This window comes from Desulforegulaceae bacterium, from assembly GCA_034006035.1.
GTDB lineage: Bacteria > Desulfobacterota > Desulfobacteria > Desulfobacterales > JACKCP01 > JACKCP01.
Map to the genome: position 1 here is coordinate 1 of JAVETN010000018.1, position 44,444 is coordinate 44,444.

Below are 44,444 nucleotides of genomic sequence, written 5' to 3' on the forward strand. Positions count from 1 at the left end.
CTTCTTTCTGGACTTCTTCTTTCTGGACTTCTTCTTTCTGGACTTCTTCTTTCTGGACTTCTTCTTTCTGGACTTCTTCTTTCTGGACTTCTTCTTTCTGGACTTCTTCTTTCTGGACTTCTTCTTTATTAAAAGAACCAAAAACAGATTTTACCTGAACTTTTTTAAACACAGCCTTTTCTTCAGAATTTCTCGACTTTCTAAGCTGACTAAGCCTTTCCTTTAAAGCTTTACTGCTTACTGCCTTTTTTTCAGACAAAGGAGTTTGAAAAAATTGAAATGCTTTTGCAGATTCACTGCTTTTTTTCTTTCCTCTTAATTTAAGAGTTTGGTAAAAAACTTCTTTTCCTTCAGCAAGACTTTTTCTATCAGAATAAACCTCTTCAATTGTCTGAACTATATAAGCTATAAAGTTTATACCCTGCATCTCCGGAAAAATGCTGTTAATAAAATCAACTATTTTATAAGCTGTGTCAGAAGGTTTTATTTCTGAATCAACTTCAACAATAAATCCAAGGGTAAAAAGTTCTTCAATAGTATCAAAAACAACTCGATCAACACCTATCCCCACACTTTCTATATCATCAACAAAACTGTCTTTAGTATATCTGTCAGGAGGAGACTTTGGAAAATCCTTTATTTCATTTTCTCTTTCCACTAAAAGGATCAGGCAGGACAACACAGGGATATTAAGACTGAAGTTTGGAGGAAGAACTGATAGATCAATTCTTTCCTTAAAATATGTTTTAAGAGTCTTGTCAAACTCTGTTCTAAAATAAAAAAATTCAGGATGCTTTGAAGAATTAGTCATGAGATTACCTTAAAGTTTTATTCAATTATAGCACTGAAAACCTATTCATTTTCATCAATGTTTATTTCATCAATCATACCAGCAAGTTCTTCAGCCATGGGATTTTTTTCAGTTGGCTGAAGACTTGATTCATCTTTAACAAGGTTTTCTTCTAATTCTTCATTTTCATCAAAAATATCTGATGATTCTTCCTCTTCTTCCCCTGCCGCAGAAATGTCTATACATTCCCCCAGCCTGTCAAAAATAACTGACAAAGTGATTTTCACATCAAAATTAAGCTTATATGCAATCTTATTTCCATGGACAACAAGATCTCCATTATTAAACTCAACATCTTCCTGAAGTTTTATATTGTGTTTTTCCTTAAGTTTTTTTTCTATTACTTCCCAGTCAAGCTCTGCAATTATTGCATCTAAAAGTTCTTTTTCACCTGTTTCAATAGACTCTTTTCTAGCAATTTTCATGAATTTTCTCCTTTTATTATCAATTTAGCTAAATCAATAAAACAAACAAATGACTTATCCATTACATCGTCTAAAATACACCCTGAAGGATTTATCTTTAAATTAATCAAATCACTAAATGGGATTACACAATCCAAAACATGGCGTTGGAAAAGAAAAAAGGCATGTTTTTTAAATAGATCTGATAACTTTGAATCTTTAAAAACCTTATTAAGTAAAAATCCTGAAAAAACCGGTTTCCCGTTATTTTCTTCCTTGATCCACTCTATTTTAGCAAACATTGGAGCCAAAGAATCAAAAGAGCTGGGATCTGTTTCTATGGGGATAATATATTCATCGGAAATTGCTGTGAAAAAATCAAAGCTACTCAAAAGAGTGCTTTGTGAGTCACAGATTATATAATTATAATTGAACTTTAAATACTTTTTAAGAAAAAAAACAGAGTCTTTATCTTCTTCAACATCATAAAATGAATTATCTAAAACTAAAACATCAAGGTCTGGAAGGATTGTTTCAAAACCTGAACAAGAAAACTTTTCTAGTTTTTCAAACTTAAGTTTTTTTACAATTCTATTTTTAGTTAGTTTTTCAAACTCAAAATTACTCTTATAAGTAAGATAAAGAGTTTTTTTACCAACAAGAGACAAAGCACAGGAAAGGTTGAATGAAATAATAGTTTTGCCGCTTTTGCTATTGTGGTTTATTATAGAAATAATTTTGCTCATTTTTTATTCACTTTCAATTCAACTCCAGGAGATTATAATTGGCTTCCAGTATAACTTTAGAAGGAATTGACAAAGCTTTAGAAAATTTAGGATATTACACAAAATCCTCACCCAAGTCAAAATTTCTAAAAATTATAAGAAGTTTCTATGAAAAAAGTGATAATCTAAATAAAATTAAGCAAATACCACTTGAATCAATTATTTCTCTTATCTGGGACATTCCTCTTGAAAACAAGTCAAAAATAAATTCACGTAAAAAAAATGCTTTAAGCCTTAGAAACACTATAAATAAAGATCTTCAAAAACTATTTGACTCAGAACTAAATCCTGAAGGAATAGTAATTAATGATAATAACATATTTTCCATGTCTGACAATGCAAGAGAAAAACTTTTATCTTCTTTTACCAAGCCATTTGGAGATGAAAACAAAGTATCTCTTTCCCATATTTCCCAGGTTCTAAATTCTATAAAAGAATTCCTTGAAAAACAAAGAGAAAAAGGCCTGGATGAAATAGGATTTGACAGTATTAATTCCCTTCTTTCAGATATTGAAACATCTTTTGAAAACCAGACAGATTCAGGCTCTAACGATGATAATGAAGAAGAAACCCCGGGAAAAAGAACCATAACAATAGAACTTGATGAAGGTGAAGAAATTGAAGAAGTTTTTGAAGATGATGAAGAATTTGAGGATTCTGAAATTATTGAACTGGATGAAGATCAAGAACTTATTGACTCTGAAAATGAAGTTTTAGATGAAGAAATTGACAGACTTTCAGATGAAAAAGACCTTGAAGATTCTGAAATTATTGAGCTTGATGAAGACGAAGAACTTATTGATTCTGAAATTATTGAGCTTGATGAAGACGAAGAACTTATTGATTCTGAAGCTATTGAACTAGATGAAGACGAAGAACTTATTGATTCTGAAGTTATTGAACTAGATGAAGACGAAGAGCTTATTGATTCTGAAGTTATTGAACTAGATGAAGACGAAGAACTTATTGACTCTAACGATGAAGTTTTAGATGAAGACCTTGAAGAAATTGACAGACTTTCAGATGATGAAATTATAGATGATGAACTTGAAGATTCTGAAGTTATTGAACTAGATGAAGACGAAGAGCTTATTGAAGCAGATGAAATTGAACTTGGGGAAGACGAAGAATTAGTTGATGCTGATAAAGAAGAACATAAACTCATTGAACTGGGCCTTCCCTCAGAAAGCCTTGGTGAATTTGAAACCTATCTTGAAAAACACAATATTGAAACCCAAAATCTTTTATCTGAAAAGTTTGACAGTTATCTTGGAGCAATGGACAGATATTATAACCAATTTCTCTTAATTGAAAAAAACAAATACAAAACAGGGAGCCCCTACCCTTCTTCAAATTTAAAACCTGAGTCAAAAATAAGTTTAAATGAATTTTTTATTGGAGCCTTTCCAATAACCAATGCTTTGTTTGAAGTTTTCATAGAAAAAACAGGATATAAAACCACGGCAGAAGAAAAAGGGTTTTCAACAGTTTTTGAATCAAGATACAAATCAGAATATGATTATAAAGCAGGAAAACAAAAATCTATTCTAAGCTCCACAGGAAAAAGCAGTACAATAAGGGGAGCAGCCTGGTATCAGCCTTTTGGCCCTGGAAGCGGACTCCATAAAAAAAGAAGTCATCCTGTTGTTCATATTTCTTTAAAAGATGCACTTTCATTTTCAGCCTGGATTGGGAAAAAACTTCCAACAGAGGATCAATGGGAAGCAGCAGCAAGAACAAAAAAAGGATTTCCTTTTCCCTGGGGAAATCAATGGAAAGAAAATTCCTCAAACACAGAAAACTGCGGTCTTGGAGATACATCTCCTGTTGATGAATATATTGAAGGAATAAATTCAAATAAAATTTCAGATACTTTAGGCAATGTATGGGAATGGACAATAACATCAATTGAAAAAACTGATAAAACTTTTTATATTGCAAAAGGAGGAAGTTTTGTGTCAGATCAAAGGGTGAGATTATGGTCAAGATATTTTGTAAAATCTGATTTTACATCAAATATTCTTGGGTTCAGATGTATTGCCGATTAATACTGGAGATCTAACTTTGGATAAAATAGAAAAAAGAATAAAAAAAATAAGAAAAACCTTTGATAAAAATCAAATAGACGGGATTTTAATTTTTATAGAAGAAAACAGATTCTACTTAAGCGGATTTCAAGGAGAAGACTCTCAGTTTGACGAAACAGCAGGAATTTTAGCAATAGGAAAAGAAAAACTTGTTCTTGCAACAGATTCACGATTTACAACTGAAGCTGAGGCAAATTCCCCCTTATATGAAATCTTTTGCTATAAAAAAGGCCTTTCAAAGGAAATAGTAGAAATCCTTGAAGCTGCCCAGATAAAAAAAGCCGGGTTTGAATCAGCCAGGGTAAGTGTTGACTGGTTTGATAAAATGAATGCTTCAATTAAAAAAAGTAAAAAAGATTTATCTTTAAAACCTGTTTCTGGAATTGTTGAAAAATTAAGGCAAGTAAAAGATGAAGATGAAATTAAAACAATAAAAACAGCCCTTGAAATTGCAGAAAAAGGACTTCTTGAAATAAAAAAAGACTTAAAACCAGGAATTACAGAATATGAAGCTGCCTGGCTTCTTGAAAAAACCTTAAGAGAAAAAGGTGCCAACGGTCTTTCATTTTCAACAATTACAGCTTCAGGAAAAAACTCTGCCAAACCCCATGCAATTCCATCGAACAACACTTTTAAAACAAAAGAACCTGTTCTTTTTGACTGGGGAGTAATTATTGACAGGTATTGTTCAGACATAACAAGAAGCTTTTATATTGAAGAAACAGATTCAAAGTTTGAAGAAATTTTTAAAATTGTAAGAAAGGCACAAATTGCAGGAACAAATGCAATTAAAGCCGGAGTTAAGGCAAAAGACGTTGATTTTGCAGCAAGAAAAATTATTGAAGATGCCGGATATGGAAAATTCTTTGGACACGGACTTGGCCATGGAGTTGGAATGGCAGTTCATGAGGCTCCAAGGCTAAGCCCTTTAACAGATGAAATCCTTAAAGAAGGAATGGTTGTAACTGTTGAGCCAGGAATTTACCTTCCAGACTGGGGAGGAATAAGACTTGAAAATATGGTTGTTGTAAGAAAAGACGGGGCTGAAACTCTTAATACTACAACACCTGAAGATTTTCTTTAATTCATAATGAAAAATTCAGACAACGACTCAATTGAACAATTTTATCAGTATTTGATGATAGAAAAAGGACTTTCTCCTGAGACCTTATCAGCATACAGCTCTGATATTATGCAATTTGTTGATTTTCTTAAAACAAATTCAAAAAGCAATATTATTTCAGCCACAAGAGAAGACATTTCAAATCACCTTGTTTTTCTGGCTGAAAAAGAAATAAGTCCAAGTTCAAGGGCAAGACATCTTGTAAGTTTAAGAGGTCTTTACAATTTCTTTGTTTCAGAAGAAATTATCAATTCTTCCCCTGCCGCAAAAATTGACTTACCAAAATGCGGACTTAAGCTTCCCAATTTTCTAAGTCTTGAAGAAATTAAAAGTCTCCTTGATTCACCAGATAAAACTAAACCTACTGGAATAAGGGATAATGCAATTATAGAACTTTTATATGCTTCAGGAATAAGAGTTTCGGAACTTACAGGGCTTCAAAAGGAAAACTTTTTTTTAAATCCTGGCTATATCAAGGTTTTTGGAAAAGGAAGCAGGGAAAGAGCTGTTCCTGTGGGAAGTTATGCAATAGAAGCTGTATCAGAATATCTTGAGCACTCAAGAAGCAGGCTGCTGAAAAACAAAACCTCATCCTATCTTTTTGTTGGACAAGGGGGAAAACCCCTTACAAGACAGGCAATCTGGAAGCAGCTTAAAATTTATGCTAAAAAAGCTGGGATTAAAAAAAATGTATCTCCCCATATTTTAAGACATTCTTTTGCCACCCATCTTCTGGAGGGAGGAGGAGATTTAAGATCTGTTCAGCTAATGCTTGGCCACGCAGATCTTGCAACCACTCAAATTTATACCCATGTTTCAAAATCTCAATTAAAAAAAATTCATGATAAATTTCATCCGAGAAAGTAAAATGATAAAATTAACCAATTCAAATTCCAAAAAAATTTTAGAGTTGTTAAAAAAATTTGATAAAAACCTATATATTTATAATCCCAAATATTTGGAAGTTATAAATACTGAATGTAAATCTGATACAAAATCAAACTTATTCATTTCAGAAGCGCCTGTAAAAAACCCAACTCTTATAATCCCAAAATTTAAATTTAATTCCCAAAGAAAATTCATGGAAAGATTTAATCTTAGTTACCCCTATATTGCAGGAGCCATGGCAAAAGGGATTTCATCTGTAAAAATGGTTAAAGAATTTTCAAAAAACGGATTTATGGCTGATTTTGGCTCTGCCGGGCTTTCAAATGAAGATATTTTAAAAACAGCTGATATTTTAAAATCAAAATGCAAAAGATTTTCCATCAATATTATTAATATTCCAGGCAATCAGGAAAATGAATTAAAACTTTTAAAAAACCTTGTATTAAAAAAAATAAATATAATAACTGCTGGAGCATATATTAGAATGACTCCCGGACTTGTTTATTTCAGGGTTAAGGGAGTAAAAAAAGAAAATGGTAAAATTATTGTTCCAAATAAAATTATTGCTAAAATTTCAAGAAAAGAAATTGCCAAAACTTTTATGTCTCCGCCCCCTGAAAAAATTTTAAAAAAACTTTTAAAAGAAAAACTTATCAGTGAAAATGAAGCTGAACTTGCCAAAGAAATTCCAATTTCATCTGATATTATCTGCGAAGCTGATTCCGGAGGCCATACTGACAACCAACCTGCAATCTGCCTTTTTCCTGAAATTTATTATTTAAAAGAAAAATTTCAAAAAAATTACCCTGACATTCCTATTTATTTAGGGCTGGGCGGAGGAATATCCACTCCCCAGTCGGTTTTATCAGCTTTTTCAATGGGAGCTGATTTTGTAGTTACAGGCTCAATTAATCAGTCCTGTATTGAAGCTCAAACTTCAGATATTGTAAAAGAAATGCTTTCTAATGCAAATCAAGGCGATTTTGGCCTTGCTCCTTCAGCAGATACTTTTGAATCTGGAGGAAAAGTTCAGGTTTTAAAAGCTAAATCTATGTTTGTGCTTAGGGCAAAACTTCTTGAAAAAATATATAATGAGTCTAGTTCAATTGGTGATATTCAAAAAAAAGATTTAGATTATCTGGAATCAAAAATTTTCAAACATTCTCTAAACAAAGAATGGGAATTAACAAAAAAACATTTTAACAAGATCAACCCCTCAATTATTGAAAAAGCAGAAAACAACCCAAAAAAGAAATTAGCTTTAATTTTCAAATCTTATCTTGGCCAGTCTTCATGGTGGGCAATCAAAGGTGTTGAAGATCGAAAAGATGATTTTCAAATCTGGAGCGGGCCTTCAATGGCAGCTTTTAATACTTTTGCAAAAAACACAAAATTTGAAAACTTTAAAAACAGATCCGCTCCTGAAATTGCAAAAGCTCTTTTAGAGGGAGCAGGAGTTCTTTCAAGGATTAATTTTATAAATAACCTTGATATTGATATAAATTTTGATTTAAAAGAGCTTTACACCTAAACTAAAGATTAAAATTTAAAAACCTAAGGGGTATAAATTGACTATAAAGATTCTGACTGTTTCTTCAGACTCAGTTGAAGATTTAAAATCAAAAATAAAAAATAATGATTTTTCTTTTTCAAAAACAAATAAAATCAAAGCCTCATTTTTAAAAACAGATTCAAACAACTTTTTAAATGAACTTGAATCTGTTTCAGATAAAACAGAAGACTTAATAAAAACCGAAAATATGTTTTTATATTCAGGTAAAAACCTTGATAAAAAAGCCTTTTTATTTCCTGGTCAGGGAAGTCAGTATGTATATATGGGAAAAGAAATTAAAAAGATTTTCAAATCAGACTTTTTTGAAAGGGCAGATAAGATTTTCAATAAAATAAACGATAAAAAAAGCCTTAACTCTCTTATTTATTACGTAGATAAAGATAAAAAAGATGTCAAGGAAGAGCTGACAAACACAGAAAACGCTCAGCCTGCCATAGGGCTTGTTTCTGCTTTTTATCAAAACGTTTTAAATCAGTTCAATATTTTCCCACAAGCTTCAGCAGGACACAGCTTTGGTGAACTTACAGCCCTTTACTCTGCAGGAGTTCTTGATTTTGATGAGTTTATATTTCTTTCATCAAAAAGAGGAAAAATAATGGCGGAAAGCTCAAAAGGAAAAGATGCCGGTAAAATGATGGCGGTTTTAGGCTCCATGGATAAAATTGAAAAGGTAATAAAAGAAGAAAATCTTGAGCTTACAATTGCAAATCATAATAGCCCAAAACAAAATGTTGTATCAGGAAGAAGTGATGAAATTGAAAAAGCATCAAAAGTTTTCAGAAAACACAAATTAAGAGGGATTATTCTTCCTGTTTCAGCGGCTTTTCACTCTCCCCTTGTAAAAGAAGCCTTAAGGCCTTTTACTGAAACTCTTGAAAAAACAAACTTTAATTCGCCAAAAATACCTGTTACTTCAAATGCGTCAGGAGTTTTTCACAGCAATAACACTGATAAAATCAAAGATTCTCTTTCAAAGCAGCTTACAAACCCTGTTCTATTTACAAAAAACTTAGATACTCTATATAATGACAGAATAAGATTTTTCATTGAATCAGGGCCCAAAAAAGTTCTTTCAGATCTTGGAAGACAATCCCTTGATAAAAATAAATGTTTTTTTATCTCTATAGATGAGTCAGGAGGAAAAGAACCTGTAAAAGATCTTGCAAAAGTCCTGGCTCTTTGTGCAGTCCTTGGATTTGATCCTGACCTAAAAAAATGGAATGAAATTTAATTAAAATGGAAAATGCAAAAATATTATATAAAAGATATATTGAGCTTGAAAAGGTCTTAAATCTTTTTTGCAAAAACTTTGATTATTGCTATCCTTTTTGCATAAAAAAAGAATTGGAAACAAGCGAAATTGCAGTTGGATGCTGTAAAAACAAATATTACAAAAAATACGATTTAGACATTTTATCCTATGAGATTTTAAAAACAGAAAGGGAAAAAATTTACGGCCCTCCTTCAAATTATGAACATATAAAAACTTTAAGTCCATGTGAATATCATAGTCCATCAGGATGTGTGTTAAAAACCCATAAAAGCCCTGTTTGCAATGCTTTCTTCTGCCCTGAATCAATTGAATTTTTAAGGAAAAAATACAATATTTTCAATTGTGACTATCTTGGGATTTATTATGGACTGGAATGGACTTTAGACGGAACTTTCAGTGAAAAGCAGTATTTGGAATTTAAAACAGAACTTATTGAAATGAATAAAAAAATATCTGGAAAGGCTTTATATCTTGAATAAAATACTTTTGGAAATCTTTGATTTTTTTAAGGCAAACTTAAGGATGATAGCTGTTATTGTAGCAATTACAGAACTTCCTCTTATTGTTATTGATAATCTTTTTGTTAAATATAAACAAACAAATTTAAATTTTTTAATTTTAATACTTGGAATACTTGTAATTGCAATTTCCAATGCTGCCATGACTATTTTATTTTCAACAATATTAAACAAAACACCTGTGGATATGAAAAAAATCTTTTCCATCTCTCTTTCATATCTTCCAAAAATGATAACAGCAGTGCTTTTATACGGACTCTTAATCATTGCCGGAATTTTCCTTTTTATTATTCCAGGGCTGATAATCGGGGCTAGGCTTTCACTTTATAATTATTATCTAATCTATGAACAAATGGAACCTATTGATGCCCTAAAAGCAAGTTTTTATGCAACAAAAGGAGCTACTCTTGAAGTTACAACTATTTTTCTGGTAATTTTCCTTGTTTCCACTCTGCCCTATCTCATTGTTGCAAATTATCTTAATATAATAAATATCTTCAATCCTTTTGTATTGATAATAACAGATTTTATTTTTTCTATAATAGGAACTCTTGTGCTTGTTTTAACCTTCAGACTTTATTGTATGGTTAAAGAAGAAAAAGGGATTAACTTTGGATGAACAAAAGAAAAAAGAAAAAACCAATCTTTTAAATGAAGTAAAACGTCTCAAGGAGAGCGAAGCTGTTTTTCGATACCTTTTTGAAAAATCCATGGCTCCATCTATTCTTATTGAAGATGATATGACCATTTCCATGGCAAATCAAAAAGCAAAAGAACTTTTTGGATTTGGAGAAAACAAAAAAGAAGGTTTTGTAAAATGGCCTGAATTCATTGACAAAAAAGATATTGAAAGGATGCAAAAATACCATAGAGTAAGAAGAATAAGTGAAGAACTTGCCCCCCAGGAATACGAGTGCAGACTTATAGACGGCCATGGCAAACTCCAACATATTTTTATAAAACTTGACATGATAAAAGGCACAAAAACAAGCCTTGCAACCTTTGTAAACATTACTTCAAAAAAGCTGGCTGAAAAAACCCTCCAGGAAAGAGAAGAAGAATTAAGTGCAATAATTGATCATGTAAAAGGATTTATTTATACAGTATTTCCAAATTATAAAATAGAATTTGCAAATTATGCCCTCATTAAAAGAATAGGAAAGGACATTATAGGAGAAACCTGTTACAAAGCAATTTTCAATAATGACTCCCCTTGTTCTTTCTGCCCCATAAAAAAAGTATTTAAAGGTGAAAGTTCAAAACATGAATTCAAGGGCTTAAGAGATCAAAGATGGTATTGTTCAATTTCAAGTCCTATTTGTGATATTTCAGGAAACACCTTAAAACAGCTTTCAATAATTACAGACATTCATGAAATAAAAATTGAAGAAGAAAGACAAAGACTTTTAAAAACAAATCTGGCAAAGGAAAACCTAAGGCTTAAAGCATCAATAAAAGAAAGATACAGATTTGGAAAAATAATAGGAAAGTCTGCTGCAATGCAAGACGTTTATCAAAGAATTTTAAAAGCGGCAACAAGTGAGGCAAACGTAATTATTTATGGAGAATCTGGAACCGGAAAGGAACTTGTTGCAAAAACAATTCATGAATTAAGCTCACGCAGAAACAAAAAATTCATTCCTGTAAACTGCGGAGCAATTCCGGAAAATCTAATGGAAAGCCAGTTTTTTGGATATGCAAAAGGAGCCTATACAGGAGCTGAAAAATCAACCAAAGGTTTTCTTGAAGAAGCCCACCAGGGTACTCTTTTTCTCGATGAAATAGGAGAAATCCCCCACTCACTTCAAATAAAGCTTTTAAGAGCCATTGATGAAGGTGGATTTTCACCCCTTGGAACAACAGAAATCATAAAACCAGATCTAAGAATAATTGGGGCTACAAACAAGAACCTAAAAAACTTAGTTGAAGAAAATCTTATCAGGGAGGACTTTTTTTACAGAGTTCATATAATTCCAGTTCGTCTTCCTCCCTTGAGAAATAGAAAAGAAGATATTCCTTTTTTATGTGAATCTTTTTTAAATGAAATCAGTAAAAACTCTCCCCGGCTTACCCCTGAAATCCTTGATATTTTACAAAACCATCACTGGCCGGGAAACATAAGAGAGCTTAAAAATACAATCCAAAGATTTGTTACTCTTGGAGAAGAAGCCATCAGCTTTTCAGGAAAAACAAAACTGAGAAAAAAAACTGAGTCAAGTAAAGAAAAAATTGAATCTTTTGGGAACCTTAAAACCAGCCTGAAACATTATGAGCAACTGTTAATAAAATCAGCCCTGGAACAAAACAACTTTCACAGGGGTAAAACAGCTGATTTTCTTGGAATAACCAGAAGAACATTGGAAAGAAAAATGCTTGAATTTGATTTAAGAGAAGATTGACCTACGACAACATTGTCGGTACAAGCGACATTATTGTCGCAAAACCCATTTTTTCTGAAAAAATACGAACATTTTGTCGCAAGACACCACCCCAACATCTTCAGCTAAACAAATAAAATCAACATCTTCAAACAGTTAAACAAGCAGACCAAAACCTGGCATACAATTTGCAAATCTTACTATAAACACAATTTCATAGGAGGAGACCATGAAGCCAGGCTTAAAAGAAGAGTATAACTCAAAACTCTGCTCACCCGAAAAAGCTCTATCTGCAATCAAAGATGGGCATTGGATCGATTATGGTAACTTTTTATGTGCGCCTCTCTTTTTAGACAAAGAGCTTGCAAAGAAAAAAGGAAAATTAAAAGATATCAAAATCAGAGGTGTTGGCTTTCCCGGAATATCAGCTGCAGCCTCTAACGATCCCCAGCAGGAAACATTTTGTTATAACAATTGGCACTTTACAGCGGGTGACAGAATTTTACATGACATGAATTTATGTAATTACATCCCCATCCTTTATCATGAAGGTCCTGATTATTACAAAAAAAACGACGTAAAAGGAGATATTTTTATTGTAAGAACTACTGAAATGGATTCTTCAGGATATTTTAATTTTGGAGTTGCAAGTTCAGTTCAAAAGGCCCAGGCAGATGCCGCATCAATTATTATTGTTGAAGTTAATAAAAACATTCCATACTGCCCGGGTGGAATTAACGAATCAATTCATATAAGTCAGGTTGATTATATTGTTGAATCTGATCATGAACCTATGATTTCACTTCCAGATCCAAAGATTTCTGAAGAAGAAGAAAAAATTGCCCAATATATTGTAAATGAAATCCCTGACCGTGCCTGTATCCAGCTCGGAATAGGCGGAATGCCCGATGCTGTTGGAAGAATGCTTGCAAAATCTGACCTAAAAGATCTTTCCGTTCACAGTGAAATGCTTGTTGATGCCTTCATGCACATGTACAATTCAGGAGTTGTTACAAATAAATACAAGGAATTTTGCCCTGATAAAATGACTTATACTTTTGCACTTGGAAGCAAAAAGCTCTATGATTTTTTAGACAATAACCATTCATGTGCAAGCTATTCTGTAGATTATATAAATTCTCCAAACATAGTAGCTTCAATTTCAAATTTCATGTCAATAAACAATGCTATTGAAACTGATCTTTTTGGACAGATTTCATCAGAGTCTTCAGGAACAAGACAAATTTCCGGAACAGGCGGACAATTTGATTTCCATTATGGAGCCTATCACTCCAACGGCGGAAAAGCATTTATCTGTTTTACATCTACAACTACTCTTAAAAACGGTGAAAAAGTTTCAAGGATAAGACCTACCCTTAGCCCAGGAACAATAGTAACCCTTCCAAGAACTGCTGTTCACTATGTTGTTACTGAATACGGAATAGTATCTTTAAAAGGAAAATCAACCTGGGAAAGAGCTGAAGCTCTTATTTCAATAGCCCATCCCGATTTCAGAGAAGAACTAATAAAAGAAGCTGAAAAAATGAATATCTGGAAAAGATCAAATAAAATTAATGGTGAAAAATATTCATCATCTGTAAAAATAGCAAGCTAAACCTATATCCTGATAAACAAATCCTCCAATGTTTTCAGGTTATTTTTTGTTAAACCAACGGGCATATTCCGCTCTTGACACTCAAGAGCGGAATAAACTAAAAATAATTGGTTTTTCAAGCTTAGAAAACAAGCTTCATTCCATTTTCTAAATATTCTTTTGCTAAATCAATATAAAGCTGTTTTGCAAAATCCCAGAAATCAATATCCCTTTTTTCAACATTTCTTGCAAAAACAGCAGGATTTCCTGCAAAAACCTGATATTCTGGCACAACCTGCCGCATTTTTACAACAGAACCTTCAGCAATTATTGCCCTTTGCCCAACTTCAGAAAAAATACTTAAAACAGCACCCATTCCAACTACAGCATTATCCCCGATTTCTTTTCCATGAAGAATTGCACCATGACCTAAAGTAACTTTTTTACCAATATAAGCTGTTTCTCCTGGAGGGGAATGCACTATCACCCCTTCTTCAACAGCTGTTCCTTCTCCTATTATAATTTTGCCATAATCCCCTCTTAAAATTGCTCCATGCCCTATATAACAATTACTTTCTATTTCAACGTTGCCTATAATTACAGCTGTTTCACTAATATATGTGTTTTCACCATATTTTGGTCTCACACCTCTAAACTCATAAAGCATAAATAGCTCCTTATAATTGAATTTTTATTTTCCCAACTAAAAAGTTTAATTTTCAACCTATATCTTTTATTTACAAATTTTCAATCCTCTAACTTAAAACACATGGCTGCAAAAACCGCTTTTTTCCAGCCTTTATAAAGTGAATCTGATTTTTCTAAATCCATCTCAACTTCAAAAACCCTTTCAACTGCCCATTGTTTTGCAATTTCATTTTCATCCTTCCAAAAACCAACGACAAGCCCTGCTAGATAAGCAACTCCAAGGGCCGTTGTTTCAATACATTTTGGACGTTCAACCTTAGTTTTTAAAATATCACTTTGAAACTGAAGTAGAAAATTGTTTACACAAGCACCTCCGTCAACTCTTAACTTTTTAACGCTTATTCCTGAATCTGATTCCATTGCGGACAAAACATCCTTTGTCTGATATGCAAGGGATTCTAAATTTGCACGTATAAAATGCTCTTTTTGAGTACCCCTTGTAATCCCAAAAACCGCTCCTCTTGCATCACTGTCCCAATAAGGGGTACCAAGCCCAACAAATGCGGGAACAACATAAACTCCTTCAGTACTTTCTATCCTGTTTGCATAACTTTCACAGTCTGAAGCATTTCTAAACATTCTAAGACCGTCTCTTAACCATTGAATTGCAGAACCTGCCACAAAAACAGAACCTTCAAGAGCATAATTGACTTTACCGTCAATCTTCCAGGCAATTGTTGTAAGAAGTCCGTTTTTAGACTTTACTGCTTTTTCACCTGTATTCATAAGCATAAAGCAGCCGGTTCCATAGGTGTTTTTAGCCATTCCTTCACTAAAACAGGCCTGCCCAAATAAAGCTGCCTGTTGATCACCTGCCATTCCTGCAATTGGAATTTCATGCCCATAAAATGTTTCAGGAGTTGTATAACCATAAATTTGGGAAGACGGTTTTACTTGAGGAAGCATATTTTCAGGAATATCAAGATAATCAAGAAGTTCTTTATCCCATTTTAAATCATGGATATTATAAATTAAAGTTCTTGAAGCATTTGAATAATCAGTAACATGTACTTTTGAATTTGTAAGTTTCCAGGTAAGCCAGGTGTCTATTGTTCCAAAAAGAAGATCTCCTTTAACAGCCTTTTTTCTTGCATCTCCAACATTATCAAGAATCCATTTAATTTTTGTTCCTGAAAAATAAGGATCAAGAAGAAGACCGGTCTTATCTCTAAAGGTATTTTCCAGCCCTTTTGCCTTGAGTTCTTCACAAATATCTGCTGTCTGCCTTGATTGCCAGACTATGGCATTGTAAATAGGTCTTCCTGTGTTTTTATCCCAGACAACTGTTGTTTCTCTTTGATTGGCAATCCCTATTGCGGCAATTTCCTGGCCAGATACTTTTTTATGAGCCAATGCTTCAGCAACTACAGACTGAACAGAAGTCCAAATTTCCATTGCATCGTGTTCAACCCAGCCAGGCTTTGGAAAAATTTGAGCAAACTCTTTCTGGCTTATATTTATTATTTGTCCCGACCTATCAAAAACAACAGCTCTTGAGCTTGTAGTTCCTTGGTCTATGGCAAGAATATATTTTTTTTCAACCATGACTTTCTCCATATTTTCTTCTAAGCTTAATTAAAGTAGCAAAGACTAACTTTGTATCTGTTTGTAAATTTTTAATCAAAAGTTAATTATCAACATTTAAAGGTTTAATTTCCCAAACTAAAAGATAAAAAAAATTTGTAAAAAAAAGCAACCTACTTTACCCTAAAAACTTATCTCTTTTTTATTGTTTGAGATTAAATTAGGTGATAAAAAATTTTCCAGAAAAAATCAGGAAGTACTTTTAAAACTTTAATTTATATTATGGCAGATTAAATTAAAAAAAGCAGGATAAACAAATTTAACTTGCAAGGAATAATAAAGTGAGTATTTGTAAAAATATGGTGGATTTTAATGTTTCCATCTCAGACCAGGAAAAAGCACTCCATTACAAAATTATGGCTCATTACAATGACAAAGACATTTCAGGCAAGGCGGATATTTTTTTAAAAAAGCTTATCCACTACAAATCACAAAAATGTCAGAAGTGCTGCAGTGTGTATAAAGACTGTATTCACCACTCAATGAAAAATGAAGATATAATTGGTCATCTCAAGTTTTTTTACCCCAATGGATATGATTTTAAACAAGAAAATATGAGACATGGAGTAGGCCAAATAACCCTTGATCATATAATTGAAGATTTACTGAAAATTAATGGAAAAATGATCTATGTATTTTCCACAACAAAATTTATGGAAAATTTCCTAAAAAAGCATGATTTTGAGCATTCATCCCAGTTTGAATTTCAATATTATTTATACCTTCAATAAGCTACCAATTAATCTTTAAAAAAGCACCACTTGAATATATCTATCCTCTGATATATTAAAAAAGAATAAGTTAAATCTTTGCTCAAAAATCAAAAAAATATTTTGCAGGACAAAAAGATATCCATTCATAATTTTATAAAGCAAATGAGCAGACAATTTAGATCAAAGAAATTAATAAAAGTTGCCATTATGATATCTATTACAAAACTGAAAATCTTGGAGATTAAAGGCTGATTCCAGGCTCAGGTACAAAGCAAACCATAGACTTAAGAAATAAAAAAAGCAGGTGAATCTTAATATGAAAATCATCCACACCTCAGACTGGCATTTAGGACGATCTCTTTACGGAAGAAAAAGATACGATGAATTTAAAAATTTTCTTGACTGGCTTCTTGGAATTATTGAAAAGGAAAAAACAGATGCTCTCTTAATTTCAGGAGATATTTTTGATACCTCAACTCCTTCAAACAAAGCCCAGGAGCTTTATTATAATTTTATCTGCAAAGCTTCTTTAATTTGCAAAGGAATTGTAATTACAGCTGGAAACCATGATTCCCCTACTTTTTTAAATGCTCCAAAAACTCTTTTAAAAATATTAAATATTCATGTTAAAGGTTCAATTACAGAAAACCTGGAAGATGAAATTGTTGTTTTAAAAGACAAAGAAACTCCTTTTGCAATAATTTGTGCAGTTCCCTATTTAAGAGACAGGGATATAAGAACAGTAGAAGCTGGAGAAACAGCTGATGATAAAAACTTAAAACTTATCCTTGGAATAAAAAAGCATTATGAAAAAGTATGTTCACTTGCAAAAACAAAACAGGACAAATTAAAATCTAAAGGATATGAAAATATCCCAATTATTGCCATGGGCCATCTTTTTGCTGCAGGAGGAACAACTATAGAAGGGGATGGTGTAAGAGAGCTTTATGTTGGAACTCTTTCAAGAACAGGGGCTGATATTTTTCCTGATTTTCTTGATTACACAGCTCTTGGCCACCTTCATCTCCCTCAAAAAGTTTCAGGAAATGACCATATCCGCTATTGTGGATCTCCAATTCCAATGGGATTTGGAGAAGCAAATCAGACAAAAACAATAATTATTGCTGAATTTAAAAATAAAACTCCTAAAATAAAAGAAATCCCTGTTCCTGTTTTTCAACGCCTTGAAAGAATAAAAGGTTCAATTGATGAAATCTTTAAAAAAATTGAAAACTTAAAAAATCAAAACTCCAATGCCTGGCTTGAAATTGAATACACAGGTTCAGAAGTCCTGGGAAACTTAAGACAAAATATTGAAGAAAAAATTGAAAATACTGAACTTGAAATAAGACGGATTAAAAACAACAAAATAATTGAAAGTCTTAAAAGCTCTGCAAAACATGAGCAAACCCTTGACGATTTGGATCTTAACCAGGTTTTTGAAAAATGCCTTGAAACTTATGAAATTGAAGAAGATGAAAAACAAGAATTAATTTCTGCATACAATTATATAGTTAATAAAATTTTTGAAGAAGATAAAAATGCCGAATAAAAGCAGGTTAAAAAATTGAAAATACTTAAACTTTCCTTTCAAAATTTAAATTCTCTTTATGGAAAATGGGAAATTGACTTTAGTTCCCCTGAATTTGAGTCAAATTCTATTTTTGCACTTACAGGCCCCACAGGTGCTGGTAAATCCACAATTCTTGATGCAATTTGCCTTTCTCTTTACGGAGCCACTCCAAGGCTTGGAAAAATTACCAAATCAACCAATGAAATTATGTCAAGAAACACTGGAGAATGTTTTGCAGAAACAACATTTGAATCATCAAAAGGAAGATTTACCTGTCATTTTTATCAGCATAGAGCAAGAAAAAATCCCAATGGAAACCTTTTAGATTCAAAACATGAAATTTCAGATGCATTAACAGGAAAAGTAATTGAATCAAAAAAGCGTAAGGTTGCAATTGTAATTGAAGAAAAAACAGGAATGGATTTTGACAGATTTACCCGCTCTATTCTTCTTGCCCAGGGAGGATTTGATACATTTTTAAAAGCAGACCCTGAGCAAAAATCAAAAATACTAGAACAAATTACAGGAACTGAAATATATACTCAAATTTCAAAAAAAGTTCATGAAAAACAAAGGGAAGAAGAAAATAAATTAAACGAAATTAAAACCATAATTTCTCAAATCCAAATTCTTTCAAAGGAAGAGGAAGAAGAAATTTCAAAACATATTAAAATAAATCTTGAAAATGAAAAGCAGACTAAAATTCTTTTTGATGGGACCATAAAAAAGCTTAACTGGCTTAAAACAATAGAAAATCTTAGAAAAGAAATTCAGTCTGTTGTTAAAGAATATGAAATTCTTGAAAAAGAACTTGAAACTTTCAAACCCCAAAGAAAAAAAATTGAAGAAGGAAAAAAAGCATTAAATCTTCAGGCAAAATATGAAAACTTAAAGTCTGAAAGAAAAAACCAATTAAAAGATAAAAACAAATCAGAAGATTTAAAAATCCAGCTGCCCTTAAAAAAAGAGCTTCTTGATAGAAAAGAAAAGGAAATTAAAAATCTTGAAAAATTAACCAATGAATTAAAAAACCAATTAAAAGAACAAAAACCTGTTTTCCAAAAAATAAGGCTTTGGGATGAAAACATCAAAGAACTTGAAAAATCAATTAATAATAGTCAAAAAGATTATGATAAAGCCTTTTTTAAATTAAATGAAAACAAAGAGCTTTTCAAAAATAAAGAGCTTGAAATTAATAAAAAAGAAAATTCATTAAAAAAAATAGTTGAAAACCTTGAAGAAACAGAAATTGACGAATCATTGTTTGGTCTTGCTGGAACAATCAATGAAAAACTTGAAAATTTATCCTATTTTGAAAAAAACCATGAAAACCGGCTAGAATTTTTAAATAAAACCAGAGATAAACTTTCAAATAAAAACAAAATTCTTTTAAAAGAATCTGAATATAAAAATCAATTAAATTTAAACTTAGAAAAAATAAGAATTGAAAAAAAAGAAAAAAACAAGATTTTAAAAAATCTTTTGAACGGCAGACTTTTAAGGGAATACAGAGAAAAAAAAGAGTTTTATTTAAAGGAATTATATTATCAGGAAAAAATAATAAAGCTTGAAGATGAAAGAAAAAAACTTGAAAAAGGAAAGCCCTGCCCTTTGTGCGGTTCTTTAAGCCATCCTTATTGTGAAGAAAATATTTTAGAAATTAATGAAACCGAAAAAAAAATAAAAGAAATTGATCATTTAATTAAAAATGCAGAATCTTTGGAAACTCAAATAAAAGAATTAGAACAAAAAGAAAGCAAACTGAGTGAAAATTTAAATCTTGTTAAAAAAAACCAAGCTGTTTTTTCAAATGAAATAACAAATCTTAAAACTTTAATTAAATCCCTTGAAAATGAACTTGAAGATTTAAATAAAAACATAACTTCCCTTAAAAACAATCTTTTTAATGAATTAAAGCCTTTTGAAATAAATGACCTTAAAAATCCGGAAAAAATAAAATCAGAACTTAATAAAAAACTTGAAAAAAGAACAATTGCAAAAAAATCAAAGGAAGCTCTTGAGTCAGAACTTAATAAATTAAAACCAGATATTAAACATATTGAAGGACTTATTGAAACAGGCAATACCAACCTAAAAGAAAAAAAAGAAACTCTTGAAAAAATAAAAAATGAATGTCAGAAAAAACTGGAAACAAGAAATAATATATTTGGAACAAAAAACCCTGACATTGAAGAAGAAAAGTTTGAAACTAAAACTTTAAAAGCATTAGAAAATGAACAAAAGGAAAAGGAAAACTATTTAAAAGAAAAACAGAATCTAAAATCAATTCAAAAAAACATTGAATCCTTAAAAACAGAAATTGAAAAAAGAGAAAAATCTCTTTTAAAAATGGAGCATAATTTTACATTTGAGCTAAAAAATTCAGGTTTTGAAAATGAAAAAAGTTTCATTGAAAAAAGCTTATACATAAAAGAACTTGATGATCTTGAAAAAAAAGCAGCTAAACTTGACAATACAAAGGTTTCAATAGAGTCAAAAATAGATGACAGAACAAAAAGGCTTGAAACAGAACTTGAAAAAAACCTTACAGATTCACCCTTTGAAGAGCTTGACCAAAAAAGAATAGATCTTGATGAAAACTTAAAAACTCTTCAAGCTGAAACAGCAGAAAAAAATCACAAATTAAAAGAAAACAAAACCTCAATGAAAAAATCAGAAGAATTAATTGAAAATCTTGAAACACAAAAGTTCGAATATTCAAAATGGGGAAAGCTCCATCACCTCATTGGTTCAGCTGACGGGAAAAAATACAGAAATTTCGCCCAGGGGCTTACCTTTGAACTAATGGTAAGTCATGCAAATATCCAGCTTGAAAAAATGTCTGACAGATACCTTCTTCTAAGAGATAAAGATCAGCCTTTAGACCTTAATGTAATTGATAATTATCAGGCCGGAGAAATCAGATCCACAAAAAATCTTTCAGGAGGAGAAAGCTTTGTTGTAAGCCTTTCACTTGCACTTGGACTTTCAAAAATGGCAAGTGAAAAAGTAAGGGTGGACTCACTTTTTCTTGATGAGGGTTTTGGTACCCTTGATGATGATGCTCTTGATACTGCCCTTGAAACACTTGCTTCTCTGGAGGAGGAAGGAAAGCTTATAGGAGTTATTTCCCATGTATCTGCTTTAAAGGACAGAATACCTGTGCAAATTCAGGTAAATCCAGTCTTAGGAGGAAAAAGTTCTATTTCAGGCCCAGGATGCGTAAAGCTTTAAATCTTAAATATCACTTAAAAAAATCAAGCCCCTGATACTTTGGAAAACAGGTTAATCACCATAACTCCAGAAACTATAAGACCAAGTCCGCAAATAGCCGGCAAATCAAGTTTTTGCCCAAAAACAATCCAGGATGTAATTGTTATTAAAACAATACCAATTCCTGCCCAGATAGCATAAGCAACCCCAACTGGAATCACTTTAATAGAAAGAGATAAAAAATAAAAAGCAAACCCATAGCCGGTTATAACAACTAAAGATGGAATAAGCTTTGTAAATTCTTCACTTGCTTTAAGGGCTGATGTTGCAAAAACTTCACAAACAATTGCAATTGCAAGAAAAACCCAGTATTTTAACATTTAGACTCCAGAATCTTCTAAGTTTTAATTGTGCTTTTTCCCACACCTGATTATAATTGACAAATACTTACCAAGTAAAAAAGCATTGCCATTAATTTTTGTCAATCAGATTAACTTTGCAATCTTTTTTATAGTCAAACCCATACTCATAAATAAAAAGAGGTAAAAATGAAAAATTTCTTCAAAACAACATTGTGCTTTTTTGCTGGATCAACCATTGCAATTTCAACTTCTTTTGCTTTTAATGAGGGAACAGACAAAGGAGTTGCTAATATTTTAAATACACGATGTACTGCCTGCCACGGGATTGAAAAAGTAATGAAGGCAGACCATGATAAAAAAGGATGGGAAAACACCATAACAAGAATGAACAATAAGAAAAAGTTTGGTAAAAGACTTGACCCAAAACAAATTAAAGACCTGGCTGAATATATTTCAAGCATAAAATAGTTTTTTTCAATTTAAATAAATGATAAAAACTTTAAAACATTTTTTCAATTAACTTTTCTTGAAATTCCAGAACATCTTCAGAAACTGACAAAAGAATTTCCTCAGATTTATCAAAGTCAAGCACTCTAAAATTTTCAAGCCTTGGCTTTATATAAATCTCAGGGGGATTTCTTCTGATTTTTTCTGCTGTAATTGAAGTTTGCATGATCTGAAAAGTGTTTAAGAGAGTTCCAATTACACCTGCAAAATTATTATCAGATTTTGGAGTTTTTTCTCCTGAAACATCAATTGCGGCAACAAAGTCGCACTCTTCTCTAATTATATCAAAAGGAAGAGGGTTAACCACGCTTCCGTCAATAAGTATTCTTTTTCCTATTTTAACCGGAGAAAAAACTCCAGGCATGGAAATAGAAGCTCTTAAGGCAGGAATAAGAGGACCTTTGGAAAAAACAATTTGTTTTCTTTCCCAAAAATCAGCTGCAACAATTTTTAAAGGAATTTGAAGGTCTTCAAAATATTTTACTTTTAAATTTTCCTCTAAATATTTCTCCACCCCATCTCCGCTAAAAATACCTGATTGTTTGAACTTAAACAAATCCATAAATTTAAAAAGTCCCAAAAACTTAAGACCTTTTATTTTTTCATGGATTTCCTCCCCAGACATTCCAGAAGCATAAAAAGCACCGGCTACGGCCCCTATACTTGTCCCAGAAATTATTGAGGGAGTTAATTCAAGCTCGTCAAGAACTTTTAAAAAAGCAAGATGAGAAACTCCTTTAGCACCACCGCCTCCAAGAGAAATTCCAAGTTTTTTCATCAGCACTCCTATAAAACAGGTGAAAAAAGACTTGAAAGTCTTACTATCAACCTAAAAAACCAACTATTATGTTTTCTATCAGGGTAAACAACAAGTTCAGACATTAAAATATCTTGTTCAAGCATCATTGCCACATCCTCGGCAAAAGACTTATCTTTGACAAGAAAGTTCATTTCAAAATTAAGATAAAAAGATCTATTGTCAAGATTAGCACTTCCCACCCCTGCCCATTCATCATCAAAAAGAATCACCTTTTGGTGCATAAATCCAGGAGTATATCTGTAAACTTTTATTCCGTTTATAAAAAGTCTTGGAAGGTATGAAAAAGAAGCAAGATAAGGAATTTTTTTATCAGGAAGGCCCGGAAGGATTATTTTAACATCAACCCCTCTTAATGCAGCAAGTTGTAAAGCTTCAACAATAGAATGATCCGGCACAAAATATGGACTTGTAATCCAGATTCTCTTTTCAGCGGAGCCTATGGCATTGAGAAAAAAAAGAAGACAGGTGTCCAGCCTATGACTTGGATCTGTAGGAACTGGAAGAGCAGATACATCTCCCTTTTCAGAAATATAAGCCTTGTTTGAAAGTTCAAGAACTTTCCTTGAAGCCCAAAACCAGTCTGAGATAAATGTAAGCTGAATTCCTAAAACTGAAGGTCCTTCAATATAAACATGGGTATCTCGCCATTCGCCGTACTTCCTTGTTTTTTGAACATACTCCTTACCTACGTTGTGTCCTCCTACAAAAGCTGATTTCCCGTCTATAACAACAATCTTTCTATGATTCCTGAAATTAAGCTGAAATCTGTTTCTTTTCCCCCTTGTAGTAAAAAAGGGTCTTATATCAACCCCTGCTGACTTAAGCTCATTAATATAATTCTTACCCAGCTTTCTTGAGCCAATTTCATCATAGATAAAATAAATTGAAACTCCCTGATTGGCTTTTTTTACAAGAATGTCTTTTAATTTTTTTCCAATTAAATCATTTCTTACAATAAAAAACTCAATCAAAACATAAGATTTTGAATTTTCAATAGAATGAAAAAGTGCTTCAAAAGTAGCTTTACCATTAATTAAAAGTTCTACGTAGTTACCTGAAGTAAAAGGCATCCCTGCAATATATGAAAAAACATTTGAAATACTTTTATCCTCTTCTGATTCATGGGTTAATGCAAAAGAATGTTTTTTCATTTCATAAAGAATTCTTCCAGCAAGATTACTTGAAAGCATATTCCCTGCTCTTAATGCCTCAACATAACCATTGAATCTATTCCTGCCGAAAAGCCAATACAAAGGAAGACCAAGCCAGGGAAAAGTTATGAGCACAATTGCCCAGGCAATCGCACCCTGTGAAGTTCTTGAATTAAGGACAGAATGAAGTGCAGTCAATATTCCTGTAATTTCAACAATAATAAAAATTGATGCATAAACAGCTGCAAAAAAAGACAATTACCAGCCTCATGAATTAAGTATTAAGAGAGTTTGAATTATTAAGAAATTGTACAATAAGTATTGTAATTTACAAATTTATTTTTTGGAAGGAATGTTATGGGGTGAGTGAAGGGGCTCGAACCCTCGACAACCAGGACCACAACCTGGGGCTCTGCCAGCTGAGCTACACCCACCATAATAACAAGAATTGTTTAACAGGTAGTTTTCTTTTAGGCAAGTCTTTTTTTAGTATTTATCAAATTTTCTTCTGGAACAAGGTATTTTTGCAAATGATCCTTGCTAACAAAAGTATCAACATTGACCCCTTAGACATAATATATTAATCTTACAAAACTTAAACAAAACAATCTTTAGATAAAAAACTATAATATTGTGATTGACCTGAAACTAAAATTTTTGTTTAAGTTCTAAATAACAATTGAAATCAAACAATTTAAACACCGAAAGCAGAGGTGTAAAAATAGTGAAAGAATTAATACTTGGTACCGCAGGGCATATAGATCATGGAAAGACAAGCCTTGTAAAGGCACTTACAGGAACCAATACTGACAGGCTGAAAGAAGAACAAAAACGAGGGATAACAATAGAGCTTGGATTTGCTTCTCTTGACCTCCCTGAAGGAACCCATCTTGGAATTATTGATGTTCCCGGGCATGAAAAGTTTGTCAAGAATATGGTTGCAGGAGCCTCAGGAATTGATCTTGTTGCAATGATAATTGCAGCTGATGAAGGAGTAATGCCTCAAACAAGGGAACACATGGATATCTGCTCTTTGCTCGGTATCAGACACGGGCTTACAATTGTAACAAAAGCAGATCTGGTTGATGAGGAATTAAAAGAGCTTGCTAAAGATGATATTAATGATTTTATTCAAGGTACTTTTCTTGAAGATTCACCTGTAATCTTTGTCTCCTCCCACACAGGAGAAGGTTTTGATGAATTAAAAAAAGAACTTGAAAAAATCTCCAATCAAATTCCATCCAAAGAAAAATCATGGTTTTATAGACTCCCCATAGACAGAGTTTTCACAATGAAAGGGTTTGGAACCATAATCACAGGTACTTCACTTTCAGGTGAAATTGAAATAGGAGAAACTATTACAATTTATCCTAAAGGGACAAAAACTAAAGTAAGGGGACTTCAAACCCACAACCAAAATGTTGAAAAAGCTTTTGCAGGAATGAGAACCGCTGTAAACCTTCAGGGAATTTCAAAGGGTATGATTGAAAAAGGGGAAATAATTGCAACAAAAGACTCGCTCACCCCTTCATATATGATTGACGCCTACTTCACCTATCTTAGTTCAAACAAAAAACCTTTGAAAAACAGAACAAGAATAAAATTTCACTCTGGCACCTCTGAAAACATGGGGAATATTATTTTGCTAGATAGGGAATTTGCCGAACCAGGAGAAACTATTCCTGTCCAATTCAGACTTGAATCTCCTGTTTGCTGCGTCAAAAACGATGGATTTGTTGCAAGATCCTATTCCCCTGTCTACACTCTTGGCGGCGGATTTGTACTAAATCCAGTTCCCGCAAAACACAAGCGATTCAATGAAGAGACAAAAGAACTTTTTGAAAATCTAAAAAACGGTTCCACACCTGAAAAAATTCTTGCTGTTATTAAAAATTCAGGATTTAGAGGAAGTGATTTAAGACAGCTTTCCATCTGTACCCAAATTCACGGAAAAAAACTTGATCAAGAAATTTCTCTTCTTCTTTCAAAAAATTTAATAGTCACTACCGATAAAGAAAATCCAAAATATTTCCATAAAGATATTTTTGAAACAATTTGCAATGAAATCAAATTAAAAATTGAAGATTTTCATAAAAAAAATCCAATGAAGGAAGGAATAAATAAGGATGAGCTTATCCATCTCCTTAAAAAAGGGATAAATGATAAAATATTTTTAAAAGGAATAAATTCTCTTGTCAAATCAGGAGAAACTATAATGGATAAAAATATAATAAGACTTTCAGCTCACAAGATATCGGTACAAAAGGACATAAAAGATATAAAAAACAAAATTGTCAATGAATATAAAACTTCAGGGCTGACTCCCCCTTATTTTAAAGAGATGGAAAAAAAATACAGCCTTGATAAGAATACTGCAATTGATGTTCTATCACTGATCTTAAAAGAAAATCTTCTTGTCAAAGTTAAAAACGACCTCTTTTTTTATTATCAAGGGATTGAAAACCTCAAAAAAAATGTTATTAAATACTTTGAAGATAATCAGGAAATGACAGCACCTGATTTTAAAGATATAACCGGCGGAGTTTCCAGAAAATATCTAATTCCGCTTCTTGAATACCTTGATATGGAAAAAATCACCATTCGAATTGGTGATATCAGAAAATTAAGAGGATAAATATAAATTTAAGGGGAACAACCACATGTTTAATAAAATGGACAATTTTAAGTATTATGCAGCTGTAAGAATAGGAGCGGGAGTTGTTGCCGTTATTGTTTTTCTCTGGATATTAAGCCTGATTTTCAATGCCTCGGACAAAACTGTTGAGGAGTTTATAAACACAGAAAAAACAAAGGTTTCTGATATAAAAACGGGCTCAAAAAAAACCACCACCCAATACAGAGAAGATATAATAGAACAAACAAAAGAAAATATCGATTTCCTTAGTGAAGAAAACCTTATCAGCACAACCCAGGCAAAAGACCAACCCGTAAGCCAAAAAGAAATACCGCCACAAGCATTTAATCAAAAAGAATCTCCATACCAAGTCAGAAGCGAACCTAGACCTGATGTTTCAGGGTGGACTTTTGTGGAATCAACAGTTGCTCCTTTATCATATGAATTATATGAAAGGTTTTTAGGCTGGAGACCTAATGATATTTTGATCGGAAGATTTACAGACAATGTCAATAACTTCCAAAAAGGAGTGCTGGAAGTTACCAGAAGAACAGTGGTAAAACTTACTGAAGAAATTTCAAGAACCGGGTCAAGTGAGTCTTTTAATAGAAACCTGGAAAATGCTATGAACTGGTTAATGATCAAGCCCGAAACTTTCTGGTTCCCTTCAGCCGAAGGAAAATACAAGGCAGCAATAAATTCAATAAGAATTTATCAGGATCAGCTTATTAAAAAAGAGGCCAGATTCTATAATAGAACAGACAATCTTATTCCGCTTTTAAAAGCATATAGAAACCTCTTGGGAAGCTGCGACGACAACCTTATAAAAAAATATGAAGATAATGGAGATCCTGTAAGTTTTTTTGACTCAGACGATTATTTCTATTATGCAAAAGGTGTGTCCAGATCAATGGCTCATATTTTAAAATCAATTGAACACGAATTTGAAGGTGTTTTAAAAAGCAGAAATGCAATAGAATCTCTTCAACACGCAATCCTCTCCCTTGGTGAAGCAGATGAACTAGAACCATGGATAATACTTAACAGCGACTTAAACGGAATTTTTGCAAACCACAGGGCAAATCTTGCCACAAAAATAAGTCATGCAAGATTTTATATTGGAGTTCTTATAGTTACACTTTCAACTTGATTTGAAAATATTTTCAGTTCTATGGCTATTTTCTTTCAAACAGTTTCTCAGCTAAAAAAAATTTAAAGCTGACAATAACAAAGGCCCGGCTTATCACCGGGCCTTCTTATTAAACATTTTCAATAAACTTAAGACTTATATAATCAGAAAAAAGAAATCCCCTTTCAGTTAAAACAAGAAAATCACTGGAAATTAAAATCAGTTCTTCTGATAAAAAGAATTTTATTGCAAAATCAAACTTAAATAAAAAATCTTCATTAAACAAAGTTTTATATCTTACCAAATCAATTCCTTTTGAAGTTCTAAGTCCAAGAAAAACAAACTCGGTTTTTTGTTGCTCCAGATCCATTTCTTCATAAAAGATCCCCTTTGTTTTTGAATTTATTATATTTGAATACCAAAGTTCAAAAGATGGGGGTTCACTCCATCGCCTTCCCTTAAAAAAAGAATGGGCTGAAGGTCCAAAACCAATATAAGGACTAAAATTCCAATGTTTTTGATTATGCCTTGAAAAAAACTTTTCACTTTTGGCAAAATTTGAAACTTCATAAAACTTATAGCCATTTGAACCAAGAAATTGAAGAACTGTCAAAAAAAAATCAGCTGAAATTTCTTCTGAAAGCATTTGAATTTCGTTTTTTTCATACATTGAATAAAATTTTGTATTTTTTTCTAAAGTCAGCATATAGGCAGAAATATGCTCAGGATTCAAAGAAACCAAAGAACTTAAATCGGTTAATAAATTTTCTTTAGTTTGAAAAGGAAGGGCATAAATTAAATCAAGGCCTATATTAAAAAACCCTGAATCTCTTGCCATAAAATATGTTTCTTCAGCCTTTTTAGATGAATGAATTCTTCCAAGAAGTTTTAAATTTTCATCATCAAAAGACTGAACTCCTATATTCAGCCTGTTTACTCCTGTTTTAAAAAGCCTTTGAAAATAATTTTTAGAAATTGTTCCAGGGTTTAACTCAAGTGTTATCTCCAAATCATCTGCAACTTTAAATGTAGATTTGATCTTTTGAATAATTTTTTCAATATAATCCGGAGGAAGAACAGAAGGAGTTCCTCCCCCGAAATAAATAGAATCTGCAATAGGTAAGTTTAAAGCAAAATTGTCAATAGATTTTATAACTGCCTCAAAGTATTCCTCAAATCTTTTTTCCTCAATTGAATAAAAATCACAATAACTGCATTTTTTTACACAAAAGGGAACGTGAATATAAATTCCGGCCCTTGAATTTTCGCAGTCTTCAAAACCCTGCATCAGATAAATCGTTTCATAAGTTCTGCAATTACAAAATCAGCATTTTCAGGTGTCATTTTAAATTTTGTAGCAGTTTCTGCGGCTCTTTCATATCTTGATTTGTCAGTCATATCCATCACACCCCTGAAAAGCCCGGTTCGTCTTCCTATCTGATAAACCATTTTATCATAATCGCTTAGACTTAAAAATTTATCTATTTTTGAAAGCATTTCATCTTTATCTTCAGACAGCTTCCCCTTTATATCCTCAAAAAGATTTAAAACATGGTCGCTTACAATATTTGAATCCATAGGATTTAAATTTTCTATAAAAAGTTTCAATTCTTCAGCACATTCAAGGTCAGTAAGTTTTTCAAACTTTTTTTCCTCCAAATCTTTGAAAAGAGGAGTTTGGTTTGGAATGGCAAGGGTTCTTACCCTTATAAAATCAGGAATTATCTGATTTAAAGCATCAGCTGTTTCAAGGGCATGCTCTTTTGAATATTTTTTCCCTCCAAGTCCGGGCATTACATATTCGGAAAGGGAAATTCCACTTTTTTTAACTTTTTGACCTGCAATTACATGGGTCTTTTTGTCAGCTCCTTTTTCTATCATTTTAAGAACATTATCAGAACCAGACTCCATTCCTATATGAATTCTGTTAAGTCCGGCATCCTTAAATCTTTTTAAATCTTCATCAGAAATTTTGGCTATTGTAGTAGACCTTGCATAGCTTGTTATTCTTTTAACATATGGGAATTTAGCCATTATTCTATCAAGGATAATAACAAGATCATCTGGTTTTACTATCAATGAATTAGCATCCTGAAGAAAAACAGATTCCCTGCCCCCTGACATCCAGTTAAGAGCCGCATAAAGGGCATCATAGTCCTTTTCCTCTAGATTTTGCCCCGCCTTTTGCACCATCTCTCTTGTTATTGCAGAACCTTGTGTTAAAGAATCTAGTTTTTGAATTATTTCAGCCACCGTATCAATATCTTTTAAAACATGCTCTATGGGTCTCCTTGAAAACTTTGCCCCTTTGTAAACAGGACAAAACCTGCATTTGTTCCAGGGACAATTTCTAGTTACCCGTATCAGAAGAGACATTGCTTCACTTGGGGGCCTTATTGGTCCTTGTTCAAAACCTGAATATTTTTCTATATTTTTCATAATTTCTCCTTATATTTTTATTTAATTTTATCTGTTTGCTTTGATAAATTTTCTTTTGTATATACAAATTGTTAAACATTAATATTTAAAGCCAAGTTTAAAGAGTTAAATTTATGATTCAAAAATTCAAATTTTTTTTAAAAATAGGTTCACTGCTTATATTAACCACTTTTTTGCTGGTTGCACTTATTTTCTTTTATCAGATTAAAACCTTTTCAAAAACTCCAGGTTCAATTTCTGAAGATCAAGAAATCATAATCACCATAAACAAAGGCGACAGCCTTAACAAAGTAATTAGTATTCTTGAACAAAATCAATTAATTTCAAGTTCACTAAAATTTAAAATTTATGCAAAATTTAATAAAAAAGATAAAAAAACCCAGGTGGGAGAGTATTCATTTAAAAAAACCATGACCCCGGAAGAAATTTTAAATTCTTTGTCATCAGGAGCTATAAAGCTAAGAAAAACAACCATTCCCGAAGGTTATACCATAGCCCAGATTGCAAAAGAGCTTGAAGATAACAAAATATGCAAAAAAGACGAGTTTGTAAAACTTTCTAATGACAATAAGCTCCTCAAACAATTTGGAATAAAAGGCCCAAGTTTTGAAGGATATCTTTTTCCAGAAACCTATTTTTTTGCAAAAAACACAAAGGCTGAAACTGTTATAAAAACAATGATTGGAAATTTTTTTAAAATTTATTCCACCAAGTTTTCAAAACGAGCCAAAGAACTTGGAATGAGCGATCATGAAATTATAATCCTTGCATCTATAATAGAAAAAGAAACAGGAAGCAAAGATGAGCGGACAATTGTTTCCTCAGTCTTCCATAACAGACTAAAAAAACAAATGAGGCTGGAAACAGATCCAAGCGTAATTTACGGAATAAAAGATTTTGACGGTAATATCACAAGGGCAGATCTAAGAGAACCAACTCCTTACAACACATATATAATTAAAGGTCTTCCTCCAGGACCAATAGCCAATCCAGGATTAAAATCCATAGAAGCAGCTCTTTATCCAGCAGACACAGAGTTTTTATTTTTTGTTTCAAAAAAAGATGGCACTCATTATTTTTCAAAAACATATAAAGAGCATAAAAAAGCTGTTGAAAAATTTCAGCTTGGGAGATAAGTTTTGGACAAATCTTTAAAATACATTGAAATGTGCGAAAAAGCTCTGGAAATCCAACAAGAATGGATTCCATCAAAAGGTGATTGGTACTCACTACCAAATAAAACTGTTGAAATATGTATAGAAGACGAAATGCCAAGAACACTTACCAAAAACTATCTTGAAATATCTTCCAATAATAAAAAGATAATCACTCTTACAAAAAGAACATGGCTTCCAAGACAGGATCAGCTGATAGTGTTATCCAAACTGCCTGGAATAAGATTTTCAAAAAACACCCTTATTTTTCTTAACTGGGCCAATAGAAAAGGGCCCGACGAAATAACTCCAAATAAGCACAGATTTGATACTCTTGAAAAAGTAAGGCTTTCCTATCTTATGGAATTTAAACATAAAAAAACCTGGTACAATAACTCCTGGTACCCAATGGGTAAAAACCCAGCATAAGGATTGAAATGAGCTTTAATTTAGAAAATTATTCTGAAGAGTTTTTAGCAGGACAAAAAATAATCACAGGTTTAAAATCAGACAACCTTGATTTTGAAACAAAAAAATTTTTTTTAAAATTAAAGCCCGGCGGAATAATTCTTTTTAAAAGGAACATAAAAAACCCTTCCCAACTTAAAAGTTTAATTTCAGATATTTTAGAGCTTTTTGAAATTAAAAAAATACCAAAGCCTTTTATTTCAATTGATCAGGAAGGGGGAATGGTTGCAAGACTTAAAGAGCCTGAGTTTAAAGAATTTCCTTCAATAGAAACAATAACTGACACAAATAAAGCAAAAGAACACGGCTATGAAATGTCAGAATTTTTAAAAGAGTTTAATATAAATATGAATATGGCTCCTGTTTTAGATATTTCAGATCTCAACCCTTTAAGCATAATGAAAAAAAGGGCTTTTAAAGGAAGTCCGCAAAAAGTGTCAGAGCTTGGAGTTACAATGATAAAAGCATATATGGAAAAAGGAGTGATTCCGGTTGGAAAGCACTTTCCTGGAATTGGCAATACAACCCTTGACTCCCATGAAGTTTTACCTGAATATGACAAAAACTATGAATTCATGAAAAAAAACGATATTTTACCATTTGAAAAGGCTGTAAAATCAGGAGTTCCAGCCCTTATGTTTTCTCATATTCTCTACAAAAAAATTGACAACTTATGGCCTGCCAGTCTTTCAGAAAAAATATCTAAAAATATCTTAAGAAAAAGTCTTGGTTTTGAAGGTATAGCCATGACTGATGACCTTGATATGAATGCTGTAAAATTAGATTTTGAAACTTGTGCTAAACAAATAATCAAAGCTGATATTGATATTGCCCTTATTTGCAACAGCTTTGACAAAACAGAAAAAATTCATTCAATATTTAGGAAAAAACTTTTGGATGGGAACCAGGAGATCTTAAAAACAATCCAAAGGATATTTAAAATCAAAAACCTTTTTTTAACTTAAAAAGAGCCCTTGGATAAACCTCTTCATCAAAACTTGCGAGTTTGTTCTTCATAAATTTATAATAACCTGCACAACCAATCATTGAACCATTGTCTCCGCAAAGTGAAACAGAGGGAAGGAAAAGTCTGAAACCTTTTTTGGGAAGTCTTTTTCCAAGTTCAGCTCTAAGTCCTGAATTTGCAGCAACTCCACCGCAAAGGGCAAAATCCCCGCATTTATATTTTTCCATCGCCATTATGCTTTTTTTTACAAGAACATCTTTTACTGAGTCCTGAAATCCGGCTGCAATATGGGGAATTTCCTTTTCAATTTTATCTTGAGGAATTGAATCAATAAGCCGTCTCACTGCACTTTTAAGCCCACTGAAACTAAAATCAAAACTGCCTTTTTCAAGCCAGGCCCTGGGGAATGGATATTTTCCAGGATCTCCGTTTTTTGAAATTTCATCTATGATTTTTCCTCCAGGGTAACCAAGCCCAAGCATTTTTGAAACTTTGTCATAGGCTTCTCCTGCAGCATCATCCCTTGTACTTCCAATTATTTCATAGGAAAGATGATCTTCTACAAAATAAAGGGAAGTGTGCCCTCCCGATGCAAGAAGAGCTACATATGGAAAGTTTGGAGCTTTTTCTTCAAGAAAAACAGACATTAAATGGCCATGGAGGTGATCAACTCCTGTAAATTTAAGATTTGATGCAAATGCAAATCCTTTTGCAAAACAAAAACCCACAAGAAGAGAACCGATAAGTCCGGGCCCTTGAGTTGCAGCCACCCCATAAAGATCTTCAGATTTAACTCCGGCCTGATCCAAGGCATTGAAAACCACATCTGAAACTGCCTCAAGATGCTTTCTTGAGGCAATTTCGGGAACCACCCCTCCATAAAGAGAATGGTCATCTATTTGAGAAGATATTATGGAAGAAAGGACTTTTTTTCCGTTTAAAACAACAGAAGCAGCAGTTTCATCACAAGAGGATTCAATCCCTAGAACAAGCATTTTATTTTTTCCATTGAACCTGGGCTTCATCATTATCTCTATTAAAAATTTCTCCTATGATAAAAGCCTTGTCGTTTTCTGCACTCAGCCTGTGAACAATATCTTGAGCACTTGTTTCGTCCGCAATAAGAGCCATTCCAATTCCGCAGTTAAATGTTTTAAGCATCTCCATTTCATCAATTTTACCTGCTTGCTGAAGAAAATGAAAAATCGGCTGCCTTTCCCAGGAATCTTTGTCAAGAACTGCTTTGCATGCACTTGGAAGAATTCTGGAAATATTATCTTCAAAACCTCCTCCGGTAATATGGGAAAGACCATAAACATTGATTTCTCTTAAAAGAGACATTATGGTTTTAACATAAATTCTTGTAGGCTTAATCAGCTCTTCACAAAGAGTACAGCCAAGATCTTCCACATAATCATCAAGCTTGAGTTTTAAATGATCAAAACAAACCTTTCTTACAAGAGAATATCCATTACTATGGATTCCCGAGGAAGCAATGCCTATGATTTTATGGCCTACCCTGATTCCAGAACCGTCAACTATTTTATGATCATCAACTATTCCAACTGAAAAACCTGCAAGATCGTAGTCTCCTTCTTTATAAAGACCGGGCATTTCTGCTGTTTCTCCGCCTATAAGAGAGCATTCAGCCTCAATGCACCCATTGGAAATACCTTCAACTATGCTTACTGCAACATCTTCATCAAGTTTTCCTGTGGCAAGATAGTCTAGGAAAAAAAGAGGCTTGGCTCCCTGAACAATGATGTCGTTCACACACATGGCAACAAGATCAATGCCTATAGTATTGTGAATATTGCTCATCTGCGCAATTTTAAGTTTTGTACCTACTCCGTCTGTAGAACTTACCAGAACAGGACTTTTCATATTTGAAAGATTAGGCGAATAAAGCCCTCCAAATCCACCTATATTACCCATTACTCCGGTTCTCGGTGTTTTAGCCACCAGATCCTTAATTTTTTTAACAAACCTGTTTGCCTTGTCAATATCAACACCTGCATCAGCGTAAGTAAGCCCTTTTTCTGTCATTTTTCTTTTTTAACCTCTTTATAAATTTTTGTTATTGAAAAATAGATTTTTTAATCTTAAAAGTCAAAAACAATTTTTGACTTATTTTTATTATTAGGGTAACAAATACAGGCTATTTAATGAACTTTTTAACAGGTGGGCAAATGAAAAGAATCTGTCTTGGACTATTAGGATGCGGAACAGTAGGTAAAGGTGTGGTAAATCTCCTTGAAGAAAACGCATCTTTGCTTGAGTCAAAACTTGGTTGCAGCCTTTTTTTAAAAAAAATTGCAGATCTAAATTTAAACGAGATCAAAGATATTCTACCCAAAGGAACAGAATTTACAGACAATCCTTTTGAGGTAACTGACGATAAAGAAATTGATATTGTAATTGAGCTTATAGGCGGAACAGACATAGCCCAGGAACTGATAATTCGTTCAATAAATAATAAAAAAAATGTTATTACTGCAAACAAAAACCTTCTTGCAGTCAATGGTTCCAGAATTTTTGAAGAAGCTTCAAAAAACGGTGTTGAAATAGGTTTTGAAGCAAGTACAGGCGGCGCAATGCCTGTTATCAAAACCATGAGAGAATCTTTGTGCGGAAACAAAATACTTGAAACCGCTGGAATATTAAACGGAACCTGTAATTATATCCTTTCAAAAATAACAAACGAAAACATCAGTTTTGAAACAGCTCTTTATCAGGCACAAAAAAATGGGTTCGCAGAAAAAGACCCTTCCCTTGATATTAACGGAGATGATACAGCCCATAAGCTTTCAATAATTTCATCAATTGCCTATGGAACCAAAATAAATTTTTCTGATATTTATATTGAAGGCATTACTGGAATTTCCGCTGAAGATATAGAAAATGCAAGAGACTTTGGGTATAGAATCAAACTGATGGCAATCTCAAAAAATCATGGGGACAGCTTTGAGGCAAGGGTTCACCCAACAATGATACCCTATAATCATCTTCTTGCAAAAATTGACGGTGCTCTAAACGCCATAAGCATTCACGGTGATGCTTCAGGTGAAATCATTTTAAGCGGAGCAGGTGCTGGAATGATGCCCACTGCAAGTGCTGTTGTTTCAGATATTTGTGATCTAGCCAGAAATATAAGTTCAGGAATTTCCTCTAGAATACCTTCCCTTTCATTTATGCCGGAAAAGCTTAAGGAAATTCCTATTGTAAAAATTTCAGAAATAACCTGTAAATATTATATGAGACTTACAGCCAAAGACTCTCCTGGAGTATTGTCCAAAGTTTCAGGAATTTTGGGAGATTTTGGAATAAGCATAAAAAGCGTTCACCAAAAAGGAAGAGATGAAAACACAATAGGCGTTCCCATTGTTATGATAACCCACAAGGCAAAGGAATCAGATATTCAAAAAGCAGTAAAAGGAGTAGGAAATCTAGATGATATTCTTGAAAAGCCTGTTATCATAAGAATTGAAGATGAATTCTAATCCAGGAGAAAATTATGAAACTTGTTTGTTCTGATCTTGAAGGAGTTTTTGTACCAGAAATCTGGATCAATGTTGCAGAAAAGACAGGGATTAAAGATTTAAGGCTTACAACAAGAGATATTTCAGACTACGACGAACTAATGGCCTACAGACTAAAGATTTTAGACAGAGAAGGCCTCAAACTCAGTGACATTAAAGATGTAATTACAACAATAGAACCCCTTCCCGGTGCAAAGGAGACAATAAAGTGGATAAAAGAAAGAACTCAATTTATTGTTCTTTCTGATACATTCGAGGAGTTTGCCAAGCCTTTAATGGAAAAGCTCAATTACCCCACCCTCTTTTGCCACAGTCTTAAAATAGACAAAACAGGAAAAATAACTGACTATATTTTAAGGCAAAATGACCAAAAAACAAAAGCTGTAAACGCATTTAAAAGTCTTAATTATGAAGTTTTTTCATTTGGAGATTCATTCAATGATACAGGGATGCTCCAAGCTTCTGATTCATCATGCTTTTACAACCCTCCTGAAAAAGTTATAAAAGAATTTCCAAAAATTCCTGTTGCAAAAGATTATGAAGAATTAAAAAAATTTATAACAGCTTTCCTGGATTAATAAGCCATGGACGAACTTCCGTTAAAAATTAAAGACGATAACTTTATAATCAACCTTCATGTCCAGCCCAAAGCTTCAAGAAACGAGGCCTCGGGCATTTACAACAATGCTTTTAAAGTAAAAATAAAAGCACCTCCTGTTGACGGAGCAGCTAATAAGGAATGCATTAAATTTTTATCCAAATCCTTAAAAATCCCTAAAACTTCTATTTCAATTGTTTCAGGAGAAACAGGGAGGAATAAAAAATTGTCAATAAACAAACCAAAAAATCAAACAATTAAAGAGTTTAAAGAAAAGATACTCGCTTTTTTAAAATAGGTAAACAAAGTCGGAAAGTCGGACTAAATTTAAAATGCAATTTATCTTAATATAAACAGCACCATATAAGATTATTACAATTTTTTTAAAAAAACATTATAATAATCATTGACTTAAAAAGTAAAACAACCTATATTGCGTTTTGTTGATGCGGGGTGGAGCAGTCTGGTAGCTCGTCGGGCTCATAACCCGAAGGTCGATGGTTCGAATCCGTCCCCCGCTACCAAAAAGATAAATAACGGGTCAGAGTATTCTGACCCTTTTTTTATTTTGGGGACACAATGAACAATCCTTATTCCAACCGAAATTCCTACAGAAAGCTTATAAGCAAAAAACATTTTTTTTCTTTTCAAATTTCAATAGAAGAAACAGATATCCATATCCAAGTTCCAAAAAACGGCCTTGAAAAAAAAGCTGAAGAAATAATAATTGAAACAAGAAAAGTTATAAAAGACTATATAAAAAAACATCCAGATTTCAAAACAACCCTTTTGCCCTATCCTGAAGATCCAATCAGTCACCCTGTAATACAAAAAATGATTAATGCCGGAAAAAAAACAAACACAGGCCCAATGGCATCAGTTGCCGGAGCTGTTTGTCAGGAAACAGGCTATTATCTTTTAAATTTTTGCGATGAATTTATAATTGAAAACGGGGGAGATGTGTTTTTCAAAACAAAAAATGAATTTATTTCTGCAGTTTATTCAGGTAAAAACTCTCCTTTTTCCAATAAACTAGGACTAAAACTTTCTTCAAGCTCTGCTTTGTCTATTTGCACGTCATCTGGAACCCTTGGCCACTCTTTAAATTTCGGCAAAGCTGATTCTGTTACCATTGCATCAAAAGATGCATATCTTGCAGATGGTTATGCAACAGCCTTATCCAATATGGTTAAAACCGATGAAGATATTAAAGCAGTCATTGAGCTGGCCATGTCAAAAAAAGAAATTGAAGCAATAGTGATAATAAAAGATAATAAAACTGGGGCTGCAGGAAAGATTGAACTGGTTAGAATTTAAGAAAAAGGTTGATATCTTTACTCAAAACAAGTAAAAAATTACTTTTAAGATATGATTAAGTTTAAATTGGGTTTTCTGTATTTGTGAATAAAAAACTTTAATGAGATCCACTCAAATTGTTTCAAATATTATTACACTTGAGATGATACTTGAGAAATTTATATTTTCAGGATAAAAACAAAGTTAAACTAAGATGGATAAGATCGTCTGAAATTTATTTTTTAAACAAAAGTTAAAACTTCTCAATAAAAAAACAAATAAACAACTTATATAGTGTAAAATAGAAATGGAGATATTAACTATGAAAAAATTTAAAATCACAGCAGGATTAGTTTTCCTGGCTTTAATACTTCTAGCCGGATGGCAGAACCAAGAATATTTTATTTTAAAAAACGGGCTAGATTTAAATTTCTATTTTAAAAAATTCAGCATTCCTCAAACTGCAAATGGGTTATACTGGATTATATGTTTTGTAACCGGATTTCTTTTATCATATTTTTCAAGCCTTGCATTCAGATTTAAAGCACAAAGAAAAATTAAAATGCAAAATCAAACCATAGAAAATTACAGGGAAACAGTGCTGGAGCTTAAAAATGAAGTTGATAAAATCAGAGCAACCGATTCTTTAAACCCGGACAACAAATCTTTTGAAGAAAATATAAAGAAAGAAGAGCAAAAGGAAAAGAGCAATGAAGTTCAAGGCCCTTTCAATGAAGAAAAAAACGAATAACTACTCAGCTTTAAATTAATTTTCAACCCGGCTGCATTTTTTATGTACTCCGGGTTTTTCATTTTTACAGGAGTTTAAAATAGATGACCTCTGTTGATGACCTTACTCCAATGATGGTTCAATATACGGAAATAAAAAAAGAATACCCAGATTGTATTCTTTTTTACCGAATGGGTGACTTTTATGAAATGTTTTATGAAGATGCAATAAAAGCAGCTCAAATTCTTGAGATTGCTCTAACATCTAGAAATAAAAACTCACCAAATCAAATTCCCATGTGTGGAATTCCTGTGAAATCAGCTGATTTTTACCTTGCAAGGCTGATTGAAAAAGAACAAAAAGTTGCAATCTGCGAACAAACAGAAGACCCAGCTCTTGCAAAAGGCCTTGTTAAAAGAGAAGTGGTAAGATTGATAACTCCGGGAATGATAGCAGATTCAAATTTCCTTGATGAAAAGGAAAATAACTATATTGCCTCTGTTTCATTTAGAGAAAACACTGCTGGCCTTTCCCATGTTGATATTTCAACCGGAGATTTCAAGGTTACTGAAACAAAAGACTTCAATGTACTGATAGATGAAATAAACAGAATAAATCCCGGAGAAATAATTGTTTCAGAAGAAGAAAATTCAGATATTGTTAAAAAACTTAAATTAATTTTTCCAGCCAAGGTTTTCACCCTGCTTCCTGGATCATATTTTGACTTAAATCTTTGTAAAGAAAAAATATTTGACCAGTTTTCAATTAAAAGCCTAAGAGGCCTTGGATGCAGTAAAATGTCTGCTGGAGTAATCTCTGCAGGAGCAATTCTTTTCTATATAAACGACACTCAAAAACAAGAAGCCCTGCATTTAAAATCCCTGACAGGATACAACCTTGAAAAGCACCTTGTTCTTGATTCAATCACATCCACAAATCTTGAGCTTCTTTGTTCAATGAAGGAAAAAACAAGAAAAGGAAGCCTGTTACATACAATCGATTATACAGTAACTGCAATGGGGGCAAGGCTTTTAAGAAACTTCATTCTCTACCCCCTTACTAATATAGATGAAATTCTAAAAAGACACGATTCAGTAAGTGAACTTGTCCATGAAAGGCTTATAAGAGAGGATCTTAAAAAATTTCTTAAAGACATTTATGATATTGAAAGACTTACAACAAAAATATCAATGGGAACAGCAGGGCCAAAAGAACTTCTTCTTTTAAGAAACTCACTTGAAGCAATCCCAGAAATTGAAAAACTTTTGCAAAATTTTAACTCAAGCCTTCTTGAGTTCCCTGAAAATCCAAAAGAACTTGCCAAAATTGAGAATTTAATCAGTCAATCCATATCAGATGATGCTCCTCAGGTGATAAGCGAAGGAAATATTTTTAAAAAAGGTTTCAATGAAAAACTTGACGAACTTATAATTTTAACAACCCAGGGAAAAACCTGGCTTGCCAAATATGAAGCTTCATTAAAAAAGCAAACCAAGATTTCTTCTTTAAAACTTAAATTCAATAAAGTTTTTGGTTATTTTATAGATGTTCCAAAATCCCAGACTCCAAAAGTTCCAGACTTTTTTGTAAGGAAACAAACCCTTGTCAATTCTGAAAGATATATAACTGAGGAACTTAAAGAATATGAAGAAAATGTTTTTTCAGCTCAAGACAAAAGAACAAAACTGGAGTATGAACTTTTCCTGAACTTAAGAAATTCAATAGCTGATAAACGAAAAATTCTCCAAAACACAGCCTCCTTTATTGCAAGACTTGATGTTTTGTCTTCATTTGCAGAGCTTGCTCTCCAAAGGGGATACTGCCGCCCGAAAATAAACAAAAAAAATATGATTTATATCAAAGCAGGAAGACACCCTGTGGTTGAAGCAGTACTTGAAAACGAAAGATTTGTTCCAAATGATATTTATCTTGACAATGATGAAAGCCAGCTTCTTATAATCACAGGTCCTAATATGGCAGGAAAATCAACAATTCTAAGGCAGACTGCCTTAATTGTTCTCCTTGCCCAGACAGGCTCTTATGTTCCTGCTGAATACGCTGATATTTCAATTACAGACAGAATTTTCACAAGGGTGGGAGCTTCAGACAACCTTGCAGGAGGCCAGTCTACTTTTATGGTTGAAATGGAGGAAGCAGCTAATATTTTAAACAACGCCACCAAAGACTCTTTGGTGGTAATGGACGAAATAGGAAGAGGAACAAGCACTTTTGATGGAATAAGTATAGCATGGGCTGTTGCCGAAGAACTCCATAATTTAAGAGGCAAAGGGGTGAAAACACTGTTTGCCACCCATTACCACGAACTCACAGAACTAGAAAACACTTTGCCAAAAGCTAAAAACTTTAATATCTCTATCACTGAGGTTGACGGAAAAATTTCCTTTTTAAGAAAATTAACAGAAGGCGGAGCAAGCAAAAGTTACGGAATTCAGGTTGCAGGTCTGGCAGGAATCCCTGTGAATGTTATAGAAAGAGCAAAAATTCTTCTTAAGCGACTTGAATCAGGAGAACATATACTTTCCAATCAAAAAATTAAGAATTTAAAAGAAAAAACATTTCAGATGGAATTTTTCCCTTCTCCTGAAAAAGAATTCACCCAGGCTCTGGCAAGTTTAAATATAAATGAAATGACGCCTGTGGAAGCTTTGAACTGTCTCAATGCTCTCATAGACGAGGCAAAAAAGATTTTATAAAAATATGAAAAAAGTTTTATATTTTAAAACATTTGTTTTTCTTATTATAATTTTGCTTTTTGGCTCAGTTAGCTATACTGAGGCTTCAAGCGTAAAGCATCAGTATTTTAAAGCTGAGGCAGAATACAGAAATATAAAAAATTCCACCAAAAAAAAATACAGGTCAAACTGGTCAGCCTGCATTTCAATGTTTGAAAAAGCCCATAAAACTGACCCTTTGGATCCCTGGGCTCCTGCTGCAATGTATCATGAGGGGTTTTTATATCTTGAAATGGCAGAAGTTTCATTTCTAAAAAAAGATATAAAAGAAGGTCTTGATATTATGGAGAAACTTATAAAAAAATATCCGGGAAGCAGGTACAAGTATAAAGCTTTAAAACAAATCAGGGAAAACAAAGATAAACTTTTATCTTCTTCTTATAAAAGCGATAAAAAAGACCCCATAAAAAGCCTTATTATAAAATCAAAAGAACCAGCAGTAAAAAAACCAGACCTTCCAACTAATTCTCAATTTGTTGCTTCAAAAAAACCAAAAATAACAGAAACAGAACTTGAACTACCATCAACTGATTTAAGCACCAATACTCAAATAAATGAAATCAGGTTTCATACACACAACAACAGAACAAGAATTGTTGTGGATAGTGAAAGCGAAATAAAATACAATTTCAACGATCTAAACAAGGACGGGGAAAATAAAAAGCCCCCCAGGGTTTATATTGACTTTAAAAATGCATTACTAGCACAAAACATAAATAAAACTTATCAAGTTTTTGATCCCCAGGTGGAAAAAATCAGAATTGGTCAATATGACAAGGAAACAGTGAGAATTGTTGTTGATCTCAAATCAAAAGCCAAAGATTTCAAGGTATTTTCCCTTTTCAAACCTTATAGAACAGTTATTGATGTCTGGGGAGAAACTTCAAACGGCGATAAAAATATTAAGGCCCACCCTGTGGTTTCAAGACAACTTGAAAATACAACCGCCAAAAAAGCTGATTCAGCCTCTCTTATAAAACAGCTTGCGCTGGGGGTTAACAGAATTGTAATCGATCCTGGCCATGGAGGAAAAGATTATGGAGCTCCAGGCTACTACAAGGGCTCCCATGAAAAATATACAGTAATGGATATTTCAAAAAAACTTGCCAGTAAAATAAAAAAAGAGCTGGGTTATGAAGTTATTCTTACAAGGGATGACGATACATACCTTACTTTGGAGCAAAGAACTGAAATAGCCAATACAAATAGGGCTGATCTTTTTATTTCAATACATACAAATGCAGCAAGAAACAAAGATGCCTATGGAATTGAAACCTATTTTCTAAACCTTGCAACTGACGAAGATTCAATTTCAGTTGCAGCAAGAGAAAATGCAACATCAACAAAAAACATAAGTGATTTGCAAACTATTTTAAATGATCTCATGAGAGATGCAAAAATAAATGAATCAAGCAGACTTGCAACCCATATACAAAACTCAATGGTAAGTTCTTTAAAATCCGGTTACTCTAATATTAAAGACAGGGGGGTAAAACAGGCTCCTTTTTATGTTCTTCTTGGAGCAAGAATGCCAGCTGTTCTTCTTGAAGTTTCTTTTATAAGCAATCCAAGGGAATGTAAAAGACTTTCAACTGATGAGTATCAGGACAAAATTTGCGATGGTATTTTGAATGGAATAAAAAAGTATATAAAAGAAACAGATGCAAGAGCTGTTTACTATGAACCAGATGATCCCGAACAAAAAGGATGAGGAGGTTAAAATCCAGCCTTTTATTTTTCACAATCCAACAAAAATTGTTTTTGGAAAAGATACCACCCACCAAATAGGTGAAGAAATTTCTTCCTTTGCAAAAAAAGTGATGCTTATTTACGGCAAAGAAAGTATTAAAAAAAACGGTATCTATGAAAAGGTTACCAAATCTCTTAACAAAGCAGGTATTGAATTTATTGAAAAATCCGGGGTAAAACCAAACCCTGTAATAAGCTTTGTAAGACAAGGTGCAGATTTATTCAAAAAAGAAAAACTTGACGCTGTTCTAGCTGTTGGAGGAGGCAGTGTAATTGATACTGCAAAAGCTGTTGCAGCTGCTGCAAAAACAAATTCTGACCCTTGGAAATTTTATATCGGGGAAGAAACAATAAAAGAAGCTTTTCCTATTGCAGTGGTTCTTACTCTTTCAGCCACAGCTTCTGAAATGAACCCAAGCTCAGTTATAACTAATGAAGAAACAAAACAAAAATACAGCTGTGTTTCACCTTTTTTATATCCCAAGGTTTCAATTCTTGATCCTGTAAACACATTTACTGTTCCAAAAAATCAAACTGCAAACGGAGCAATAGATACAATAATTCATGTTCTAGAAACCTATCTTAATTCAGAAGATGAAAATATAATGATCACAGATTCAATAATTGAAGCAATAATAAAAACCACCCTGGAATCTGCTGAAAAGATATTTAAAGACCCAAGAGATTATAATTCAAGGGCAAATATGATGTGGGCTTCAACTTTAGCCCTTAACGGACTTACAGCATTAGGAGCAGGACCAAAAAAATTTCCCATGCACATGATTGAACACTCATTAAGTGCAATTTATGATATTGCCCATGGAGAAGGACTTGCAATTGTTGGACCTGCATGGATGAAGTATAAGGCAAAACATTAACCACC

At 32.8% G+C, this 44,444-nt stretch carries 38 protein-coding genes and 2 tRNA genes; 27 read left to right on the top strand and 13 right to left on the bottom strand.

What is annotated here, in order from left to right; translation table 11 throughout:
- The 3 genes from RBR53_11135 to RBR53_11145 form a co-directional block, all read right to left on the bottom strand.
- Positions 1-811 (bottom strand): hypothetical protein (locus tag RBR53_11135; protein MDY0133207.1); only part of this gene is annotated, 811 nt, incomplete at its 3' end.
- 41 nt (positions 812-852) lie between these two features.
- Positions 853-1,275, bottom strand: a complete 423-nt coding sequence (locus tag RBR53_11140) for a hypothetical protein (GenBank protein MDY0133208.1) — start codon at positions 1,273-1,275, stop codon at positions 853-855.
- Positions 1,272-2,000, bottom strand: coding sequence for a ParA family protein (locus RBR53_11145; protein MDY0133209.1), 729 nt, complete (start codon positions 1,998-2,000; stop codon positions 1,272-1,274). Before RBR53_11145 ends, RBR53_11140 begins: the two co-directional genes overlap by 4 nt.
- A 38-nt stretch (positions 2,001-2,038) precedes the next feature.
- Here RBR53_11145 and RBR53_11150 point away from each other — a divergent pair, with 38 nt between their 5' ends.
- From RBR53_11150 to RBR53_11190, 9 genes are all read left to right on the top strand, one after another.
- The gene (locus tag RBR53_11150) at positions 2,039-4,087 is read left to right on the top strand and encodes an SUMF1/EgtB/PvdO family nonheme iron enzyme (protein ID MDY0133210.1); all 2,049 of its coding nucleotides are present in this window, start codon (positions 2,039-2,041) and stop codon (positions 4,085-4,087) included.
- Between the two features lie 16 nt (positions 4,088-4,103).
- Positions 4,104-5,210, top strand: coding sequence for an aminopeptidase P family protein (locus tag RBR53_11155; protein MDY0133211.1), 1,107 nt, complete (start codon positions 4,104-4,106; stop codon positions 5,208-5,210).
- A 6-nt stretch (positions 5,211-5,216) separates the two neighbouring features.
- Positions 5,217-6,116 (top strand): site-specific tyrosine recombinase XerD, encoded by a 900-nt coding sequence (gene xerD, locus RBR53_11160; protein MDY0133212.1) that lies wholly within the window; start codon positions 5,217-5,219, stop codon positions 6,114-6,116.
- Position 6,117: 1 nt separating this feature from the next.
- Positions 6,118-7,668, top strand: a complete 1,551-nt coding sequence (locus RBR53_11165) for a PfaD family polyunsaturated fatty acid/polyketide biosynthesis protein (protein ID MDY0133213.1) — start codon at positions 6,118-6,120, stop codon at positions 7,666-7,668.
- 37 nt (positions 7,669-7,705) lie between these two features.
- Positions 7,706-8,941 carry an ACP S-malonyltransferase gene (locus tag RBR53_11170; GenBank protein ID MDY0133214.1) on the top strand — a complete coding sequence of 412 codons (1,236 nt, stop codon included), beginning with the start codon at positions 7,706-7,708 and terminating at the stop codon, positions 8,939-8,941.
- 5 nt (positions 8,942-8,946) lie between these two features.
- Positions 8,947-9,462: a hypothetical protein gene (locus tag RBR53_11175; GenBank protein MDY0133215.1), complete on the top strand. Its 516-nt coding sequence runs from the start codon at positions 8,947-8,949 to the stop codon at positions 9,460-9,462.
- The gene (locus RBR53_11180; protein MDY0133216.1) at positions 9,455-10,120 is read left to right on the top strand and encodes a hypothetical protein; all 666 of its coding nucleotides are present in this window, start codon (positions 9,455-9,457) and stop codon (positions 10,118-10,120) included. Before RBR53_11175 ends, RBR53_11180 begins: the two co-directional genes overlap by 8 nt.
- A complete protein-coding gene (locus RBR53_11185; GenBank protein MDY0133217.1) occupies positions 10,113-11,900 on the top strand; it encodes a sigma 54-interacting transcriptional regulator in 1,788 nt (595 codons plus the stop codon). The genes RBR53_11180 and RBR53_11185 overlap by 8 nt, the downstream gene beginning before the upstream one ends.
- Before the next feature lie 208 nt (positions 11,901-12,108).
- The gene (locus RBR53_11190) at positions 12,109-13,494 is read left to right on the top strand and encodes an acetyl-CoA hydrolase/transferase C-terminal domain-containing protein (protein ID MDY0133218.1); all 1,386 of its coding nucleotides are present in this window, start codon (positions 12,109-12,111) and stop codon (positions 13,492-13,494) included.
- A gap of 121 nt (positions 13,495-13,615) precedes the next feature.
- Here the strand turns inward: RBR53_11190 and RBR53_11195 are convergent, their stop codons facing one another.
- Together RBR53_11195 and glpK are read right to left on the bottom strand one after the other, a co-directional pair.
- A complete protein-coding gene (locus RBR53_11195) occupies positions 13,616-14,140 on the bottom strand; it encodes a gamma carbonic anhydrase family protein (protein ID MDY0133219.1) in 525 nt (174 codons plus the stop codon).
- Between the two features lie 80 nt (positions 14,141-14,220).
- Positions 14,221-15,726 (bottom strand): glycerol kinase GlpK, encoded by a 1,506-nt coding sequence (gene glpK / locus RBR53_11200; protein MDY0133220.1) that lies wholly within the window; start codon positions 15,724-15,726, stop codon positions 14,221-14,223.
- Positions 15,727-16,046: 320 nt separating this feature from the next.
- Between glpK and RBR53_11205 the strand changes: the two genes are divergently transcribed.
- The 3 genes from RBR53_11205 to RBR53_11215 all read left to right on the top strand — a co-directional run bounded on the left by RBR53_11205 (position 16,047) and on the right by RBR53_11215 (position 21,285).
- Positions 16,047-16,496 (top strand): hypothetical protein, encoded by a 450-nt coding sequence (locus RBR53_11205; GenBank protein MDY0133221.1) that lies wholly within the window; start codon positions 16,047-16,049, stop codon positions 16,494-16,496.
- 298 nt (positions 16,497-16,794) lie between these two features.
- Positions 16,795-18,030, top strand: a complete 1,236-nt coding sequence (locus RBR53_11210) for an exonuclease SbcCD subunit D C-terminal domain-containing protein (GenBank protein MDY0133222.1) — start codon at positions 16,795-16,797, stop codon at positions 18,028-18,030.
- Positions 18,031-18,045: 15 nt separating this feature from the next.
- Positions 18,046-21,285: an AAA family ATPase gene (locus RBR53_11215; GenBank protein ID MDY0133223.1), complete on the top strand. Its 3,240-nt coding sequence runs from the start codon at positions 18,046-18,048 to the stop codon at positions 21,283-21,285.
- 23 nt (positions 21,286-21,308) lie between these two features.
- Here the strand turns inward: RBR53_11215 and RBR53_11220 are convergent, their stop codons facing one another.
- Positions 21,309-21,644, bottom strand: a complete 336-nt coding sequence (locus RBR53_11220) for a multidrug efflux SMR transporter (protein ID MDY0133224.1) — start codon at positions 21,642-21,644, stop codon at positions 21,309-21,311.
- Between the two features lie 168 nt (positions 21,645-21,812).
- Here RBR53_11220 and RBR53_11225 point away from each other — a divergent pair, with 168 nt between their 5' ends.
- Positions 21,813-22,094 (top strand): cytochrome c, encoded by a 282-nt coding sequence (locus tag RBR53_11225; GenBank protein ID MDY0133225.1) that lies wholly within the window; start codon positions 21,813-21,815, stop codon positions 22,092-22,094.
- A 31-nt stretch (positions 22,095-22,125) separates the two neighbouring features.
- Here RBR53_11225 and RBR53_11230 read toward each other — a convergent pair whose 3' ends face one another.
- The 3 genes from RBR53_11230 to RBR53_11240 all read right to left on the bottom strand — a co-directional run bounded on the left by RBR53_11230 (position 22,126) and on the right by RBR53_11240 (position 24,538).
- A complete protein-coding gene (locus RBR53_11230; protein ID MDY0133226.1) occupies positions 22,126-22,911 on the bottom strand; it encodes a patatin-like phospholipase family protein in 786 nt (261 codons plus the stop codon).
- Between the two features lie 8 nt (positions 22,912-22,919).
- On the bottom strand, positions 22,920-24,362 hold the full coding sequence (gene cls, locus RBR53_11235; GenBank protein ID MDY0133227.1) for a cardiolipin synthase: 1,443 nt from the start codon (positions 24,360-24,362) through the stop codon (positions 22,920-22,922).
- Between the two features lie 100 nt (positions 24,363-24,462).
- Positions 24,463-24,538 (bottom strand) — tRNA-His (locus RBR53_11240).
- A gap of 290 nt (positions 24,539-24,828) precedes the next feature.
- Between RBR53_11240 and selB the strand changes: the two genes are divergently transcribed.
- Together selB and RBR53_11250 are read left to right on the top strand one after the other, a co-directional pair.
- Positions 24,829-26,739, top strand: coding sequence for a selenocysteine-specific translation elongation factor (gene selB, locus RBR53_11245; GenBank protein ID MDY0133228.1), 1,911 nt, complete (start codon positions 24,829-24,831; stop codon positions 26,737-26,739).
- A 25-nt stretch (positions 26,740-26,764) separates the two neighbouring features.
- On the top strand, positions 26,765-27,889 hold the full coding sequence (locus tag RBR53_11250; protein ID MDY0133229.1) for a DUF2333 family protein: 1,125 nt from the start codon (positions 26,765-26,767) through the stop codon (positions 27,887-27,889).
- 109 nt (positions 27,890-27,998) lie between these two features.
- Here the strand turns inward: RBR53_11250 and hemW are convergent, their stop codons facing one another.
- Together hemW and RBR53_11260 are read right to left on the bottom strand one after the other, a co-directional pair.
- Positions 27,999-29,156, bottom strand: coding sequence for a radical SAM family heme chaperone HemW (hemW, locus tag RBR53_11255; protein ID MDY0133230.1), 1,158 nt, complete (start codon positions 29,154-29,156; stop codon positions 27,999-28,001).
- Positions 29,156-30,307 (bottom strand): radical SAM protein, encoded by a 1,152-nt coding sequence (locus RBR53_11260; GenBank protein MDY0133231.1) that lies wholly within the window; start codon positions 30,305-30,307, stop codon positions 29,156-29,158. Before RBR53_11260 ends, hemW begins: the two co-directional genes overlap by 1 nt.
- Positions 30,308-30,420: 113 nt before the next feature.
- Here RBR53_11260 and mltG point away from each other — a divergent pair, with 113 nt between their 5' ends.
- From mltG to RBR53_11275, 3 genes are read left to right on the top strand one after another with little or no spacing between them, the layout of a single operon-like run.
- On the top strand, positions 30,421-31,443 hold the full coding sequence (mltG, locus tag RBR53_11265) for an endolytic transglycosylase MltG (protein ID MDY0133232.1): 1,023 nt from the start codon (positions 30,421-30,423) through the stop codon (positions 31,441-31,443).
- A 3-nt stretch (positions 31,444-31,446) separates the two neighbouring features.
- Positions 31,447-31,890 (top strand): hypothetical protein, encoded by a 444-nt coding sequence (locus RBR53_11270; GenBank protein MDY0133233.1) that lies wholly within the window; start codon positions 31,447-31,449, stop codon positions 31,888-31,890.
- 8 nt (positions 31,891-31,898) lie between these two features.
- On the top strand, positions 31,899-32,894 hold the full coding sequence (locus RBR53_11275; GenBank protein MDY0133234.1) for a glycoside hydrolase family 3 N-terminal domain-containing protein: 996 nt from the start codon (positions 31,899-31,901) through the stop codon (positions 32,892-32,894).
- On the opposite strand, the gene tsaD is transcribed toward RBR53_11275, so the two are convergent.
- Positions 32,872-33,891, bottom strand: a complete 1,020-nt coding sequence (tsaD, locus tag RBR53_11280; protein MDY0133235.1) for a tRNA (adenosine(37)-N6)-threonylcarbamoyltransferase complex transferase subunit TsaD — start codon at positions 33,889-33,891, stop codon at positions 32,872-32,874. The genes RBR53_11275 and tsaD overlap by 23 nt on opposite strands.
- A 1-nt stretch (position 33,892) precedes the next feature.
- Positions 33,893-34,942 carry a phosphoribosylformylglycinamidine cyclo-ligase gene (gene purM, locus RBR53_11285; GenBank protein MDY0133236.1) on the bottom strand — a complete coding sequence of 350 codons (1,050 nt, stop codon included), beginning with the start codon at positions 34,940-34,942 and terminating at the stop codon, positions 33,893-33,895.
- Positions 34,943-35,085: 143 nt separating this feature from the next.
- Between purM and RBR53_11290 the strand changes: the two genes are divergently transcribed.
- The 9 genes from RBR53_11290 (at position 35,086) to RBR53_11330 (ending at position 44,439) form a co-directional block, all read left to right on the top strand.
- Positions 35,086-36,396: a homoserine dehydrogenase gene (locus RBR53_11290; GenBank protein MDY0133237.1), complete on the top strand. Its 1,311-nt coding sequence runs from the start codon at positions 35,086-35,088 to the stop codon at positions 36,394-36,396.
- A 14-nt stretch (positions 36,397-36,410) separates the two neighbouring features.
- Entirely contained in the window at positions 36,411-37,013 is a 603-nt protein-coding gene (gene thrH / locus RBR53_11295; protein MDY0133238.1) for a bifunctional phosphoserine phosphatase/homoserine phosphotransferase ThrH, read from the top strand.
- A gap of 6 nt (positions 37,014-37,019) precedes the next feature.
- Positions 37,020-37,331, top strand: a complete 312-nt coding sequence (locus RBR53_11300; GenBank protein MDY0133239.1) for a DUF167 domain-containing protein — start codon at positions 37,020-37,022, stop codon at positions 37,329-37,331.
- A 149-nt stretch (positions 37,332-37,480) separates the two neighbouring features.
- Positions 37,481-37,557, top strand: a tRNA-Met gene (locus RBR53_11305).
- A gap of 55 nt (positions 37,558-37,612) precedes the next feature.
- Entirely contained in the window at positions 37,613-38,350 is a 738-nt protein-coding gene (locus RBR53_11310; GenBank protein ID MDY0133240.1) for a UPF0280 family protein, read from the top strand.
- A gap of 301 nt (positions 38,351-38,651) precedes the next feature.
- Positions 38,652-39,080 carry a LapA family protein gene (locus tag RBR53_11315; protein ID MDY0133241.1) on the top strand — a complete coding sequence of 143 codons (429 nt, stop codon included), beginning with the start codon at positions 38,652-38,654 and terminating at the stop codon, positions 39,078-39,080.
- Between the two features lie 83 nt (positions 39,081-39,163).
- Positions 39,164-41,773, top strand: a complete 2,610-nt coding sequence (mutS, locus tag RBR53_11320) for a DNA mismatch repair protein MutS (protein MDY0133242.1) — start codon at positions 39,164-39,166, stop codon at positions 41,771-41,773.
- A 4-nt stretch (positions 41,774-41,777) separates the two neighbouring features.
- The gene (locus RBR53_11325; GenBank protein ID MDY0133243.1) at positions 41,778-43,523 is read left to right on the top strand and encodes an N-acetylmuramoyl-L-alanine amidase; all 1,746 of its coding nucleotides are present in this window, start codon (positions 41,778-41,780) and stop codon (positions 43,521-43,523) included.
- On the top strand, positions 43,492-44,439 hold the full coding sequence (locus tag RBR53_11330) for an iron-containing alcohol dehydrogenase (protein ID MDY0133244.1): 948 nt from the start codon (positions 43,492-43,494) through the stop codon (positions 44,437-44,439). Before RBR53_11325 ends, RBR53_11330 begins: the two co-directional genes overlap by 32 nt.
- Positions 44,440-44,444: the final 5 nt, after the last annotated feature.

Excerpts from the sequence above, each read along its gene's own strand:
- RBR53_11140 (MDY0133208.1), bottom strand. The coding sequence starts at position 1,275 with ATGAAAATTGCTAGAAAAGAGTCTATTGAAACAGGTGAAAAAGAACTT.
- RBR53_11145 (MDY0133209.1), bottom strand. The coding sequence starts at position 2,000 with ATGAGCAAAATTATTTCTATAATAAACCACAATAGCAAAAGCGGCAAA.
- xerD (MDY0133212.1), top strand. The coding sequence starts at position 5,217 with ATGAAAAATTCAGACAACGACTCAATTGAACAATTTTATCAGTATTTG.
- RBR53_11165 (MDY0133213.1), top strand. The coding sequence starts at position 6,118 with ATGATAAAATTAACCAATTCAAATTCCAAAAAAATTTTAGAGTTGTTA.
- RBR53_11175 (MDY0133215.1), top strand. The coding sequence starts at position 8,947 with ATGGAAAATGCAAAAATATTATATAAAAGATATATTGAGCTTGAAAAG.
- RBR53_11190 (MDY0133218.1), top strand. The coding sequence starts at position 12,109 with ATGAAGCCAGGCTTAAAAGAAGAGTATAACTCAAAACTCTGCTCACCC.
- RBR53_11195 (MDY0133219.1), bottom strand. The coding sequence starts at position 14,140 with ATGCTTTATGAGTTTAGAGGTGTGAGACCAAAATATGGTGAAAACACA.
- glpK (MDY0133220.1), bottom strand. The coding sequence starts at position 15,726 with ATGGTTGAAAAAAAATATATTCTTGCCATAGACCAAGGAACTACAAGC.
- RBR53_11210 (MDY0133222.1), top strand. The coding sequence starts at position 16,795 with ATGAAAATCATCCACACCTCAGACTGGCATTTAGGACGATCTCTTTAC.
- RBR53_11220 (MDY0133224.1), bottom strand. The coding sequence starts at position 21,644 with ATGTTAAAATACTGGGTTTTTCTTGCAATTGCAATTGTTTGTGAAGTT.
- RBR53_11225 (MDY0133225.1), top strand. The coding sequence starts at position 21,813 with ATGAAAAATTTCTTCAAAACAACATTGTGCTTTTTTGCTGGATCAACC.
- RBR53_11230 (MDY0133226.1), bottom strand. The coding sequence starts at position 22,911 with ATGAAAAAACTTGGAATTTCTCTTGGAGGCGGTGGTGCTAAAGGAGTT.
- RBR53_11250 (MDY0133229.1), top strand. The coding sequence starts at position 26,765 with ATGTTTAATAAAATGGACAATTTTAAGTATTATGCAGCTGTAAGAATA.
- hemW (MDY0133230.1), bottom strand. The coding sequence starts at position 29,156 with ATGCAGGGTTTTGAAGACTGCGAAAATTCAAGGGCCGGAATTTATATT.
- RBR53_11260 (MDY0133231.1), bottom strand. The coding sequence starts at position 30,307 with ATGAAAAATATAGAAAAATATTCAGGTTTTGAACAAGGACCAATAAGG.
- mltG (MDY0133232.1), top strand. The coding sequence starts at position 30,421 with ATGATTCAAAAATTCAAATTTTTTTTAAAAATAGGTTCACTGCTTATA.
- RBR53_11275 (MDY0133234.1), top strand. The coding sequence starts at position 31,899 with ATGAGCTTTAATTTAGAAAATTATTCTGAAGAGTTTTTAGCAGGACAA.
- tsaD (MDY0133235.1), bottom strand. The coding sequence starts at position 33,891 with ATGCTTGTTCTAGGGATTGAATCCTCTTGTGATGAAACTGCTGCTTCT.
- purM (MDY0133236.1), bottom strand. The coding sequence starts at position 34,942 with ATGACAGAAAAAGGGCTTACTTACGCTGATGCAGGTGTTGATATTGAC.
- RBR53_11290 (MDY0133237.1), top strand. The coding sequence starts at position 35,086 with ATGAAAAGAATCTGTCTTGGACTATTAGGATGCGGAACAGTAGGTAAA.
- thrH (MDY0133238.1), top strand. The coding sequence starts at position 36,411 with ATGAAACTTGTTTGTTCTGATCTTGAAGGAGTTTTTGTACCAGAAATC.
- RBR53_11300 (MDY0133239.1), top strand. The coding sequence starts at position 37,020 with ATGGACGAACTTCCGTTAAAAATTAAAGACGATAACTTTATAATCAAC.
- RBR53_11310 (MDY0133240.1), top strand. The coding sequence starts at position 37,613 with ATGAACAATCCTTATTCCAACCGAAATTCCTACAGAAAGCTTATAAGC.
- RBR53_11315 (MDY0133241.1), top strand. The coding sequence starts at position 38,652 with ATGAAAAAATTTAAAATCACAGCAGGATTAGTTTTCCTGGCTTTAATA.
- mutS (MDY0133242.1), top strand. The coding sequence starts at position 39,164 with ATGACCTCTGTTGATGACCTTACTCCAATGATGGTTCAATATACGGAA.
- RBR53_11325 (MDY0133243.1), top strand. The coding sequence starts at position 41,778 with ATGAAAAAAGTTTTATATTTTAAAACATTTGTTTTTCTTATTATAATT.
- RBR53_11330 (MDY0133244.1), top strand. The coding sequence starts at position 43,492 with ATGAACCAGATGATCCCGAACAAAAAGGATGAGGAGGTTAAAATCCAG.